This window comes from Streptomyces sp. NPDC005805 (assembly GCF_040630445.1).
In the GTDB taxonomy this organism is placed as follows: domain Bacteria; phylum Actinomycetota; class Actinomycetes; order Streptomycetales; family Streptomycetaceae; genus Streptomyces.
In genome coordinates this window covers 1-57371 of sequence record NZ_JBEXXN010000010.1, presented here as the reverse complement: position 1 = coordinate 57371, position 57371 = coordinate 1, and the positions used below count along the sequence as shown (strand labels likewise).

Annotated in this window: 46 protein-coding genes and 1 pseudogene (1 of these 47 running past the window's edge); 29 read left to right on the top strand and 18 right to left on the bottom strand. The window is 74.9% G+C overall.

All coding sequences use genetic code 11. The annotated features are described in order from the left end of the window. The 5 genes from ABZ457_RS08325 to ABZ457_RS08305 form a co-directional block, all read left to right on the top strand. On the top strand, positions 1 to 654 hold the 3' portion of the coding sequence (locus ABZ457_RS08325) for a bifunctional 3,4-dihydroxy-2-butanone-4-phosphate synthase/GTP cyclohydrolase II (RefSeq protein WP_359155256.1). Its footprint begins 639 nt before the window's first position; 654 of the gene's 1293 nt are visible here — the last part of the coding sequence; its start codon lies beyond the left edge, outside the window; it ends in the stop codon at positions 652 to 654. A gap of 62 nt (positions 655 to 716) precedes the next feature. After that, positions 717 to 1202, top strand: coding sequence for a 6,7-dimethyl-8-ribityllumazine synthase (ribH, locus tag ABZ457_RS08320; RefSeq protein WP_018850136.1), 486 nt, complete (start codon positions 717 to 719; stop codon positions 1200 to 1202). Positions 1203 to 1235: 33 nt separating this feature from the next. Further along, the gene (locus tag ABZ457_RS08315; RefSeq protein ID WP_018850137.1) at positions 1236 to 1508 is read left to right on the top strand and encodes a phosphoribosyl-ATP diphosphatase; all 273 of its coding nucleotides are present in this window, start codon (positions 1236 to 1238) and stop codon (positions 1506 to 1508) included. Between the two features lie 83 nt (positions 1509 to 1591). Then, complete coding sequence (hisG, locus tag ABZ457_RS08310) at positions 1592 to 2440, top strand: ATP phosphoribosyltransferase (RefSeq protein ID WP_359155252.1); 849 nt, start codon at positions 1592 to 1594, stop codon at positions 2438 to 2440. A 13-nt stretch (positions 2441 to 2453) separates the two neighbouring features. Next, positions 2454 to 2975: a PH domain-containing protein gene (locus tag ABZ457_RS08305; RefSeq protein WP_359155249.1), complete on the top strand. Its 522-nt coding sequence runs from the start codon at positions 2454 to 2456 to the stop codon at positions 2973 to 2975. On the opposite strand, the gene ABZ457_RS08300 is transcribed toward ABZ457_RS08305, so the two are convergent. Further along, on the bottom strand, positions 2969 to 4897 hold the full coding sequence (locus ABZ457_RS08300) for an AAA family ATPase (RefSeq protein WP_359155379.1): 1929 nt from the start codon (positions 4895 to 4897) through the stop codon (positions 2969 to 2971). The two genes, ABZ457_RS08305 and ABZ457_RS08300, sit on opposite strands and share 7 nt — an antisense overlap. Before the next feature lie 433 nt (positions 4898 to 5330). Continuing rightward, a complete protein-coding gene (locus ABZ457_RS08295; protein ID WP_359155246.1) occupies positions 5331 to 6077 on the bottom strand; it encodes a hypothetical protein in 747 nt (248 codons plus the stop codon). A gap of 163 nt (positions 6078 to 6240) precedes the next feature. Between ABZ457_RS08295 and ABZ457_RS08290 the strand changes: the two genes are divergently transcribed. The 3 genes from ABZ457_RS08290 (at position 6241) to ABZ457_RS08280 (ending at position 9326) form a co-directional block, all read left to right on the top strand. Continuing rightward, complete coding sequence (locus ABZ457_RS08290; protein WP_359155244.1) at positions 6241 to 7611, top strand: peptidase C39 family protein; 1371 nt, start codon at positions 6241 to 6243, stop codon at positions 7609 to 7611. Positions 7612 to 7749: 138 nt separating this feature from the next. After that, positions 7750 to 7905 (top strand): SCO1431 family membrane protein, encoded by a 156-nt coding sequence (locus tag ABZ457_RS08285; RefSeq protein ID WP_359155241.1) that lies wholly within the window; start codon positions 7750 to 7752, stop codon positions 7903 to 7905. A gap of 248 nt (positions 7906 to 8153) precedes the next feature. Beyond that, entirely contained in the window at positions 8154 to 9326 is a 1173-nt protein-coding gene (locus ABZ457_RS08280; RefSeq protein ID WP_359155238.1) for an acyl-CoA dehydrogenase family protein, read from the top strand. Positions 9327 to 9808: 482 nt separating this feature from the next. On the opposite strand, the gene ABZ457_RS08275 is transcribed toward ABZ457_RS08280, so the two are convergent. After that, entirely contained in the window at positions 9809 to 10213 is a 405-nt protein-coding gene (locus ABZ457_RS08275; RefSeq protein ID WP_359155236.1) for a hypothetical protein, read from the bottom strand. 204 nt (positions 10214 to 10417) lie between these two features. Here ABZ457_RS08275 and ABZ457_RS08270 point away from each other — a divergent pair, with 204 nt between their 5' ends. The 4 genes from ABZ457_RS08270 to fxsA all read left to right on the top strand — a co-directional run bounded on the left by ABZ457_RS08270 (position 10418) and on the right by fxsA (position 14456). Then, a complete protein-coding gene (locus ABZ457_RS08270; protein ID WP_026278068.1) occupies positions 10418 to 10858 on the top strand; it encodes an Lrp/AsnC family transcriptional regulator in 441 nt (146 codons plus the stop codon). A 9-nt stretch (positions 10859 to 10867) separates the two neighbouring features. Next, positions 10868 to 12496, top strand: coding sequence for an amidohydrolase (locus ABZ457_RS08265; RefSeq protein WP_359155234.1), 1629 nt, complete (start codon positions 10868 to 10870; stop codon positions 12494 to 12496). A 540-nt stretch (positions 12497 to 13036) separates the two neighbouring features. Next, on the top strand, positions 13037 to 13834 hold the full coding sequence (locus tag ABZ457_RS08260) for a polyprenol monophosphomannose synthase (RefSeq protein ID WP_359155232.1): 798 nt from the start codon (positions 13037 to 13039) through the stop codon (positions 13832 to 13834). 46 nt (positions 13835 to 13880) lie between these two features. Further along, complete coding sequence (gene fxsA / locus ABZ457_RS08255; protein ID WP_359155230.1) at positions 13881 to 14456, top strand: FxsA family membrane protein; 576 nt, start codon at positions 13881 to 13883, stop codon at positions 14454 to 14456. A gap of 117 nt (positions 14457 to 14573) precedes the next feature. Here fxsA and ABZ457_RS08250 read toward each other — a convergent pair whose 3' ends face one another. From ABZ457_RS08250 to ABZ457_RS08235, 4 genes are all read right to left on the bottom strand, one after another. After that, positions 14574 to 14948: an RNA polymerase-binding protein RbpA gene (locus ABZ457_RS08250; RefSeq protein ID WP_026278069.1), complete on the bottom strand. Its 375-nt coding sequence runs from the start codon at positions 14946 to 14948 to the stop codon at positions 14574 to 14576. Positions 14949 to 15202: 254 nt separating this feature from the next. After that, positions 15203 to 16558 carry an MFS transporter gene (locus tag ABZ457_RS08245; protein ID WP_359155227.1) on the bottom strand — a complete coding sequence of 452 codons (1356 nt, stop codon included), beginning with the start codon at positions 16556 to 16558 and terminating at the stop codon, positions 15203 to 15205. A gap of 58 nt (positions 16559 to 16616) precedes the next feature. Then, the gene (locus tag ABZ457_RS08240; RefSeq protein ID WP_359155225.1) at positions 16617 to 17381 is read right to left on the bottom strand and encodes a glycerophosphodiester phosphodiesterase family protein; all 765 of its coding nucleotides are present in this window, start codon (positions 17379 to 17381) and stop codon (positions 16617 to 16619) included. Beyond that, positions 17378 to 18097: a hypothetical protein gene (locus ABZ457_RS08235; protein WP_359155223.1), complete on the bottom strand. Its 720-nt coding sequence runs from the start codon at positions 18095 to 18097 to the stop codon at positions 17378 to 17380. The genes ABZ457_RS08240 and ABZ457_RS08235 overlap by 4 nt, the downstream gene beginning before the upstream one ends. Positions 18098 to 18198: 101 nt before the next feature. Here ABZ457_RS08235 and ABZ457_RS08230 point away from each other — a divergent pair, with 101 nt between their 5' ends. Beyond that, positions 18199 to 19698, top strand: coding sequence for a PLP-dependent aminotransferase family protein (locus ABZ457_RS08230; protein ID WP_359155221.1), 1500 nt, complete (start codon positions 18199 to 18201; stop codon positions 19696 to 19698). A gap of 151 nt (positions 19699 to 19849) precedes the next feature. Here ABZ457_RS08230 and ABZ457_RS08225 read toward each other — a convergent pair whose 3' ends face one another. Both ABZ457_RS08225 and ABZ457_RS08220 read right to left on the bottom strand, forming a co-directional pair. After that, on the bottom strand, positions 19850 to 21466 hold the full coding sequence (locus tag ABZ457_RS08225; RefSeq protein WP_359155219.1) for a hypothetical protein: 1617 nt from the start codon (positions 21464 to 21466) through the stop codon (positions 19850 to 19852). Between the two features lie 37 nt (positions 21467 to 21503). Continuing rightward, positions 21504 to 21698, bottom strand: coding sequence for a hypothetical protein (locus ABZ457_RS08220; RefSeq protein WP_018850156.1), 195 nt, complete (start codon positions 21696 to 21698; stop codon positions 21504 to 21506). Positions 21699 to 21968: 270 nt separating this feature from the next. On the opposite strand from ABZ457_RS08220, the gene ABZ457_RS08215 reads away from it, so the two are divergent. The 4 genes from ABZ457_RS08215 (at position 21969) to ABZ457_RS08200 (ending at position 29363) form a co-directional block, all read left to right on the top strand. Then, positions 21969 to 22361 carry an ankyrin repeat domain-containing protein gene (locus tag ABZ457_RS08215; RefSeq protein WP_359155216.1) on the top strand — a complete coding sequence of 131 codons (393 nt, stop codon included), beginning with the start codon at positions 21969 to 21971 and terminating at the stop codon, positions 22359 to 22361. Positions 22362 to 22740: 379 nt separating this feature from the next. After that, positions 22741 to 24159, top strand: a complete 1419-nt coding sequence (locus ABZ457_RS08210) for a HEAT repeat domain-containing protein (protein ID WP_359155214.1) — start codon at positions 22741 to 22743, stop codon at positions 24157 to 24159. Between the two features lie 241 nt (positions 24160 to 24400). Further along, a complete protein-coding gene (locus tag ABZ457_RS08205) occupies positions 24401 to 25528 on the top strand; it encodes a glycosyltransferase family 1 protein (RefSeq protein WP_359155211.1) in 1128 nt (375 codons plus the stop codon). Positions 25529 to 25664: 136 nt separating this feature from the next. Further along, positions 25665 to 29363 (top strand): hydantoinase B/oxoprolinase family protein, encoded by a 3699-nt coding sequence (locus ABZ457_RS08200; RefSeq protein ID WP_359155209.1) that lies wholly within the window; start codon positions 25665 to 25667, stop codon positions 29361 to 29363. A 101-nt stretch (positions 29364 to 29464) separates the two neighbouring features. Here ABZ457_RS08200 and ABZ457_RS08195 read toward each other — a convergent pair whose 3' ends face one another. Genes ABZ457_RS08195 through ABZ457_RS08180 form a run of 4 tightly spaced genes read right to left on the bottom strand, consistent with a single transcriptional unit; the run spans position 29465 to position 33025 of the window. Next, on the bottom strand, positions 29465 to 30334 hold the full coding sequence (locus ABZ457_RS08195; protein ID WP_359155207.1) for a biotin-dependent carboxyltransferase family protein: 870 nt from the start codon (positions 30332 to 30334) through the stop codon (positions 29465 to 29467). Further along, on the bottom strand, positions 30331 to 30996 hold the full coding sequence (locus ABZ457_RS08190; RefSeq protein ID WP_359155205.1) for an allophanate hydrolase subunit 1: 666 nt from the start codon (positions 30994 to 30996) through the stop codon (positions 30331 to 30333). Before ABZ457_RS08190 ends, ABZ457_RS08195 begins: the two co-directional genes overlap by 4 nt. Next, on the bottom strand, positions 30993 to 31751 hold the full coding sequence (locus ABZ457_RS08185) for a 5-oxoprolinase subunit PxpA (protein ID WP_359155202.1): 759 nt from the start codon (positions 31749 to 31751) through the stop codon (positions 30993 to 30995). Before ABZ457_RS08185 ends, ABZ457_RS08190 begins: the two co-directional genes overlap by 4 nt. Then, positions 31748 to 33025, bottom strand: a complete 1278-nt coding sequence (locus ABZ457_RS08180) for an MFS transporter (protein WP_359155200.1) — start codon at positions 33023 to 33025, stop codon at positions 31748 to 31750. Before ABZ457_RS08180 ends, ABZ457_RS08185 begins: the two co-directional genes overlap by 4 nt. A 207-nt stretch (positions 33026 to 33232) precedes the next feature. Between ABZ457_RS08180 and ABZ457_RS08175 the strand changes: the two genes are divergently transcribed. The 5 genes from ABZ457_RS08175 to ABZ457_RS08155 all read left to right on the top strand — a co-directional run bounded on the left by ABZ457_RS08175 (position 33233) and on the right by ABZ457_RS08155 (position 41813). Continuing rightward, entirely contained in the window at positions 33233 to 33940 is a 708-nt protein-coding gene (locus ABZ457_RS08175; RefSeq protein ID WP_359155198.1) for a GntR family transcriptional regulator, read from the top strand. Positions 33941 to 34248: 308 nt separating this feature from the next. Continuing rightward, entirely contained in the window at positions 34249 to 35796 is a 1548-nt protein-coding gene (locus tag ABZ457_RS08170) for a hypothetical protein (protein ID WP_359155196.1), read from the top strand. Next, positions 35793 to 35942: a hypothetical protein gene (locus ABZ457_RS08165; RefSeq protein WP_359155194.1), complete on the top strand. Its 150-nt coding sequence runs from the start codon at positions 35793 to 35795 to the stop codon at positions 35940 to 35942. The genes ABZ457_RS08170 and ABZ457_RS08165 overlap by 4 nt, the downstream gene beginning before the upstream one ends. Further along, positions 35939 to 36862: a hypothetical protein gene (locus ABZ457_RS08160; protein WP_359155192.1), complete on the top strand. Its 924-nt coding sequence runs from the start codon at positions 35939 to 35941 to the stop codon at positions 36860 to 36862. Before ABZ457_RS08165 ends, ABZ457_RS08160 begins: the two co-directional genes overlap by 4 nt. Positions 36863 to 36971: 109 nt before the next feature. Continuing rightward, entirely contained in the window at positions 36972 to 41813 is a 4842-nt protein-coding gene (locus ABZ457_RS08155) for a hypothetical protein (RefSeq protein WP_359155190.1), read from the top strand. 218 nt (positions 41814 to 42031) lie between these two features. Here the strand turns inward: ABZ457_RS08155 and ABZ457_RS08150 are convergent, their stop codons facing one another. Next, positions 42032 to 42613: a hypothetical protein gene (locus ABZ457_RS08150; RefSeq protein ID WP_359155377.1), complete on the bottom strand. Its 582-nt coding sequence runs from the start codon at positions 42611 to 42613 to the stop codon at positions 42032 to 42034. Positions 42614 to 43148: 535 nt separating this feature from the next. On the opposite strand from ABZ457_RS08150, the gene ABZ457_RS08145 reads away from it, so the two are divergent. From ABZ457_RS08145 to ABZ457_RS08130, 4 genes are read left to right on the top strand one after another with little or no spacing between them, the layout of a single operon-like run. Next, positions 43149 to 46247, top strand: a complete 3099-nt coding sequence (locus ABZ457_RS08145) for a nitrate- and nitrite sensing domain-containing protein (protein ID WP_359155188.1) — start codon at positions 43149 to 43151, stop codon at positions 46245 to 46247. Beyond that, positions 46244 to 46717 carry a roadblock/LC7 domain-containing protein gene (locus tag ABZ457_RS08140; protein WP_359155186.1) on the top strand — a complete coding sequence of 158 codons (474 nt, stop codon included), beginning with the start codon at positions 46244 to 46246 and terminating at the stop codon, positions 46715 to 46717. The genes ABZ457_RS08145 and ABZ457_RS08140 overlap by 4 nt, the downstream gene beginning before the upstream one ends. A gap of 9 nt (positions 46718 to 46726) precedes the next feature. Beyond that, the gene (locus ABZ457_RS08135; protein WP_018850172.1) at positions 46727 to 47131 is read left to right on the top strand and encodes a DUF742 domain-containing protein; all 405 of its coding nucleotides are present in this window, start codon (positions 46727 to 46729) and stop codon (positions 47129 to 47131) included. Continuing rightward, positions 47112 to 47717 (top strand): ATP/GTP-binding protein, encoded by a 606-nt coding sequence (locus ABZ457_RS08130; RefSeq protein WP_359155184.1) that lies wholly within the window; start codon positions 47112 to 47114, stop codon positions 47715 to 47717. Before ABZ457_RS08135 ends, ABZ457_RS08130 begins: the two co-directional genes overlap by 20 nt. A 179-nt stretch (positions 47718 to 47896) precedes the next feature. Here the strand turns inward: ABZ457_RS08130 and ABZ457_RS08125 are convergent, their stop codons facing one another. After that, positions 47897 to 48271, bottom strand: a complete 375-nt coding sequence (locus ABZ457_RS08125; protein WP_359155182.1) for a DUF962 domain-containing protein — start codon at positions 48269 to 48271, stop codon at positions 47897 to 47899. Positions 48272 to 48525: 254 nt separating this feature from the next. On the opposite strand from ABZ457_RS08125, the gene ABZ457_RS08120 reads away from it, so the two are divergent. After that, positions 48526 to 49044 carry an NUDIX domain-containing protein gene (locus ABZ457_RS08120; RefSeq protein WP_359155180.1) on the top strand — a complete coding sequence of 173 codons (519 nt, stop codon included), beginning with the start codon at positions 48526 to 48528 and terminating at the stop codon, positions 49042 to 49044. 22 nt (positions 49045 to 49066) lie between these two features. Here the strand turns inward: ABZ457_RS08120 and ABZ457_RS08115 are convergent. Beyond that, a pseudogene (locus tag ABZ457_RS08115) lies at positions 49067 to 51318 on the bottom strand (TIM-barrel domain-containing protein). 278 nt (positions 51319 to 51596) lie between these two features. Between ABZ457_RS08115 and ABZ457_RS08110 the strand changes: the two are divergent. Beyond that, complete coding sequence (locus ABZ457_RS08110; RefSeq protein ID WP_359155178.1) at positions 51597 to 53582, top strand: acetoacetate--CoA ligase; 1986 nt, start codon at positions 51597 to 51599, stop codon at positions 53580 to 53582. 105 nt (positions 53583 to 53687) lie between these two features. After that, positions 53688 to 54602 (top strand): hypothetical protein, encoded by a 915-nt coding sequence (locus ABZ457_RS08105; RefSeq protein WP_359155175.1) that lies wholly within the window; start codon positions 53688 to 53690, stop codon positions 54600 to 54602. Positions 54603 to 54718: 116 nt separating this feature from the next. On the opposite strand, the gene ptsP is transcribed toward ABZ457_RS08105, so the two are convergent. Both ptsP and ABZ457_RS08095 read right to left on the bottom strand, forming a co-directional pair. After that, complete coding sequence (gene ptsP, locus ABZ457_RS08100; protein ID WP_359155173.1) at positions 54719 to 56389, bottom strand: phosphoenolpyruvate--protein phosphotransferase; 1671 nt, start codon at positions 56387 to 56389, stop codon at positions 54719 to 54721. A gap of 75 nt (positions 56390 to 56464) precedes the next feature. After that, entirely contained in the window at positions 56465 to 56914 is a 450-nt protein-coding gene (locus ABZ457_RS08095; RefSeq protein WP_359155171.1) for a PTS glucose transporter subunit IIA, read from the bottom strand. Positions 56915 to 57371: the final 457 nt, after the last annotated feature.

Below are 57371 nucleotides of genomic sequence, written 5' to 3'. Positions count from 1 at the left end.
GCCTACCGCCGCAGCGCGGAGCCGACCGTCAAGCGCGAGGCCGAGGTCAGCCTGCCGACCGCCTTCGGCCACTTCACCGCCTTCGGCTACCGCTCCACCGTCGACGGCGTGGAGCACGTCGCCCTCGTCCACGGCGAGATCGGCGACGGCGAGGACCTGCTGGTCCGGGTCCACTCCGAGTGCCTGACCGGCGACATCTTCCACTCGCTGCGCTGCGACTGCGGCCCCCAGCTCGACGCCTCCATGCGGCACATCACGGAGGCGGGCCGGGGAATCGTCGTCTATCTCCGCGGCCACGAGGGCCGCGGCATCGGCCTGATGTCCAAGCTCCGCGCCTACGAGCTCCAGGAGCGCGGCCGCGACACCCTCGACGCCAACCTGGAACTCGGCCTGCCCGCCGACGCCCGGGACTACGCGGCCGGGGCCCGCATCCTCGACGACCTCGGGGTGCGCAGCGTCCGGCTGATGACCAACAACCCCGACAAGGTCGCCGCCCTCACCCGGCACGGCATCCGCGTCCTGGACCGCGAGCCGATGCCCGTGCAGGCGGGCGAGCACAACCTGAGGTACCTGCGCACCAAGCGCGACCGGATGGGCCACGACCTGCCCTGGCTCGACACCGCCCCGGCGTCGTCCACCTGCGGCAACCAGTAGTACCGGCACATCACGCACGACGAGCACATCACGCACGACCAGTACAGCGAACAGGGAGAGACATGAGCGGCAAGGGTGCCCCCGAACTGTCCGTCCGCAACTGCGGCGACCTGCGGGTGGCCGTGATCGCGGCACAGTGGCACGAGAAGATCATGGACGGCCTCGTGGACGGCGCCCTGCGCGCCCTGCACGAGCTGGGCATCGACGAGCCGACCCTGCTGAGGGTCCCCGGCAGCTTCGAACTCCCCGTCGTCGCCAAGGTCCTCGCCGGCCGCGGCTACGACGCGGTCGTCGCCCTCGGCGTCGTCATCCGGGGCGGCACCCCCCACTTCGAGTACGTGTGCCAGGGCGTCACCCAGGGCCTTACCCAGGTGTCCGTCGACACGGGGGTGCCCATCGGCTTCGGCGTGCTCACCTGCGACACCGAGGAGCAGGCCCTCGACCGCGCCGGACTGGAGGGATCGAACGAGGACAAGGGGCACGAAGCGGTCACCGCCGCGGTGGCCACCGCGACCATCCTGCGTTCAGTATCCGAACCCTGGCGCTGAGGCACGGGCGTTTCCGCGTAGGGTGGAGCCACCATGTCCAAGAAGACGTTCGAGGAGCTCTTCGCCGAGCTCCAGCAGAAGGCCGCCAACGGCGATCCCGCCACCTCCCGCACCGCCGAACTGGTGGACAAGGGGGTCCACGCGATCGGCAAGAAGGTCGTCGAAGAGGCCGCCGAGGTGTGGATGGCCGCCGAGTACGAGGGCAAGGAAGCCGCCGCCGAGGAGATCTCCCAGCTCCTGTACCACGTCCAGGTGATGATGGTGGCGCGCGGGATCTCCCTCGACGACGTCTACGCCCATCTCTGAGGGCTCCGGCCGCCCCGCGAGCCGGAGCCCCGCGCCCCCGCGCCGTCCCCTCCCAGAGAACGAGAACGAAGGAAGCCTGTCTCATGCTGCGCATCGCCGTCCCCAACAAGGGTTCACTGTCCGGGCCTGCGTCGGCGATGCTCCATGAGGCCGGCTACCAGCAGCGCAAGGAGTCCAAGGAACTCGTCCTGGTCGACCCCGAGAACGAGGTCGAGTTCTTCTACCTGCGCCCGCGCGACATCGCGATCTACGTCAGCTCCGGCCGTCTCGACATCGGCATCACCGGCCGCGACCTGCTGCTCGACTCCGGTGCGAACGCCGAGGAGATCCTCCGGCTCGGCTTCGCCCGCTCCACCTTCCGCTACGCCACCCGGCCAGGCACCGCGTCCGGCGTCGAGGAGTTCGGCGGTATGACGATCGCCACGTCCTACGAGGGCATCGTCGCCAAGCACCTCGCGGACAGCGGCATCGACGCCTCCGTGGTCCACCTCGACGGCGCGGTGGAGACCGCCATCGAACTGGGCGTCGCCCAGGTGATCGCCGATGTCGTCGAGACCGGGACCAGCCTGCGCAACGCCGGCCTGGAGGTCATCGGGGAGCCGATCATGACCTCCGAGGCCGTGGTCATCCGGCGCACCGGCGCCGACCCCGAGCACGCGCAGGTCCAGCAGTTCCTCCGCCGCCTCCAGGGCGTCCTGGTCGCCCGCAGCTACGTGATGATGGACTACGACTGCCGGGTGGAGAACCTGGAGCAGGCCGTGGCCCTCACCCCGGGCCTGGAGTCGCCGACCATCTCCCCGCTGCACCACGAGGGCTGGGTGGCGGTCCGCTCCATGGTCGCCGCCAAGGAGGCCCAGCGGATCATGGACGACCTGTACGCCCTCGGCGCGCGGGCCATCCTCACCACGGCCATCCACGCCTGCCGCCTCTGAGGACGACGCCCCGATGAACGCCTCCGCCCAGCCCGAGCCCGACCCCCGCCCCGAGTCCGGCCCCCAGCCAGGCTCCGGGGCCGGGTCCCGGCCCGCGTCCGCCGTCCCCGCCCTGCCGGTCACCTTCCGGCCGACCCGCACCCGGGTCGTCCTGCTGACCACCGGCACGGTGATGTGCGTCGTCCTCATCACCATCACCCTGCTGCTCGACCGGCTCAGCGCGGCCGAGCGGACCAGCTTCGTCTTCGTCGCCCTGCTCTTCTTCGGCGTCCTGGCGCTGCTCAGCCGGCCCAGGGTCGACGCGGACGAGGACGGGGTGACGGTCGTCAACCTCACGCGCACCCGCCGGCTGGCCTGGGCGGAGATCCTCCGGGTCAACCTGCGCCCCGGCGACCCCTGGGTCTTCCTCGACCTCAGCGACGGCACCAGCATGCCCGCCCTCGGCATCCAGCCGGGGATCGCCCGCGCCCAGGCGATCGAGCACGCCCGCGCCCTGCGGGCCCTCGCCGAGGCCCGGGGAGCCTCGCCTCAGTAGGAGGGTTCCTGCGGGTCCCGGCCGCCCGGGCCCCGGCCCGACAGCACCTCGCCGTACGCCTGCATCAGATCCGGCAGCCGCAGGGTCGACAGATCGTCCCGGCTCGGCGTACCCGGGAACTGGGAGAGCCGCAGATCGCGGTAGGCGCAGCTCTTCTCGTACAGGGTCCGCAGGAAGCGCCCGTTGCCCAGCTCGTCGATCCAGCCCTGGCCGACCACGTGCCCGCTGATCGACAGCAGCTCGTCCCGGGCCTCCTCGTCCCACACATCGCCGTTCTCCGCCGCCAGGACCCCGCCGATGGCCGCCAGCTCCAGCGGCCGGTACGAGGGGAAGTCGACGCGCGTCGTGAAACGGGAGGAGAGCCCGGGGTTGGCGGCCAGCAGCCGGTCCATCCCCTCCGGGTAGCCCGCCAGGATCACCACCAGATGGTCGCGGTTGTCCTCCGCCCGCTTCAGCAGCACCTGAAGGGCCTCGTCGCCGTACGCGTCGCCCTTGCTGTAGCCCGAGTTGGAGAGGCTGTACGCCTCGTCGACGAAGAGGACCCCGCCGAGGGCCGAGTCGATCAGCTCGTTCGCCTTCACCGCGGTCTGGCCCAGGAACTCGCCCACCAGGTCCGAGCGCTGGGCCTCCACCAGATGGTCGCCGCCCAGCAGGCCCAGGGCGCAGCACACCCGGCCGAGGATCCGGGCCACGGTCGTCTTGCCCGTGCCCGACGGGCCCGAGAAGACGAAGTGGCGCTTCGGCGGCTGCACCGGCAGCCCCTGAGCGGCCCGCAGCCGGGCCATCTCCAGCTGCGCCGACAACGCTTTGACCTGGCGTTTCACCGGCTCCAGGCCGACCATCCGCTCCAGCTCGGCCAGCGCCTCGGCGAGCAGCACCGGGTCCGTGGGGCCCGCCGGGAAGGCCGGGGGAGCGGACTGCCGGGGGACGGAGGCCCGGCGCCGTAAGCCGTCGCCGGGCGGGACGGCGGACGCGGGGGAGGGCGGCTGCCCGGCGGACTCCGCACCGCGCCGGTCGGGCGCGCCCGGGCGGTCGGCGCCGGGCGGCGGCTCCGCGTCCGCCTGGAGGTCGGCGGTGTCCGCGCCGTAGCCGGCGAGGGACACCGCGGCGACCCCGGCCGCCGGGTCGTAGCCCTCGTACCCGTCGTAGCCGTCGATCCCGTCGTACTCCGCGATCGCGGCGAGCCGGGCCGAGGTGTCCATGAAGGCCGGGTCGACGCGGTGCACGGCCCGGTACAGGGGGAGGGCGGCCGCGCTGCGGCCGGTGCCCTCGTGGGCGCGGGCCAGCCAGTAGCGCAGCTCCTTGCGCTGCGGCTGCTCGCTGCGGCAGCGCATCAGCGCCGCCGACAGCATCGGCTCCGCCTGCCCGAACATCTCCAGCCGCACCCGGGCCATGCCCCCGAACAGCCCGGCCTCGATCCCCAGCAGCGGATCGTCGACCAGCGGCTCGGTGTGCCGGACGAGCTGCTCCCAGTCCTTGACCAGATAGGCCCGGCAGGCGTGCAGAAAGCGCACCTGGGGGTCGGTGTCCACCGGCGGCAGGCCCGCGAGCGCCCGGTCCAGCTCCGCCACATGGCGGCCGTCCAGCCAGTGCGAGGCGTGCGCCAGGAGCAGGTCCCGAGGGCTCTCCAGCACGGGCTGGACCCACCAGCCCAGCCAGTACCAGGAGTTGAGGGTGCGACGGTGGCGGGCGCGCTGCTCGCCGAAGCGGTCGCGGTGCCGGTACATGTGCAGCAGGGCGGTGGTGGTGTCGGCGCGCAGCGCGTGCAGCCCGAGCCAGGCGTCGGCCATCCCCGGGTCCCGGTGCACCGCCTCCCGGAACTCCTCCTCCGCCTGCGGGTACGCGCCCATCGTGCAGGCGTCCACCCCGCGGATCCAGGCGAGCTCGGCGGGGGTGCGCGCACCCCGCGTGCCGTCCTCCATCGGGTTCATCGGATTCCCCACCCTCCCCCACCCACCGTGCAGCCGAGTCGTCGCGGCGGGGGCGCCCCTTCCCGCGGTACGGCGAACGGACCTGCCGCGGACGGGAATTGAGCCCACCGGGGGCATCGTACCTGCGCAGAGCGGATGTGATTAAGAGTGCCTCGACGGGCCGGAAGTGACCCGGTGCGACTACCGAGGGTGATGTTCCGGCTCGGTTCCGTGCGCGGGGAAAGGGGGAGAGGGCAGAACGAAGCCCCCGATCACGGGGGAACAACCGGGGGCTTCGCGTCTGCGGCGACTTCGGAAAGCCGCACATTGAGAACGTAAGACCTGCAAGCCCCGTCGGTCAAGCAGAGTTGGGGCACCTTTGAGCCGTAATCCCGACTGACCGGTATGGCGCACATGGCCGATCACTTTCGGTGATCTGCCGCCGCTATCCGATCGTCCCGGTGAGCGCTCCGCGCCACGTGTATCCCGCCCCGCTCTCGCACACCAGCAGGTCGGCGTAGGGGCGGGACGGGTCGGCCGCGAAATGGCGGGACTCCGCCGGTGTCCACCCGTCCCAGAAGGCCGCCTGGGCGGGCCCGTCCCGGCGGCGGCCCCGGGCCCAGGACTCCTCGGCGCCGCGCTCCATCCACAGCAGCGCGGCCAGCCGGGGCCGCAACGCCCGCCGCCCGGCCCCCACCCCCTCCACCAGGACCAGCGGGGCGGCGGGCAGCGTCCGGGGCTCCAGAAAGCGCCGCAGATTCCAGTCGTACGGGTGATAGCGCGCCGAACGGCCCGCGGAGAGCGGCGAGATGACCTCCTCGCACAGCCGCCCGGTCCAGTCGAACAGCTCCTCGTGCGAGGCGAGGTCGTCGAGATGGAGCACGGGGGCGGGGGCGGGCGCCGGTCCGGGTCCGGAGCCGGTCCCGTGTGCCGGTCCGGGTCCGGGCCCTTGTGCCGCTCCGGCGGGGCCGGGTCCGGCGGCCGGTCCGGGCCTGGCGCCCGGTCCGGCGGCAGCGCCGCCCGCCGCCTCGGCGAGCCGCGCCGCGAAGGTGCTCTTGCCCGAGCCGGCGTGCCCGTCCACCGCCACCAGGCGCACCGGCCCGCAGGAGGGCGGCAGCGCGCGCAGGCGCGCGGCGAGGCCGGGGAGGTCGTGCGAGGCGGGCAGGTCGTGCAGGTCGTGCAGGTGGCGCATGCCGTCAGCGTAGATCGGGCCCACGGGCCCCCTGCCCGCGCCCGCGTCCCCGCCATTGGACCGGACCGATGACGCTCCTCCCGACGCGGCCCGGGGTGCTGGCCCGGCCCCGCCCCGGACGCGATAGTGGCCCCCACCGCCGCGCACCCGACCTGGGGGTCCCATGACCGCTCCGACTTCGCGCAGAACCGTCATCGGCGCCGCCGTCGCCGCCGTGACCGCCGGCGCGGTCGGCCTGGCCGCGATGACCCGCGCCACCGCCTCGGCCGCCGCCCCGCCCGGCCGGCGCGCCCCGCGTGCCGCCCGCCCGGTCGACAACCGCTTCTGGCACACCGAGGCGGACTGGCTCGGCGGTGACCACACGGGCACCCGTGCCGTCACCGGGACCCGTCCCGGCCTGGCCCTGGACCGCCCCGCCGGCACCACCGACCACACCGACCCCCATACGGGCCGGACCCGGCCCTGGGAGTACGCGGTCTGGACCTCCCCCGAGCACCGGCCCGCCGTCCCCGCCACCGAACTGATCCCCTCCTGGAACGCGCACACCCCGTCCGGCACCTGGCTCCAGGTGGAGGTGACCGGCCGCTACGCCGACGGCACCGCCCTGCCCTGGTACGTCCTCGGCCGCTGGGCCGCCGGGGACACGGACATCCTGCGCGCCTCCGTCGACGGCCAGGGCGACGGCCGGTCCACCGTGTGGACCGACACCGTGGCCGTGGACGACCCGGCGGCCGGGCACCGGATCACCGCGTACCGGCTGCGCCTCACGCTGTACCGCAGGCCCGGGACGTCCCTCACCCCGACCGTGTGGCGGGCCGGAGCGATGGCCTCCGACGTCCCCGACCGCTTCGAGGTACCGGCCTCCGCCCCGGGCCTCGCCCGGGAACTCGCCGTACCGCGCTACTCGCAGAACACCCACATCGGCCAGTACCCCGAGTACGCGGGCGGCGGCGAGGCCTGGTGCAGCCCGACCTCCTCGCAGATGACCGTCGAGTACTGGGGCCGCCGCCCCACCCCGGACGAACTCGCCTGGGTGAACCCGGACTTCGCCGACCCCCAGGTCTGCCACGCCGCCCGCCGCACCTACGACCACGCCTACGAGGGCTGCGGCAACTGGCCCTTCAACGCCGCCTACGCCGCGACCTACCCCGACCTGAACGCCGTCGTCACCCGCCTCGGCTCCCTCACCGAACTGGAGACCCTGATCGGGGCCGGCATCCCGGTCATCACCTCCCAGTCCTTCCTCAAGGAGGAGCTGACCGGCGCGGGATACGGCACCGCGGGCCATCTGATGACCGTCGTCGGCTTCACCGCCACCGGCGACGTGATCGCCAACGACCCATCCTCACCCGGCAACGAGGCCGTCCGCCGCGTCTACCGGCGCGCCGAGTGGGAGCGGATCTGGCTGCGCACCAAGCGCCGTGACGCGGACGGCGAGGTCCGAAGCGGTACGGGAGGCGTCTGCTACCTCTACTGGCCCGCCGTCCCCACGGCCGCCCAGCGCGCCGCCCTGGCGGCCGTCGGCGTGCACTGACCGGCCCGGACCGGCCCGGGATCGGACCGGTCCGGGACGCGGGGCGTGATGAACGTCTCTACCCAGCGGCCCGCCCCGGCTGGCACTGTGGGGCACCGGGGGAGACCGACCGCCGACGCCGAACGAACGAGAACGCCCATGAGCCCGACCGCCGCAGCCGCCACCGCCGACCGCCCTCGGGCGCGCACCCGCACCGGAGGGCCCGACGACGGGCCCGCGATCCTGGAGCACGTCCTCGGCTGGACCCTGGTCGTCGTCCTCGCCATGTTCATCACCCAGCTCGGCCTGCTCTGACCCCGGGGGCCCGCCGCCGCGGGTACGGCCCCGAGCAGCACCGACGCACGCCGGACAGCTTGATCACAGGTTGTCGGCAACCCCGTGACGGGAGCCCGCCGATCGGGCATACTCGACGCGCCACAGCCGCCAACCAGCCTTTTTCGTGATCCGGAAGGGCAGCATCGGCCTGGCAGGACAACCGGCGGCGCGCCCCACACCCTGCGCGCGTGCCCGCCGCAGCGCCCGACAGGGAGGAGTGCGCCGCTATGCCCGACCGTGCCCCGCAGCCGGTGGACCGTCAACTGCCCACCGAGGAGGCCGGGGATCTGATCGCCCTGGTCCGCGACATCGTCCAGCGGGAGATCGCTCCCAAGGCGGCCGAGGAGGAGGAAGCCGGGCGCTTCCCCCGCGAGGTGTTCTCCCTGCTGTCGGAGGCGGGCCTGCTCGGTCTGCCCTACTCCTCGGAGTACGGCGGCGGTGACCAGCCGTACGAGGTCTACCTCCAGGTCCTGGAAGAGCTGGCGGCCGCCCGGCTGACGGTCGGTCTCGGCGTCAGCGTCCACTCCCTCGCCTGCCACGCCCTCGCCGGGTACGGCACCAAGGAGCAGCAGGCGGAGCACCTGCCCGCGATGCTGGGCGGCGGCCTGCTCGGCGCCTACTGCCTCTCCGAGCCGGCCTCCGGCTCGGACGCCGCCTCCCTGCGCACCAAGGCCGTGCGCGACGGCGAGGACTGGGTGGTGACCGGCACCAAGGCGTGGATCACCCACGGCGGCGTGGCCGACTTCTGCACCCTGCTCGCCCGCACCGGCGGTGACGGCGCGCGCGGGATCACCGCCTTCCTCGTCCCCGGCGACGCGGAGGGCCTGAGCGCCGCCCTGCCGGAGCGCAAGATGGGCATGAAGGGCTCCCCGACGGCCCAGCTCAACTTCGACGGGGTGCGTGTCCCGGACGCCCGCCGCATCGGCGAGGAGGGGCAGGGCTTCGCCATCGCCCTCTCCGCACTGGACTCCGGCCGCCTGGGGATCGCGGCCTGCGCCGTGGGCGTCGCCCAGGCCGCGCTGGACGAGGCGGTGGCGTACGCGACCGGCCGCAAGCAGTTCGGCCGCCCGATCGCCGACTTCCAGGGGCTGCGCTTCATGCTGGCCGACATGGCCACCCGGATCGAGGCGGGGCGCGCGCTGTACCTCTCCGCCGCCCGGCTGCGGGACGCGGGCCGGCCGTTCTCCCGCGAGGCCGCGATGGCCAAGCTGTTCTGCACCGACGCGGCGATGAGCGTCACCACGGACGCCGTGCAGGTCCTGGGCGGCTACGGCTACACGCAGGACTTCCCCGCCGAGCGGTACATGCGCGAGGCGAAGGTGCTCCAGATCGTCGAGGGCACCAACCAGATCCAGCGCATGGTCATCGCCCGCCACCTGGCCGGCCCCGAGAGCCGCTGAACCGGCCCTCCCGCACCAGCGGCGCCGCGAGCCGGTCCCATTCGGCGTCGCGGCGCCCGGGCAGTGTGCGTCCGCGGCTCGCCCACTGCACCAGGAGATCGCGGTAGATCGGCGGGTCCGAGGGGTGCGGAACCGATTCTGCGGACGGGTGTGCCGGGTTCACCGGGCGCGGCGGTTCCGCCGGGCTCGCGACGCCCCTTCCGGCGTGCCCCGTCCCGGTGCGCACGCCTCCCGCGGGCGGCGCTCCCCTGGGCGCGGCCGCCGGCGGGACGGGCACGACAAGCCGCCGACCTGTCGCCGTCGAGGTGTACAGCAGTGTCATGCCGGGCCAACGCGCCCGCCCGGCCGGGGGTTACCGCCGACGCGATTCGCGCGCCAGTCCGGATACGCACCCTCGGGTCCGCACCCGGCGGGCCGGGCGCGGGCACACGGGGGTGGGCAGGCCCGGGCGTGGGCGGCGGTGCGCGCGGCGGACGCGTCGCTCAGGCGGCGCGGCGCAGGGCGGCCCGGACCACCGGCCGCTTGATGGGCCGCGAACCCGGCCCGCCGACGTGCGAGAACGGCTGGGTGCGCCAGTCGAGCCCCTGGGGGAGGGTCAGCACCACGGCCGTCTCCTGCTCCCCGGCCTCGGCGGCGCCGTCCGCCGGCCGGGCCTCGGCGGCCGCGCGGCCGGTGCCGGCGCACACCGTCAGTCCGAAGGGGTTCCACGGGGTCGGGCACCGCGCGTGCTCCGGCAGCACGTCCTCCTCGGCGAGAAGGGCGATCGGCTGGGCGCAGTCCGGGCAGACGACCCGGTACATCCCGAAGGCGTCGTACGCGTCGAACTCGTCGCCGTCCGGATCGACGGGCTCCAGTTCGGTACGGCCGCTGTTCTTGGTGTTCTGCATGGAGAATCTCCCCCTCGGATGGGCCGATCAGGCGCTTGTGGCCTCGACCACAGCAAGCAATGCCCATCGCACATGCCGGATAACCGTGCGGTCACGGCCGACGCGTCCCCAAAGGTGTGGTCTTCGTCACATGGTGCCTCGCGGGGTGTCCACGATGTGCACCGGACTGTGCCGGACGGCCCCCGGGGCAATAGGTTGATCGCCATGGAGGAGTTGGATCGACAGATCGTGGAACTGCTCGTCAAGGACGGGCGGATGAGCTACACCGACCTGGGCAAGGCCACCGGCCTGTCCACCTCGGCGGTGCACCAGCGCGTCCGCCGCCTGGAGCAGCGCGGTGTCATCCGCGGCTACGGCGCCGTGGTGGACCCCGAGGCCGTCGGTCTGCCGCTGACCGCCTTCATCTCGGTGAAGCCGTTCGATCCCAGCGCCCCCGACGACATCGCGGACCGGCTCTCGGGCGTCCCCGAGATCGAGGCGTGCCACAGTGTCGCGGGCGACGAGAACTACATCCTCAAGGTCCGCGTCGCCACCCCGCTGGAACTGGAGCACCTGCTCACCCGGATCCGCTCCCTGGCCGGTGTCTCGACGCGCACCACGGTCGTCCTGTCCACCCCGTACGAGGCACGTCCGCCGCGTATCTAGTCTTGGTCCATGACCGAGAGCACCGCCCCCCAGAGCGACGACCACCGCACCGTGCTGCTGCGCGGGGGAGAAGTCCACAGCCCCGCCGACCCCTTCGCCACCGCGATGGTCGTCGAGCAGGGCCATGTCGCCTGGGTCGGCTCCGAGGGCGCGGCCGACTCCTTCGCCTCCGGCGTGGACGAGGTGGTCGACCTCGAAGGGGCCCTGGTCACGCCCGCGTTCACCGACGCGCATGTGCACACCACCGCCACCGGCCTCGCGCTCACCGGCCTCGACCTGACCGCCGCCGGCTCCCTCACCGAGGCCGCGGCCCTGGTCCGCCGCCACGCCGAGGCCCACCCCGCCGACCGGGTCCTGCTGGGCCACGGCTGGGACGCCTCCCGCTGGCCCGAGGCCCGGCCCCCGCGCCGGGAGGAACTCGACGAACTCACCGGCGGGCGGCCCCTCTACCTCACGCGCGTGGACGTCCACTCGGCCGTCGTCACCACCGCCCTGCTCGACCTGGTGCCCGGCGTCCGCGATCTCGACGGCTTCCGCGCCGACGCCCCCCTGACCGGCGACGCCCACCACGCGGTCCGCGAGGCGGCCCACGCCGCCGTCTCCCCGGCCCAGCGCGTCGCCGCCCAGCGGGCCGCCCTGCACCACGCCGCCTCCCGGGGCATCGGCACCCTCCACGAGTGCGGCGGCCCGCACATCTCCTCCGAGGACGACTTCACCGGCCTCCTCGCCCTCGCGGACACCGAGGCCGTGCCGCGGGTCGTCGGCTACTGGGCCGACCGCGACATCGACCGCGCCCGCGCGCTGGGTGCCGCCGGCGCGGCCGGCGACCTGTTCGCCGACGGCTCCCTCGGCTCCCACACCGCCTGCCTCCACGAGCCCTACGCCGACGCCCCGCACACCGGCGAGGCCAAGCTCGACGCGGCCGAGATCGCCGCCCACGCCGTCGCCTGCACCGAGGCCGGGCTCCAGGCGGGCTTCCACGCCATCGGCGACGCGGCCCTGACCGCGGTCGTGGACGGCTTCCGGGCCGCCGCCGAGAAGCTGGGCCTCGCCCGGATCCGCGCCGCCCGGCACCGGGTGGAACACGCCGAACTGCTCACCCCCGAGACCGTGGCCGCCTTCGCCGAACTCGGGCTCACCGCCTCCGTCCAGCCCGCCTTCGACGCCGCCTGGGGCGGCGAGGACGGTATGTACGCCCGGCGCCTGGGCACCGAACGGGCCCGCGCCCTCAACCCGTTCGCCGCCCTGCTGCGCGCCGGCGTGCCCCTCGCCTTCGGCTCCGACAGCCCCGTGACCCCCCTTGACCCCTGGGGCACGGTCCGGGCCGCCGCCTTCCACCGCACCCCCGAGCACCGCGTCTCCGTCCGCGCCGCGTTCACCGCCCACACCCGCGGCGGCTGGCGGGCCACCGGACGGGACGACGCCGGTGTGCTGGTGCCGGGCGCCCCGGCCGACTACGCCCTCTGGCGCACCGGGCAACTCCTGGTCCAGGCCCCCGACGACCGGGTGGCGCGCTGGTCCACCGACCCCCGCTCCGGCACGCCCGGACTGCCGGACCTCACCCCCGGCGCGGACCTGCCGGTCTGCCTGCGGACGGTGGTCGGCGGACGCACCGTCTTCTCGGGACCGAACGGGTGACGTGCGGACATTTCGTCCCGCGGGGCGATCTCCCCGCCGCTCTGCCACGACCTGCGGATCTTCGTCGCTGACCTGGCCGTTCGGCGCATTCCCGCTGGTGAAACGGCTGTTGACAGCCTGCCGCCGTGGCCGGGTAGGTTCGGCCGCGTCCACCACACACGGTCCGACCGGCACCCGTCCGCGCACGTCGTCGAACGCCGCTGGGTCATGGGGTGGTGTGCCGCACCGGCGCACCACCACTGGGAACCAGGTTCAGCGCCAGCGCACCGGAGACAGCGGGAAGGTTTCAGCCGGCCGGCGGTGCGACCCGGGTAGGGCCCGGCGTTCAGTAGACAACGGCTCTCGGTCGACCCGCAGCCAGCGGGTCCCAGGTCGGCCCGAAGGACGCCGGGCCCGATCCGCTGCCGTGTGCCGGGCCGGCCGCCGGACCGCCCCCGCGCGCCGATGTGTCCCGCCCCGTTTCCCCGCCGCACCCTCCGGGCCGCCGGGAGCGCTCGCTATGGTGGGGGCCCTGCGCGTACAGACAGGTAAGGGGCAGCAGTGAACGACGGTGGCGCGGTTCCCCGCGGTGAGGACCAGGGGAGGCGGTACGGCCCGCTCGGCACGTCCTTGGTGATCGTCCCGACCTACAACGAGGCGGAGAACGTCAAGGCCATCGTCGCGCGGGTGCGCGCCGCCGTTCCGGACGCGGACGTCCTCGTCGCCGACGACAACAGCCCCGACGGCACCGGCAAGCTCGCCGACGAACTGGCCGCGGTCGACGAGCAGGTCCACGTCCTGCACCGCAAGGGCAAGGAGGGCCTGGGCGCCGCCTATCTGGCCGGCTTCCGCTGGGGCATCGAGCACGGCTACGGCGTCCTGGTCGAGATGGACGCCGACGGCTCCCACCAGCCCGAGGAACTGCCCCGTCTGCTGACCGCCCTCAAGGGCGCCGACCTCGTCCTCGGCTCCCGCTGGGTGCCGGGCGGCCGGGTGGTCAACTGGCCCCGGCACCGCGAGATCCTGTCCCGCGGCGGCAGCACCTACTCGCGGATGCTCCTCGGCGTCCCGATCCGCGACATGACGGGCGGCTTCCGCGCCTTCCGCGCCGAAACCCTCCAGGGCCTCGGACTGGACGACGTCGCCTCCCAGGGCTACTGCTTCCAGGTCGACCTGGCCCGGCGGGCCGTCGAGGCGGGCTTCCATGTGGTCGAGGTGCCGATCACCTTCGTGGAGCGTGAACTCGGCGACTCCAAGATGAGCCGGGACATCGTCGTCGAGGCGCTGTGGCGGGTGACGGCCTGGGGCGTCGGGAGCCGCGCGAACCGGTTGCTCGGGCGGAAGCCCACCGGTCACTGATCCCCTCCTTACGCCACTCGTGCGGCGGCCCAGGCACACTGGGGGCATGACGACCGGTGCACCCACTCCGACCGCCCGCGGCCGTTCGCGCGTCCGCACCTTCCTGCCCCTCGGCATCGCCGCCTGGCTGGTACTGGAGATCTGGCTGCTGACCGTGGTGGCCGGCGCGGCCGGCGGCCTCACCGTTCTCGCCCTGCTCGCGGGCGGGGTCGTGCTGGGCGCGGTCGTGATCAAGCGAGCCGGCCGCCGCGCCTTCACCAACCTCACCGAGACCATCCAGCGCCAGCAGCAACAGCCGCCCGGCGCGGCGCCGGAGGCCGCCCGCGCGAGCGAGGGGAACGGTCTGCTGATGCTGGGCGGCCTCCTGCTGATGCTGCCCGGCCTGATCTCCGACGCGGTGGGCCTGCTGCTCCTCCTGCCGCCCGTGCGCACCCGCATCGCCCGCTCCGTGGAACGCTCCCTGGAGCGCAGGATGAACGCGGCCGGCCCGGGCAGCCTGGGCAACGCCTTCCAGCAGGCCCGGATGCACCGCCCCGACGGCAAGGTCGTCCAGGGCGAGGTCGTCCGCGACGACGACCGCCCCCAGTCCCCGCCGCCCCCGGCCCCGCCCCTCACCCCCTGACGGGCCGGCGCGGCGCAAACAGAGGCCGGCGCGGCGCACAACAGAGGTCGGGGTCGGCCACACCCGAAGGTGTGGCCGACCCCGACCTCGTGTTCTTGTCTACCGCGCGTCAGCGCACTACGCGGACTTGCGGCTGTCGCGCGGGTGCACCGCGATGTTCATCGCTCCGGAGCGCAGGACCGCCAGCCTCTCGGCCAGCACCTCCTCCAGCTCCTCGCGGGTGCGGCGCTCCATGAGCATGTCCCAGTGCGTACGCGCCGGCTTGCCCTTCTTCTCCTCGGGGCCGTCCCCGTCTACGAGGAGTGCCTGGCTTCCGCAGACCTTGCACTCCCACTCCGGCGGAATCTCCGCTTCGACCGAGAACGGCATCTCGAAACGATGCCCCTTCTCGCATGCGTACTCCACCGCCTGGCGCGGGGCCAGATCGATGCCGCGGTCGGTCTCGTAGCTGGTCACCACGAGGCGCGTGCCGCGAAGAGCTCGCTCACTCATGAATCGTGCCTCCCGGGCTTGTCGCCCACAGGACAGGTGTCGCTGTCGTCGTCATCCGGTCAACGTCCGGTCGGCGGTAAAGATTCCCGTTGCGGGTCATGCGTCGCCCGTCGTGCCGCCCTTGTTCTACCCACCAGTGCCCGGTTTGTCACATCTGACAACAGATGTCACCCAGCGTCTTTCGTCCTTGAACGCGCAGTAACGGTCCGCCTGGCAGGCCAAAGGCGTACACTACCGGCCTTTCACTTCCGCGTTCAAACGCGGTCCGGCAGCGGGTTGCCCGCGGCGAGCACCGCGCGGCGCACCGGAACCCGCGCGAGCAGGGCGAATCCCAGCACGAAGAAGATCACCAGAGAGATGATGGCATCCCGGTAGCTGCCCGTCACCTGATACGCGAGCCCGAACACCAGTGGCCCCAGCCAGCTCAGCCCCCGGTCGCTCATCTCGTACGCGGAGAAGTACTCCGCCTCCTTCCCGCGCGGCACCAGATGCGAGAACAGCGAACGGGACAGCGCCTGGCTCCCGCCCAGCACCAGGCCGATCCCCGCCGCCAGGCAGAAGAACCAGACCGGCGCCCCCGCCGGCAGGAAGTACCCGGCCGCCAGGATCAGCGTCCACACCACCAGCGAGCCCAGGATCGTCCGCTTCGCGCCGTACACCCGCGCCAGCCGCCCCATCCCCAGCGCGCCCGCCACCGCGAGCACCTGCACCAGCAGCACCGCCGTGATCAGGGTCGTCTGATCGAGGCCCAGCTCCTCCGAGCCGTACACCGACGCCTGCGAGATGACCGTCTGCACACCGTCGTTGTAGACCAGGTACGCCAGCAGGAACGACAGCGTCAGCGGATGGCGGCGCATGTCCTTCAGTGTGGCGATCAGCTGCCGCCACCCCGAGAGCGTCGCCCCCTCCGACCCCGGCGGCACCCGCCGGTCGCGCAGCCGCCGCAGCGGCACCAGTGTCCAGGCGCCCCACCACAGGCCCGCCGAGGCCAGGCAGATCCGGACCGCCTCGCCCTCCGACAGCCCGAAGGACTCGTGGCCCGAGTACAGGACCAGATTGGCCACCAGGACCAGCGCGCCCGAGGTGTAGCCGAACGCCCAGCCCTTCGAGGACACCGCGTCCCGCTCGGCCGGCTCGGCGATCTGCGGCAGATAGGCGTTGTAGAGGACCATCGACACCGCGAGCGAGGCGTTGGCGACGATCAGCAGCGCGGCCCCCAGCAGATAGCGGTGGCCGTCCAGGAAGAACATTCCCGCCGTCGCGCCCGCGCCCAGGTACGCCGCCGCCGCGAGCAGCGGCTTCTTCCGCCCCGTCCGGTCCGCCGCCGCGCCCACCAGGGGCATCACCAGGACGGCGACCACGATCGAGACGGAGATCGCGTACGGGAAGAGGGAGCCCGCGCGCACCGGGACGCCCAGCGGGTGGACGAAGCCGTCCGCGTCCGCCGCGGCCCGGGCGATCGCCGTCAGATACGGCCCGAGGAACACCGTGACGACAGTGGTCGAGTACACCGAGCACGCGAAGTCGTAGAAATACCAGCCGCGTTGCTCCCGCAGCCGCTCCCGTGCGGCGTCCGGCCCCGCGCCGTCCTGTGTCGTCCCCGCGGTCATCCGCGCCCCCTCGTGTCTCCCGTGCGCGGACGCGCCGGGGAGATCGGACCCGCGGTCCTCACACCCACAGCCCGCGTTCGGTCAGCACCGTGCGCAACGTCTGAAGATGATCGGTCATGATCCCGTCCACGCCAAGGTCCAGGAGCCGTCCCATCGACTCCGCGTCGTTGACCGTCCACACATGGACCTGGAGACCGCGCGCGTGGGCCGCCCGCACGAAACGGCGGTCCACCACCCGCACCCCGCCCTGCCGCTCGGGTACCTGCGCGCACACCGCCCCCGCCCGCAGCGGCACCGGCAGCCCGTACGAGGCGAGCCGCAGCGCGGCCACCCCCGCGACCCCGTACGAGGTGGCCAGCCGGGGCCCCGCGAGCCGCGCCGCCCGGGCCACCCGGCGCTCCGAGAACGACCCCACGCAGACCCGGTCCCAGGCCCCGGTCCGCCCGATCAGGCCGATCAGCGGCTCCAGCGCGGACTCCGCCTTGAGGTCGACGTTCCACCGGGCGTCCGGGAACTCCTCCAGCAGCTCCTCGAAGAGGGGCAGCGGCTCCCGGCCCGCCACCCGGGCGCGGCTCACCTCGCTCCACGGCAGCTCCGCGATCCGGCCGCGTGCGTCCGTCACCCGGTCCAGGGTGTCGTCGTGGAAGGCGACCAGCCGCCCGTCGCGGGTGGTGTGCACATCGGTCTCGAACCAGCGGTAGCCGGCGTCGGCGGCGCGGCGGAACGCGGCGGCGGTGTTCTCGATGCCGTCCGCCGTGCCGCCGCGGTGCGCGAAGGCGAGAGGGCGGGGGTGGTCGAGATAGGGGTGGCGTATTGGGGTCACGGCCGCAGTATGGCCTGCTCCGGTGAGCCGGCGGCGACCACGGTCCCCCGCTTCGCCGGATCGGGCACCGCGAAGACCCGCAGGAAGAACTGCGCCAGCGGCCCGATCGCCAGGGCGTAGAGCACCGTGCCCGCGCCCACCGTGCCGCCGAGCAGGAAGCCCGTCGCCACCACCGCGATCTCCAGCACGGTCCGCACCAGCCGGATCGACCGGCCGGTGAGCCGGTGCAGCCCGGTCATCAGCCCGTCGCGCGGCCCCGGCCCGAAGCGGGCCGAGATGTAGAGCCCGGTGGCCATCCCGTTCAGGACCACGCCCGCGACGAGCAGCGGGATCCGTATCGCCAGGGCCCCGGCCCCCGGGACCAGGGCGAGGGTCGCGTCCATCGCGAGGCCCACCACGAACACATTGGACACCGTGCCCAGCCCGGGCCGCTGGCGGATCGGGATCCACAGCAGCAGCACCGCCGCGCCCACGATGATCGAGACCACGCCGATGGAGATCCCGGTCCGCTCCGAGAGCCCCTGGTGCAGCACGCCCCACGGCTCCAGCCCGAGCCCGGCCCGCACCAGCAGCGCCGAGCTGATCCCGTACAGCGCCAGCCCCGCGTAGAGCTGGAAGAGGCGCCGGGCGAGGAACGCGGAGCGCCCGCCGGCGGCGGGCGCGGCCGGGTCCCCGGCAGGCGGGGCGGACGGACTGCCGGCGGGCGGCGTGGACATGGGACAACCCCCTGGTGGTGTCGGTGGATCGATCCATGCCACTCTGTGGCTACGGAACTTCTGTCAACCATGGCCAATTCGAGGAAGGTGGACTGACTTCCATGTCCCAGTGGACTTCGGCAGTGGGGCCGGCTCAGCTCGCCCGTCTCCTCTCCTCGCAGCAGCCGCGCCCCGCGGGCCCCGGCACCCGCCGTCCGCCCGCCTACCGCGCCCTCGCCGACGGCATCCGGCTGCTCGTCCTGGAGGGCCGCGTACCGGTCGCCGCCCGGCTGCCCGCCGAACGTGAACTCGCCCTCTCCCTCTCGGTCAGCCGCACCACGGTCGCCGCCGCCTACGAGGCCCTGCGCTCCGAGGGCTTCCTGGAGTCCCGGCGCGGCGCGGGGAGCTGGACGGCCGTCCCCGCGGGCAACCCGCTGCCCGCGCGCGGCCTGGAACCCCTGCCGCCCGAATCCCTCGGCTCCATGATCGACCTGGGCTGCGCGGCCCTCCCGGCCCCCGAGCCCTGGCTGACCCGGGGCTTCCAGGGTGCCCTGGAGGAACTGCCCCCGTACGCCCACACCCACGGCGACTACCCGGCCGGACTGCCCGCCCTGCGCCAGATGCTCGCCGACCGCTACACCGAGCGCGGCATCCCGACCATGCCCGAGCAGATCATGGTCACCACCGGCGCGATGGGCGCCATCGACGCCATCTGCCACCTCTTCGCCGGGCGCGGCGAGCGGATCGCCGTCGAGTCCCCGTCCTACGCCAACATCCTCCAGTTGATGCGCGAGGCGGGCGCCCGGCTCGTCCCCGTCGCCATGGCCGACGGGCTGGGCGGCTGGGACCTGGCCCGCTGGCGCCAGGTGCTGCGCGAGGCGGCCCCCCGCCTCGCCTATGTCGTCGCGGACTTCCACAACCCGACCGGCGCGCTCGCCGACGAGGACCAGCGCCGCGCCCTGGTCGAGGCGGCCCGCTCGGCCGGCACCGTCCTGGTCGTCGACGAGACCATGTCCGAGCTGCATCTCGACGACGACGTGGAGATGCCCCGCCCGGTCTGCGCCTTCGACCCCGCCGGGTCGACCGTCCTCACCGTGGGCTCGGCGAGCAAGGCGTTCTGGGCGGGCATGCGGATCGGCTGGGTCCGCGCCGCCCCCGACGTGATCCGCTCCCTGGTCGCCGCCCGTGCCTACGCGGACCTGGGCACACCCGTGCTTGAGCAGCTGGGCGTCAACTGGCTGATGCGCACCGGCGGCTGGGACAGCGCGGTGGCCGTGCGGCGCGAGCAGGCACGGGAGAACCGGGACGCCCTGGTCGCCGCCGTGCGCCGGGAGCTGCCGGACTGGGAGTTCACCGTCCCGAGGGGCGGGCTGACCCTGTGGGTGCGCACCGGCGGACTGTCCGGCTCGCGGCTCGCGGAGGTGGGGGAGCGGGTCGGCGTCCGCGTCCCCTCCGGGCCGCGCTTCGGCGTGGACGGCGCCTTCGAGGGGTACGTCCGGCTGCCGTTCACCGTCGGCGGCCCGGTCGCCGACGAGGCGGCGGCCCGGCTGGCGTCGGCGGCGCGCCTGGTGCGCACCGGGGCGTCGACGGGCGCGGAGTCGCCCCGCACCTTCGTGGCCTGACGCGGGTCGGGTCCGTGGGCGCGGCCCCGGCTCCTCGGGGCGCGGCCCCGGCTCCTCGGGGCGCGGCCCCGGCTCCTCGGGGTGCGCGCACGGCGACGGCCGGGGTCCGCGGACTCCGCGGACCCCGGCCGTCGCCGTCTCGTCGTGCCGGTCAGCCCTCCGCCGGCACCGCCGCCACCGGCTTGTGGACGGCGACCGGGGCGGCCTCCCCGTCGTCCTCCCGCCGCTCGTCCGCCGGCCGCCTCTCGTCGTCGGTGGCCTCGCCGGGGTCCGCCGGGAGCAGGGCCAGCACCGCCTGCCGCGGGTCCTCGGCCGTCGCGTCGTCGTACGGGTCGGGTGTCGCCGGGACCTGGAGCCGCAGCACCGGTCCGGTGCCGAGGCGCGCGTAACCCCGGCCCGGGGGGACGTCCGGGGTGGGGGTGGTGGGCGGCCGGTCGCCGAGGACCGCCTCGGCCTGCTCCTCGCCGACCGGGCCGAGGACGACCCGTGCTCGGGTGTGGGTGCGCACCGTCTCGCTCAGTGCGTCGGCGCTGTCGAAGTGCTCGGCGACGACCACGGTGACCTGCACCGCGCGGCCGTGCCGCAGCGGCACCTGAAGGAGTTCCTGCGGGTCCATGTGCCCCTCGGCCGCGGCCAGGTGGCCGAGGACGCCGGGCCGGTCGACGAGGATCCACAGCGGCCGCCGGGTGTCCTCGGGCGCGGGCTGCCCCGCCTGGCGCGCGCGGTTCGCGGCGATCAGCCGGCGCTCCGTCTCGTGCGCCGCCCACTCCAGCTTCGACAGCGCGCCCGCGAGCCCGCACTCGACGGCGACAACACCGGGGCGGCCGGTGAAGCAGGTGTACTCGCCCGTCCCGCTGCCCTCGATGATCAGTACGTCGCCGTGCTGGAGGGCCTGGAGGGCGATGGACCGCAGCAGGGTGGTGGTGCCGCCGCCGGGCTCCCCGAGCGCGAGCAGATGCGGCTCGCCCGAGCGGGGGCCGGTGCGCCACACCACGGGCGGCGCCTGCACGGTCTCCCCGCCGACGACGACGGGAACGGTGCGCGGCACCGCGTCGGCGTCGGTGAAGCCGAGGACCGTCTCGCCGGGCGAGGTGACGAAGTGCTGGGCGGCGACGGCGGTGGACAGGGCGGGCAGCACGCTCATGTCGAGCTGGTTGCCCTCCTCGTCCCACTGGAAGCGGTACTCCCGGCCGCGGCCCGACTTGGCGTGCAGCAGCTTCTCGATCCGGGCCCGGGACGAGGGCTCGGAGTCGGTGAAGTACGCCGGGTAGGTCACGCGCAGCCGGCTGACGCGGCCCTCGTCGTCGAAGGCGTACTGGCTGAAGGCCCTGCTCCACTCACCGCCGTGGGCGAAGAGCGGCGCCGGGTCCCCGTCCGCCGAGAAGTACGGGACAAGGGCCTCGTACAGGGCCCGCAGCCGGGCGATCTCGGCCTCGTCGGGACCGGTCTTCACCGGCACCCGGACGCGGCCCGCCCAGGCGGCCGCGCCCATCACCGTGATCAGGGCGATCAGCGGCCCGTACGGGATGAGCGCGACCACCAGCACGCCGGCCGCCACGAAGAACAGGGTGGGACCACGCCGTTCCTTCGGGGTGGCGGCCCACTTGCTGCGGGCCGTGGCGGCCAGCTTCCGCAGACCACGGCCGACCGTGATCAGCGGATGGAGGACGTCCGTGGCGCTGTCGGCGGCCGTGCGCGCCAGCTCGCGGCTGCGGGCGATCGGTGCGCTGCCGCTGGTCAGAATGCGGGGGAGTGGTCGCCGGGCCACATCTGTCTCCTGGGGTGCTCGTCGGGTCCTACGGGGGTCAGAACTTGATCCCGCCCAGCAACCCGGCGAGGCTCGTGGTGCCTGCCGTGATGCTCGGCGCGATCGCGGTACCCGCGAGGAAGAAGCCGAAGAGCGCGGAGACGAACGCGTGCGAGGCCTTGAGGCCGTCCTTCCGGAAGAAGAGGAAGACGATGATGCCGAGCAGCACGACGCCCGAAATGGACAGGATCATGGGGTTCTCCTGGGTGAGGGGACATTCACCATCAGTTCTTCCATGCTCACGAACGGTATCTATACGACAATGGGTGCAAATGGGTGAAATCCTGGTGTTTTCACCGGAACGGCCCACGGGCGGCGGCGTACCGGCGCGCGTGCCGCCCCGCGACCCGGCACAGTTCCGCACGATCCTGCGGGCCGCGGACCGGGCAGTACCCTGTCGGTTCACTCGCACGGTTCCGGTCGCCGTGCGCCCAGGTCCACGCGGTGAAAGGCGGTCCGTCCGATGAGCGAAGTCCCGGACTCCGAGGTGATCGAGCTGGCGACCAAGGTCTTCGACCTGGCGCGGCGCGGCGAGACCGAGACCCTCGCCGCCTACCTCGACGCCGGCGTCCCGGCCAACCTCACCAACGACAAGGGCGACACCCTCGTCATGCTCGCCGCCTACCACGGACACGCGGCCGCGGTCGAGGCGCTGCTCGCCCGCGGCGCCGAGGCCGACCGGGCCAACGACCGCGGCCAGACCCCGCTCGCCGGAGCCGTCTTCAAGGGCGAGGACGCCGTCATCCGCGCCCTGCTGGCCGGCGGCGCCGATCCGGCGGCCGGAACGCCCTCCGCCGTGGATACCGCGCGGATGTTCGGGAAGGCAGACCTCCTGGAGCTGTTCGACGGCCGCTGAGGCGGCCGCCGCGCACTCCGCCCGCCCACCGGCATCCGCACGGGCCCACCCCGGGCCCGGCCGAGGCCCGCACGGGTCCCGGACGGACCCCCGCGGACCAGGCAGCGGAAGCACCACTTCCCCTTGGCTCCCCCGGGGACCGGGGGAGCGTCGTAAATGTGGTCGCGGTGGCGAAATGGGTGGGTCATCATGACGTCAGCCCTGTCCCGGACCTCATCATCCGGGAATTCCCCCGAGGGCACCGAAGAGAGGCAGAGGACCATGGCTTGCATCGAGCACAGGACGCGTCGGACGACGGGCGGCCCCACATGCTGCTGCGCGGCGTAGGCACACCACTTCCCGGTCGCGTCGACAGCTTGATGTGAGGCACTCACTCCCCATGTTCGATCCAGTCATAGCGCCGAGCGGCACCCTGCTCGGCCTGCTGCAGCGGGGCCGCGGCGACGGCACCCTGCACGCGCTCGCCGCCCCCCGACCCGAAGCGCTCGCGGCGCTCAACCACTGCGTGGTCCACGACCCCCGCCACGACTGGCAGGTCGAGAACCGCTCCCTCTACTACGCACGCCTCTATCTCGACCTCCACGGTTCCCTGGAGGAGATCGAGCGCCACCTGTGCGACGCCGAGGACCACCTCGACACCGCCGAGACCCGCACCGGTCTCGCCCTCGCCGTCCTCGGCCATCTCGCCGCCTACGGCCGCGGCGACGCCCTGGCCCTGCTCCGGCGGTACGCGGCAAACGGCGCCAACTGGGAGTGGGCCCTCGACGAACTCGCCCTCCGCGACGACGACGCCGGACTGCGCGCCCTCGCCGCACCCGTCCTCGCCCGCTTCCCGGCCACCCCCGAGGGCGACGCCGAACTGGCCACCGCCGTGCGGGACGCCTTCGAACCCCGGCCCTGGCGGCTCTGGGCCGAGGACCCCCGCGAGTCCGTGGGCGCCCGGATCCGCGCGGCCCGCGAAGCCGGCTCCTTCGACCGCTGGCAGCGCCAGCTGCGCCCCACCGGCCCCCGGCCCGGCTGGAGCGTGCGTGCGGTGCTCGACTGGGCGGACGAGGGACTGGAGCGCGGCACCGCCCGGCATGTGCCCGCGGCCCGCTGCCTCGCCGCCGTGGCGGGGCCCGAGGACCTGACCGACATCGTGCTCGCGGCCCGCCTCGGCACCGACGGCGCCCGCTCGGCCGCCCTGCACTATCTCGCCGACGCCCAGGAGCCCGTCGTCCTCGACCTCGTCGAGGAGGCGGTGACGGGCGGCTCCCGCGCCGTGGCCGACGCGGCGGTCGCCGCCTTCGAGCGGATGTGCGGCGAAGCCGCCGTGGACCGGGCCCGCGGCTGGGTGCACCGGCCCGACGCCCTCGGGGCCTCCGCCGCCGGTGTCCTCGCCTGCCGGGGCACCGCCGCCGACGCCCCCCTCGTGCTCGGCGCCCTGCGGGAGACCGTCCGTGTCGACGGCCCCGACGCCCCCCTGCTGTGGACCCTCGTCGACGGTGCCGGGCGCCTCGGCATCGCGTGCGCCGCGCCCGTCCTGCGCCACGTCTACCGCGAGACGACCTCCTCCCGTCTCCGCGGCCGTGCGGCCGGGGCGCTCGCCGCCACCGACCCCTCCTTCGCCACCGGCTTCGCCGTCGAGTGCCTCTGGGACTGCGAGGAGACGACCCGCGAGGTCGCCGCCCTGCACGCCGAGACCGGCGATGTGCGCGTCGCCGAACGCCTGCGCCGCCTCGCCGCCGACCCGGCGGAGGAGGACGAGGTGCAGAGCGCGGTGCGCAGCCGCCTCGGTCCGGACATGCCGATGGTGTGACCGGCGGGCCTGCCGTCGCCCCGGCCCGCCCCGCTCCGGTTCAGGCCGGTCGCGGGGCGGTCGCGCGTCCGGCGGCGGGCCTCGGGCGCGGACCGGCTGGGGCGCGGACCGGCTGGGGTGCGGACCGGCTGGGGTGCGGACCGGCTGGGGTGCGGGCGGCGCACGCAACGCTCATGGGACGTTCCCCAGGCGGACAGCTCCCCGTCGGCGCGACCACCCCGGGCGGGACGACAACAGAGACATGCGTGTCGTCATCGTCACCGAGTCCTTCCCTCCCGACGTCAACGGGGTCGCGCACTGCACCCTGCAGACCGCCCGGCACCTCGCCGAGCGCGGTCACGAACCCCTCGTCGTCGCCCCGGACACCGACGGGGCACGGCGGGCCGACGCCCAGGCGCCCTGCCCGGTCGTCCGCGTGCCGTCCGTGCCGCTGCCCGGCTACCCCCAGGTGCGCGTCGCCCTGCCCAACCGCCGGGTCACCGCGGCCGTCGCCGCGCACCGGGCCGACCTCGTCCACCTGGCGAGCCCCTTCGTGCTGGGCGCGCGCGGGATGACCGCAGCCGCCCGGCTCGGGCTGCCCGCCGTCGCCGTCTACCAGACGGACCTGGCGGGGTACGCGCGTACCTACGTCGGCACCGGCGAGAGCGCCGCCTGGCGGCGGATACGGGCCGTGCACGGGGCCGCCGACCGCACCCTGGCGCCCTCCACGGCCGCCGTGCGGGACCTGACCGCGCACGGCGTCGACCGGGTCCACCTCTGGCCCCGGGGCGTCGACACCGCCCGCTTCCGGCCGCAGCGGCGGGACGAGCGGCTGCGGAGCGGGATCGCCTGGCGCGGCGAGACGATCGTCGGCTACATAGGACGCCTCGCGCAGGAGAAGCACATCGAACTCCTCGCCGGGGTCTGCGAGCTGCCCGGCGTCCGCCTGGTCGTCGTCGGGGACGGCCCGACCGGTCCGGCCCTGCGCGCCGCCCTCCCCGGCGCCCTCTTCCTGGGCCGGCTCACGGGCGAGGCGCTGGCTCGGATCCACGCCTCGCTGGACGTGTTCGTGCACACCGGCCCGTACGAGACCTTCTGCCAGACCGTCCAGGAGGCCATGGCGAGCGGGGTGCCGGTCGTCGCGCCGGCCGCCGGCGGGCCGCTCGACCTGGTCGAGCACGGCCGCACCGGGCTGCTCGTCCCGCCGCACGACGCCCCGGCGGTGCGGGACGCGGTCGCCGTCCTGGCCGCCGACCCCGCGCTGCGCGCCGCGTACGGGCGGGCCGGGCGCGCGGCGGTGGAGGGCCGTACCTGGGATGTCGTCGGCGACCGGCTCCTGGACCACTACGCCGAGGTCGTCGGGGCGCGGGCGGCGGTGGCGGCGGCCTGACGCACCCGCCACGGGCCGGTCGGGCGGCGGGGGCGAAGGGTGCGGTAGGCCGAGCGGCCGGGCGGACGGTCCGGTCGAGGGGCCGCGGTGGCCGGTCGAAGGGTGCGGTGCCGTCCGGCGGCGGGAGAATGAGGGCATGGCCGGGCGCTGGGAGTTCTGGGTCGACCGTGGTGGCACCTTCACCGACATCGTGGGCCGGCGGCCCGACGGGCGGCTGGTGAGCCGCAAGCTGCTGTCGCACGATCCCGGCCGCCGCCGGGACGCCGCCGTCGAGGGAATCCGGCTGCTGCTGGACGTCCCGGAGGGGGCGCCCGTGCCCGCGGACCGGGTGGCCTCGGTCCGGATGGGGACCACCGTCGCCACCAACGCGCTGCTGGAGCGGCGCGGCGAACCGACCGTCCTGGTGATCACCGAGGGCTTCCGGGACGCGCTGCGGATCGCGTACCAGAACCGGCCCCGGATCTTCGACCGGCACATCGTGCTGCCGGAGGCCGTCCACGAGCGGGTCGTCGAGGTGCCCGAACGCGTCGACGCGCACGGCCGGACCGTCCGCCCGCTCGACGAGGACGCCGTCGTCGAGCGCCTGGCCGCCGCCCGCGCGGACGGCCTCACCTCGGCCGCCGTCGTCCTGGTGCACGGCTACCGCCACCCCGGGCACGAGCGCCGGGTCGCCGCGATCGCCGGCCGGCTCGGGTTCACCCAGGTGAGCTGCTCGCACGAGGTCAGCCCGCTGATCAAGCTCGTCCCCCGGGGCGACACCACCGTGGTCGACGCCTATCTCACCCCCGTGCTGCGGCGCTATGTCGACGAGGTGGCCGCCGAACTGCGCGGTATCCGGCTGATGTTCATGCAGTCCAACGGCGGGCTGCGCGAGGCGGACCACTTCCGCGGCAAGGACGCCGTGCTGTCCGGGCCGGCCGGTGGTGTGGTCGGCATGGCGCGGACCTCGGCCCGGGCCGGGTACGAGCGGGTCGTCGGCTTCGACATGGGCGGCACCTCCACCGATGTGTCGCACTACGCGGGCGAGTTCGAGCGGGAACTCGGCACACAGGTCGCGGGGGTGCGGATGCGGGCGCCGATGATGAGCATCCACACCGTCGCCGCCGGCGGCGGGTCCGTGCTCCACTTCGACGGCCGCCGCTACCGCGTGGGCCCCGACTCGGCGGGCGCCGTCCCCGGGCCCGCCTGCTACCGGCGCGACGGCCCGCTCACCGTCACCGACGCCAATGTGATGCTGGGACGCGTCCAGCCCGGCCACTTCCCGGCCGTGTTCGGCCCGGACGGGGACCAGCCGCTGGACGCGGAGACCGTACGCGCCCGCTTCACCGACCTCGCCGCCGAGGTCGGCCGCGCGACCGGCACCCCGCGCACCCCCGAGGACGTCGCCGCGGGGTTCCTGGAGATCGCGGTGCTCAACATGGCGAACGCCGTCAAGAAGATCTCCGTCCAGCGCGGCCACGACATCACCCGCTACGCCCTCACCTCCTTCGGCGGCGCGGGCGGGCAGCATGCCTGCGCGGTCGCCGACGCGCTCGGCGTGGACACAGTCCTCGTGCCGCCGCTCGCCGGGGTCCTCTCCGCGTACGGGATCGGGCTCGCCGACGCCACCGCCATGCGGGAGCAGTCCGTCGAGGCCGAACTGGACGAGGAGAGCGCCGGGCGGGTGCGCGGACTGTGCGACCGGCTCGCCGAGGAGACCCGCGGCGAACTCCTCGCCGACGGCGTCCCGGACGAGGCGATCACCACCCGGGCGCGGGTCCTGCTGCGCTACGCGGGCACCGACGCGAGCCTGCCGGTCCCGCTGGGCGGGGCCGCGGGGATGCGCGCGGCCTTCGAGGAACTGCACCGCGCCCGCTATGCGTTCACGACGGAGAAGCCCGTGGTGGTGGAGGCGGTGTCGGTGGAGGCGATCGGGGCGGCGGACGAGGGGCGGGGCGGGGGTGAGGGCAGGGGCTCTCCGGTGGTGGGGGCGGGGCCGGGAGGGGGCTCCGTGGCCGGTCGGGGGGCGGACGGCGTGGGCCGTCCCGTCCCGGGTGGCGCGGCCGAGCAGGTGCGGATGCATGTCGCGGGGGAGTCGCGCACGGTGCCCCTCGTCCGGCGCGACGCACTGCGTGCCGGGGACGAACTCACCGGGCCCGCCGTCGTCGCCGAGGCGGACGCGACGACCGTCGTCGACGCGGGCTGGCGCGCGGTCGCCGGGGAAGCCGGGCACCTGATCCTGCACCGGGCCGAGCCACGGCCCGGCCGCACCGCCGCCGGCACCGAGGTCGACCCCGTCCTCCTGGAGGTCTTCAACAATCTCTTCATGTCGATCGCCGAACAGATGGGCGTGCGCCTGGAGAACACCGCGCACTCCGTCAACATCAAGGAACGGCTCGACTTCTCCTGCGCCCTCTTCGACGCGGACGGCAACCTGATCGCCAACGCGCCCCATATCCCCGTCCACCTCGGGTCCATGGGCGAGTCCATCAAGGAGGTGCTGCGCCGGAACGAGGGGCGGATGCGGCCCGGGGACGTCTACGCGATCAACGACCCGTACCACGGCGGCACCCATCTGCCGGATGTCACCGTGGTGACACCGGTCTTCGACGGGGACGCCCTGCGCTTCCTCGTCGCCTCGCGCGGGCACCACGCGGAGATCGGCGGCATCACCCCCGGGTCCATGCCCGCGTTCAGCCGGACCGTGGAGGAGGAGGGGGTCCTCTTCGACAACTGGCTGCTCGTCAGGGACGGGCGGCTCCGCGAGGAGGAGACCCGGGAACTGCTCGCCGCGGCCCGCCACCCCTCCCGCGCACCGGACACCAACCTCGCGGACCTGCGTGCCCAGATCGCGGCGAACGAGAAGGGCATCGCCGAACTCCGGCGCATCACGGAGGAGTTCGGCCTCGACGTCGTCCAGGCATATATGCGGCACGTGCGCGACAACGCCGAGGAGTCCGTCCGGCGGATCGTCGCCGGGCTCAGCGACGGGGAGTACCGCTATGAGACCGACGGCGGCGCGGTGATCCGGGTCGCGGTGCGGGTGGACCGGGCGGCGCGGTCCGCCGTCATCGACTTCACGGGCACCTCGCCCCAGCGGCCGGGGAACGACAACGCCCCCTCCTCGGTGGTCATGGCCGCCGTGCTGTATGTCTTCCGGACCCTCGTCGGGGAGGACATCCCGCTCAACAGCGGCTGTCTGGAGCCGCTGGACGTCCGGATCCCGGAGGGCTCGATGCTGGCGCCCGTCTATCCGGCCGCGACCGTCGCGGGCAATGTGGAGACCTCCCAGGCGGTCACCGGCGCGCTCTACGCGGCGCTGGGCGTGCAGGCGGAGGGCTCGGGGACGATGAACAACCTCACCTTCGGCAACGACCGGGTGCAGTACTACGAGACGATCGCTTCCGGGGCGGGGGCAGGCGGGGACTTCGACGGCGCGGACGCGGTGCAGACCCATATGACCAACTCCCGGCTCACCGACCCGGAGGTCCTGGAGTGGCGCCATCCGGTACGGGTGGACTCCTTCCGGCTGCGCACGGGCAGCGGCGGACGGGGGCACCGGCACGGCGGCGACGGCGTCGTCCGGGAGATCCGCTTCCTGGAGCCCATGACCGTCACCCTGCTCACCGGGCACCGGAGGGTCGCCCCGTACGGGATGGCGGGCGGGGAGCCGGGTGCCCTCGGCGAGAACCGGGTGATGAGGGCGGACGGCCGCACGGAGCGGCTGGAGGGCGTCGACACGGTGGAGGTCGGGCCGGGGGACGTCCTCGTCGTCAGCACACCCGGGGGCGGCGGCTACGGGACCCCGCCGCCCCCGGGTGACGGGGCGGGGGCGACCGCGTCCGGGACGATCTGAGCCCTGAGCCCTGAGCTCCCGGAGTCCGCTGGGCCCGGGGGCTCGCGAGCGGCTGCGGGCGGGGCGCGGGTGCGGGCGGCGCGGGCCGGGGCCCGGTGGCGTCAGCGGCGCACCGGGACGAAGCGGACCGGCGTCCCCGGGACGGCCTGGGCCGCCGCCGGGAGGTCGCGGTCGTCGACCACTCCCACCACCGGGTATCCGCCGGTCGTCGGGTGGTCGGCGAGGAAGACCACGGGGCGGCCGTCGGGCGGCACCTGAACCGCGCCCAGCACCATGCCCTCGCTGGGCAGTTCACCCGGAACGGACCGCTCCAGCGGGGGCCCCTCCGTGCGCAGGCCGATGCGGTTGCTCGCCGAGGACACCCGGTACCCGGGCCCGGCCAGGGTCCGTAGCGCGCCCGGGGTGAACCAGTCGTCGCGCGGGCCCGGCCTCAGCCGCAGGACCAGTTCGGCGGGTGGGGCGGGCCACGGGACCGGCGCGTCGAGCCGGGCCGGGGGACCGGACGGCGGGCCGAGCGGCAGCACCGCGCCGTCCGTGAGCGGCGCCGGGCCCAGCCCGGACAGCAGGTCCGTCGACCGGCTGCCCAGCACCGGGTCCACGGCGATGCCACCGGCGAACGCCAGGTACGAGCGGACCCCGCGCACCGCCGGGCCCACCGCGAGGACGGCGCCGGCCGGGACCCGCAGGGGCGCTCCCCACGGCGCCGGGCGCCCGTCCACCATCACCGCGCACGGCGCACCGCCGACGGCGACCACCGCGGGCCCCCGCAGCCGGACCGCGCAGCCGCTGAGCGTGGTCTCCAGGACCGCCGCGTCCTGCGGGTTCCCGACGAGTCGGTTCGCCAGCCGGGCCGAGGGGCCGTCGAGCGCTCCCGAGCGGGGCACCCCGAGGTGGGCGTGGCCCGGACGGCCCGCGTCCTGCACGGTCGTCAGCGCACCCGCCCGCACCACGGCGAGAGCCCGGTCCGTCACCGGCCCACCGCCGTGAAGCGCACCCGGGTGCCCGGCGTCAGCAGGGCCGCGGGCTCCCGCGCCGGGTCCCACAGCACCGTGTCCGTGGCGCCGATCAACTGCCAGCCGCCGGGCGAGGACCGCGGGTACACGCCCGTGAACTCGCCCGCCAGCGCCAGCGATCCGGCCGGGACCACCGTGCGCGGGGTCGGCCTCCTGGGCACCGCCAGCCCGGCCGGCAGCCCGGTCAGGTAGGCGAAGCCGGGAGCGAACCCGCAGAACGCCACACGGAACGTCAGGGACGTGTGCCTGCGCACCGCCTCGTCCACCCCTACGCCCCACAGCTCCGCGACCTCGGGCAGGTCCGGGCCGTCGTAGTGGACGGGTATCTCTACCACGCCCGCCGTGCCCCGGTCCGGGTCGGGTATCTCCCAGCCGGCCAGCTCGCGGGCGAGCCCGGCGGGATCGTCCACCCCGTCCAGGAGGACGGTCCGCGCGGCGGGCACGACCTCGCGTACCGGCGGCAGCAGCCCGGCCCCACGACGGCGCAGCACCTCGGCATGGAAGGCGGCCGTCTCGGCGGCGCCCGCCAGCTCGACGAGCAGCGCCCGGTCGCCGACGGGCAGGGTGCGCACGGGCCCGCCCGGGCCGGATGGGGGCGCCGCCGCCCCGTGCACGGTCATACGAACGCCTCCACCGCGACACCGGCCGTCTCCAGCTCGCCGCGGACCTGCCGGGCGAGGGCCACCGCCCCGGGGGTGTCCCCGTGCAGGCACAAGGACCGGGCACGCACCTCCACGGACCGTCCGCAGACCGAGGTGACCACCCCGAACCGGGCCATGCCCACCGAGCGTTCGACGACCGCCGCCGCGTCGCTGATCACCGCGCCGTCCCGGCCGCGCGGCACAAGGGTGCCCTCCGCCGTGTACCCGCGGTCCGCGAAAGCCTCCGGGACGACCGCGAGCCGCTCCTTCTCGGCCGCCGCGTGGAGCCGCGATCCGGGCAGGCCGAGCACGGGCAGCTGCTCCCCGGCGAGCAGCACCCCCGCCACCACGGCCGCGGCCTGCTCCTCGTCGTGCACGACCCGGTTGTACAGCGCCCCGTGCGGCTTCACATAGGAGACCCGTGACCCGGCGGCCCGGGCGAACACCGCCAACGCGCCTATCTGATAGGCGATCTCGGCGGCCAGCTCGTCCGGCGGGACGTCCATCGCGCGGCGGCCGAAGCCGGCCAGATCGCGATAGGACACCTGGGCGCCTATCCGTACCCCGTGCGCCACGGCGAGTTCGCAGACCCGGCGCATGGTGACCGCGTCACCGGCGTGGAAGCCGCAGGCGACATTGGCGCTGGTGACCACCGACAGCAGTTGCTCGTCGTCGGTGAGCCGCCAGCGGCCGAACCCCTCGCCGAGGTCGGCGTTCAGGTCGATGGCTCTCACAGCAGTTCCTTTCCGCGGGTCTCCGGCAGCCCGGCCAGCGCCAGGGCCGCCAGGCCGTAGCCCGCGGCGCCGAGGACGAGGGCCCCGCCCACTCCCCAGCTGTCGGAGAGGAAGCCCACCAGCGTCGGCAGGAAGGCGCCCACGGCACGGCCGCTGTTGTAGGTGAAGCCCTGCCCGGTGCCGCGCACGGCCGTCGGGTACAGCTCGCTCAGATACGACCCGAAGCCGCTGAAGATGGCCGACATACAGAAGCCCAGCGGGAATCCGAGCACCAGCAGCAGCGAGTTCGACCCGGCCGGGATGTTGGTGTAGGCCAGGATGCCGGCCGCCGACAGGGCGGCGAAGAGCAGGATGTTGTTCTTCCGGCCGATCAGGTCCGTCAGATACCCGCCGGTGAGGTAGCCGATGAAGGCGCCGGATATGAGAAAGGCCAGATATCCGCCCGTGCCCACGACGGTCAGCTCGCGCTCGGTCTTCAGATAGGTCGGCACCCATGTGGCCAGGGTGTAGTACCCGCCCTGCACGCCGGTGGAGAGCAGGGTCGCGAAGACGGTGACCCGCAGCAGGTCCTTGCGGAAGATCGCCGAGAACGAACCGCGGTGCGCGCTGGTGCGACGCTGCTCGGCGGCGCCCGGTGCGTCGCTGACGTTCCGCCGCACGTAGACGATCAGCAGCGCCGGGAGAGCGCCCGTCCAGAACATCACGCGCCACGCCGTGTCCGGGTCCAGGAAGTGGAAGACCAGGGTGTAGACGAGGACGGCGAGGGCCCAGCCGGCCGCCCAGGCGCTCTGCACCGCGCCGAGGGTGCGCCCCCGGTGCTGGGCGGTGGCGTACTCCGCGACGAGGATCGCCCCGACCGCCCACTCACCGCCGAAGCCGAGCCCCTGGAGGGCGCGGAAGACCAGCAGGGTCTCGTAGTTGGGCGCGAAACCGCAGAGCACGGTGAAGACCGCGTAGGTGACGACCGTGATCAGCAGCGCTTTGACCCGGCCTATCCGGTCGGCGAGGATCCCGGCGAGGGCGCCGCCTATCGCGGAGACGACCAGCGTCACGGTGGTGAGCAGGCCCGTCTGCCCGTTGTCCAGGCTGAAGTAGGCGGAGATCGCCACCATGCTCAGCGGCAGGGTGAAGTAGTCGTACGAATCGAGGGCGTACCCGCCGAACGCGCCGCCGAAGGCCCGGCGGCCCCGCGGGCCGAGCGAGCGGAGCCATGCGAACGCGCCGGTGTCCTCGGGGCGTTCGTCGTGGACCGGCTGTGCCTTGGTCGTACTCATCTGCACCTCGCTGGGTGGGGAGGGACGCACGGGGAGTGCCGTCGGCGGACCCAGCGGTGGGGCGCGTGTCCGGTCCGCTCCGGGCGGTGACGTCAACGTAGGGGATTGTTGAACGATCCGACAAGGGGCGCACGGGAGCGTTCCGGCTTCTACGATGTACGCCTGTGCGCCGGTTCGAGCCGACCGGGGCGGGAAAAGAGGGGTGTTGTGGGGACGACGGAGCCCGTCCGCGGGGATCTGGCCGACGACCGGCACCTGTTGGGGCGTACCAGCACGGCCGAGCGGGTCGCGGACATCCTGCGCACCCGGATCGCCGAGGGCTACTTCCCGCCCGGGGAACGCCTCTCCGAGGAGGCGATCGGGAGGGCGCTCGGTGTCTCCCGCAACACCCTGCGCGAGGCGTTCCGGCTCCTCACGCACGAGCGGCTGCTGGTGCACCAGCTGAACCGCGGGGTCTTCGTGCGGATGCTCGCGGTCGAGGACGTCGAGGACATCTACCGCATCCGCCAGCTCGTGGAGTGCGCCGTCGTCCAGGGGCTCGGCGACCCGCCCTACCCGCTCGACGCGCTCGACGCGGCGGTCGCGGGCGGCGAGCGGTCCGCCCGCGAGCGGGACTGGCAAGGCGTCTCCACCGCCAACATCCACTTCCACAGCGAACTCGTCGCCCTGGCGGGCAGCGCGCGCACCGACGAACTGATGCGGGGGGTCCTGGCGGAACTCCGCCTCGCGTTCCACGTGGTGGACGACCCGCGCGCCCTCCACGACCCCTACCTGGTCCGCAACCGCGAGATCGTCGAGGCCCTGCGCGCCGGCGAGCGCACCGAGGCGGAACGCCTCCTCTCCGCCTACCTCGACGACTCCCGCGCCCGCCTCGTCGCCGCGTACGGGGACCGCGTCGCGGAGGAGCGGTGGTAGGCGCGGGGGCGCCCGGTCGCCCGGCGGGGCGCGCGCCGCGGGTGCGCTCCCCTTCGGTAGCAGCGGGGGCCGGTCCGCCCTGGCGGCCCCGTCCCGGTGGGCCCGGGGGGTTGGGACTCCCGTCCCTGCGGTGCCGGGCGGCCGGCGGGTCCGGGCCGGCCCCAGCGTGCGCTGGCCCCGGAGCCCGCGGGCAGCGGCGCCGCGCCGTCGCCCCGGGCTCCGGGGGCGCCGGCCCCCGGGAGCCCCCGGCCCCCGGGGCATCTGCGTCGTTTCGACCGTTGTCACTGCGAGGACCTAATCTGTGCAGCGTGACTTCGCCTGCACCGACGGAATTCGTTCCGCCCCAGCTCAGCGCGGGGCCGCGCCCCGCTCCGGGGCCGGCCGCCGACGAAGGGCTGGCGCGGCGGCTCCGGGCGCTCGCGTGCACCGCGCCGCTGCACGATCTGGACGTGCGCAAGGCCAACCTCGCCGGTGAGTACTCGGTGTACGCGATGGCCGAGGTCGCCCTCGCCGCGATCGACCTCGTCACCCTCCACATGGACTTCGACACCGGCGCCGACCACGAGCAGATAGTGGCCAGGCTCGTCCCGCGCGTCGCCGCCCAGGCTCCGGCCCGCCCGCAGGCGGAGCACGAGCGCGTGGCCCGCTGGGTCCTGGAGAACCTGATCAACGTCGGCAGCGTGGACCGCGGATTCCGCGCCGTGTACGGCACCTTCGGCCCCGACGGCGTCTACACCCGCCGCGACTACGACTTCAAGCTCGTCGAGGAGGTCCCCGGCCACGGCGGCAGCGTCTATCTGCGTACCACCGACGAGGCGGTCAACGTCCTCGTCGGCGCGCTCGACACCGACGTCACCAGCGCCCAGATCGCCGCCGAGGTGAAGCTGGAGATCCTGATCAGCCGCGGCCGCCTCGCCGACGCGCAGCTCGCCGCCGAGCAGGCGCGCTACCGCACCGTGCAGTACTCGGAGACCCTGCGCCGCACCCTGGAGGCCACCCGGCGCAACGTCCGCGCGGTCGACTGGCTCAACACCGTGCCCGACATGATCGCCGAGGCGCTGGACCACGTCGCCGACCGGTACCGCCACGAGAACGCGATCCTGACCAACATCCGCAGGGCGCGCGACGAGGCGGAGGCCGGCTCGGACGCCAAGCTCGCCGACCACAAGCGCCGCGCGGCCGAGCTCGTCGACATCGTCAAGGACTGCATCCGCCGCCACACCCAGCTCCAGGCCCGGCTGCTGGAGGCCGGGCCGCTGTTCCGCGCCGAGCAGGACCGCCAGGCCTTCGCCCGTCCCACCGCAGAAACCGGCCTCGATGTGTACGGGCAGCTGCTGGCGCCCGTGCTGCCGCTGCCCGTGGCCTCCGCCACCCGCGTCACCGACGCCTTCTTCGCCCGCGGCACCGGTCTGCGCACCCCCTCCGCCGTGCGCGTCGGCGACCTGGTGGACCTGCTGCTCACCCCGCCCGTGGAGCGGGAGCACCTGGGCGCGGAGATGCCCGAGCCCGATCTGATCGCCACCCCGGACGACAGCCGCTTCAGCGAGGAGCAGCTCGCGAGCGCCATGGAGCTGCTCGACCTGGAGCACGACGCGCCCCGCCGCCTCTCCGGTCTGCTGGCCGAGGCCCGCCTGCGCGACCCCGACCTGCCCTATCTTGTCGCCCTGCTGGCCGTCCACGCGGCCAGCCCGCCGGTCGGCACGGCCTACCGCCAGGGCGAGCGGCGCCTGCTGTTCGCCGTGGACGACGGCACCCGGCTCGACGACCCCGAGTTCGGCGGCGCCGATCTGATCGTCGGCACGGCCCTGCTGGACGCGGCGGGCATGGCCGCGGACCGGTCGGAGGGAGGCGCATGACGAGCGCAGCCGTCCGACCGCCGGCCCCGGCACCCGCAACCCCGGACGCCCGCCCCGCGATCCGGTCCGCCCGCCCCGCGCCCCCGGAGCGCGCCCCCGCGACCCCCTCCGGTACGACCACCACCCCCGAGGAGCACCACCCGTGAGCGACCACTCCGCCGAGCACCCCGGTGCCTGGAGCGACCCGGTCACCCCTCAGGGGCCCCCGGCCGGACCGATCTCGACGGCCGGCGGCGCCACCGGCTCCGTCACCCCCGCCGACGCGGCCGACGCCGCCCGTCTCGTCTCCTTCGGCCTCCAGCCCAGGCTCCAGCCCGCCCGGGACGCCGAATACGGCGACCTGCTCCGCCGCTACCGCGAGGACGGCGCCTTCGCCCGCCTCGCCGACGCCGTCGCCACCGGCCTCGGCCTCGTCGTGCTGGAGGTCTCGCCCCGGGCCGGCATGGCCGTCACCGCCGCCGAGGACTCCGTCTTCGCCGTCCGCATGGGCGACTACGCGCGCCGCGCCTCCTCCGACTCCGCCGACCGCTTCCTGCACGGCCTCGCCCACCTGGCCGTCGCCGCCATGGCCTTCCCCCGCCCCGAGGACCTGGCCGACGACGGCTACATCGGCCGGATCACCGTCAACGGCGTGGACGCCTTCGTCCGCCAGGCCTGCCGCCGCCTGGAGGAGCGGGCCGAGGAGGAGGGACGGAACACCGACCCCGCCACCGACGCCCCCGGCCTCGAATCCGCCTGGCGGGTCTGGGCCCGCCGCAGCGCCACCGGCGCGACCAAGGACGCCCGCCGGCTCGCCGGCTCCACCACGGGCATCGTCGGGAAGGCCGTCGGCTTCCTCACCGACTCGGGTTTCCTCCAGCGCACCGGGGACGACTCCGGCGGCACCTACCGGACCACCGCCCGCTACCAGCTCCAGGTCCGAGACATGGCCGGCAGCGCGGCCATGGCCGAACTGCTGGAGCTGGGGGTGGTCCCGGTGAGCGACGGCAGCGCCACCCTGGTGGCTCCCCCCGACGGCGACGACCTGGAGCTGGCCGCCGACGCCGGCCTCCCCTTCCACGCCTGACCGTCACCGCCGACGACGCCGCCACGACGGACGAACCCGCCACGGCAGACGCCGTCACGACAGACGAAGCCGTCACCCAGACGAAGACGAAGACTGAGAGTCCGCCGCCATGTACGAGTTGTCCCGGGTCCGCCTCTACTCCATCGGCCCCGCCGGTGCGCGCTACGCCGACACCGTGCTCGACCTGCGCGGAGTCGGCGCGCCCGTGCCCCACCCCGCCCCCACCCAGGCGGAGTTCTTCGAGGAGGAGCCCGTCGGCCCGCCGCGCCGCCCCGCGCCCGCCGGCGTCCTCTTCCTGGAGAACGGCGGCGGCAAGTCCGTGCTGCTCAAGCTGATCTTCTCGGTGATGCTGCCGGGCCACCGCAACACCCTGGGCGGCGCCAGCTCCGGCGTGCTGCGCAAGTTCCTGCTCGCCGACGACTGCGGCCATGTCGCCCTGGAGTGGCAGCACACCCAGACCGGCGAGCTGGTCGTCGTCGGCAAGGTCAGCGAGTGGCGCGGCCGGCAGGTCTCGGGCGACCCGCGCAAGTTCGCCGAGGCGTGGTACTCGTTCCGCCCCGGCCCCGGCCTGAGCCTGGACAGCCTGCCCGTCGCCGAGTCCACCGCCGTGCGCCCGCCCGTCGAGGGCGCGTCCGGCGCCCGGGGGCGGCGGCGCACCATGAAGGGCTTCCGGGACGCCGTCACCGAGGCCGCCAAGGCGTACCCCCATCTCGACCTCCACTGGGAGGAGATCCACGACCGCTGGAACGAGCACCTCGGCGACATCGGCCTCGACCCCGAACTCTTCCGCTACCAGCGGGAGATGAACGCCGACGAGGGCGAGGCGGCCGGCCTGTTCGCGGTCAAGAAGGACTCCGACTTCACCGACCTGCTGCTCCGCGCGGTCACCGACACCCGGGACACCGACGGCCTCGCCGACCTCGTCAGCGGCTTCGGCAACAAGCTCGGCCGCCGCGCCGAGCTGACCGCCGAACGGGACTTCACCGCGGGCTCGGTCGACCTGCTCGGCCGGATCGTCGACGCCACGGCGCACCGCGCCCGGGTCCGGGACGTCCACGCGGGCGCCGAGCGCCGCACCCGCACCCTGGCCCGCCGGCTCTCCGCCCGCGCCGCCGGGGAACGGGGGCTCGCCGCCGAACTCGCCCAGCAGGTGGCGACCGCGGCCCACGCGGTCACCGAGTCCGAGCAGGCCCGCTCCCACAGCTCCCTCGTCGCCGCCGAACTCGCCTACCGCCACGCTTCCCTCGCCCTCACCGCGGCCGAGAAGGGCGCGGCCGCCCAGCGCCGCGAACTGATCGACGCCCGCACCCTGCACTCCGCCTGGCAGGCCGCCGAGGCCGTGCTCCGCCACCGCGCCGCGAGCGACCGCGCCACCCGCGTCGCCGCCGCCATCCGCGAGGCCGAGCGGGACGCCGCCCCGGCCCTCGCGGCCCGCGCCGAGGCCGCGGGCGACCTGGTGCGCGCCCTGCACGCGGCCGCCGAGGACGGCGAACGCCTCGCCAACGAGGAGGAGGAGCGTTCCCGGGCCCTCCAGGAGTCCGCCGAGGCGGCCCACCGCGACGCCACCGCCGCGGCCACCGAGGCCCAGCGCGCCCGCAGCGAGATCGGGCACCTGCGGCAGCGCCTGGCCGAGGTCGAGCGGGAGACGGCCGAGGCCGTCCGGTCCGGCTGGCTCGACGACACCGCCCCCGACGCCGACCCCGCCCGCGCGGCCCTCGCCGCGAGCGACGCGGAGAAGCCTGCCGTCGCCGCGTTCGAGGCGGCCCGCGAGACCGCCCGCGTCACCGCCGAGCGCGCCAAGGAGGCGGCCGCCGCCGAGTCCCGCGCCGAACTGGCCGCCGCCCGCGCCGAGGACGCGGCCGTCGCGGCCGAGCACGCCTACGAGGCCGAGCGCCGCGCCGCCGAGTCCCTCGCCGACGACGAACGCCTCGCCGAGCTGCTGGGGCTCGCCCATGCGCCGTCGGCGGGTCCCGCACCCGGGGCCGGCCCCGTGCCGGGCCCGCGCACCCCCGGCGACCGCACCGCCCCCGCCGCACACCAGGGCCCCGGCGCCCCCGCCGAGCGGACCTCCGGCACCCCGGACGGCACCGCCCCCGACCGGCCCGCCGCCACGGACGGACAAGCCGCCTCCGCCCCGCAAGCCGCCTCCGCCCCGCAAGCCGCCCCCGCTCCCGACGGCGCCCCCGGCCCGGGCCGCCTCACCGCCGCCGACATCGACCACTTCGCCGACGAACTGCGCGAACTGCTCGACACCTCCGTCACCTCGGCCGAACGCCAGCTCTTCGACCTGCGCACCGCCGCCGCCGACGACGCCCGCATCCTCGGCGCCCTCGGCGACGGCGGCCTCCTGCCGCCCGCCCCCGACGTCCTGGCCACCGTCGAGTACCTGGGCGAGCACGGCATCCCGGCCCTGCCCGGCTGGCGCTACCTCGCCCAGTCCGTCGACCCCGCCGACCACGCGGCCGTCCTCGCCGCCCGGCCCGAACTCGTCGACGGTGTCGTCGTCACCGACCCCGACTCGCACGCCCGCGCCCGGGAGGTCCTGGCCGGCGCCGCCCTGCTGCCCCGGTCCGCCGTCGCCGTCGGCACCGCCGCCGCGCTCCTCGCCCCGGTGCCCGGCACCGGCGGGGGAGCGCCCGCCGATGTGTTCCTCGTCCCGCCGAACCCGGCCATGCACGACGAACACGCCGCCGACGAGGAGCGGCACGCCCTGCGCGCCCGGGCGAGCGCGCGGGACGAGGAGATCCGGGCGCTCGCCGCGCGCCTCGCGGGCGACCGCTCCCTCGGCGCGCGTCTCGCCGCCTGGCGCGACGACTGCCCGCCGGGCATGCTCGCCGAACTCGCGGCCGCCGCCCACACCGCCCGCCAGGGCGCCGCCGAGGCCGAGGAGCGCCTCACCGAGGCCCGCACCGTACGCGCCGAGGCCGACGAGTCGGCGGCGGACGCGGCCCGGGTGCGCGACGAGCGGCAGGAGGCCGCGCAGCGGGCCCGCCGGGCCGCCGACGCCCTCGCGGGCCTCGCGTTCCGGCTCCGCGAGCGCGCCGCCTGGCAGCAGCAGCTGCGCGAACTGGCCGAGGACGCCGCCGAGTCGGAGGCCCGCGCCGCCGCCTGTCTGGAACGCGCCAAGGCCGCCGACGAGGACCGCCGCGCCGCCCAGCGCGCGGGCGACGACGCCCGCCGCACCGCCCGCGCCCTGCGCGCCGAGCGGGCGGAGATCGCCGGCGCCCCCGAACCGCTGCCCGAGGGCACCGGCGCGCCCCGCGCCTCCCTGCCCGCCCTGCGCGAGGCGTACCGGGCGGCCTCCCGCCTCTACGAGAAGGTCGGCGTCGGTGCCGATCTGCGGGCCGAGCAGGCCCGCGCGGAGAGCGACGAGTCCGCCGCCCTCGCCGAACTCGACCGGCTCACCAACAAGGTCCGCACCCGCGCCGCCCAGCTCCTGGAGGGCACCGACGGGGCGGACGGCCCCTCACGGCAGGCCGCCGCCGCCCGCGCCGAGTCCCTGGTGCAGATGCTGGAGACCCGCGCCTCCGAGGCCAGCGAGAAGCTGGGCCGGCTGCGCGGTGAGGCGGAGCGGCTGGCTCCGGCGGACGGCGAGGCCCACACCGCGCTGCCCGAGGACCTGGTGCCGTCCGACGCCGAGCACGCCCAGGCCCTGCTGCGCACCGCGAGCGCCGAACTGGCCGCCCGCACCGACGCGCTGGAGAGCGCCCGCACCACGCACGCCGGTCTGCTGCGCGCCCACCGCGCCGCCGAGGACGCGGCCGGCGGCTTCGACGAGACCGCCGCCCTGCTGCGCGACCTCCTCCGCGACCAGCAGCACGACGAGGAGCCCGGCCAGGAGCCGGAGCCGTACCCGGGGACGCTGGAGGAGGCCCGGGGCTCCGCCGCCGAGGCCCGCCGCTCGCTGCGCGGCTGCGCCGGGGACCTCTCGGCCGCCGAGGCCGCGGTGCGCGAGGCGTGCGACGTCCTCGTCCGCCACGCCAACTCCACCCGCTACGAGCAGGTCCGCACCCCCGCCCGCCAGCAGATCCGCGAACTGCCCGCGGCCGCGCTGCCGGACCACGCCGCGAAGTGGGCGGAGGCGTTCGCCCCGAGGCTGCGGGTGCTCACGGACGAGCTGTCCCAGCTGGAGCGCAACCGCGACACCATCGTGGACCGGCTGCGCGGACTCGTGGAGTCCGCCCTCGCCACCCTGCGCTCGGCCCAGCGCCTCTCCCGCCTGCCCGAGGGCCTCGGCGAGTGGTCGGGCCAGGAGTTCCTGCGCATCCGCTTCGAGGAGCCCGACCAGGCGACGCTGACCGAACGGCTCGGCGAGGTCGTCGACGAGGCCACCCGCGCCGCCGTCCGCAAGAACGCGGGCGGCAGCTACGGCGAGGGCCGGCGGGACGGTATGTCCCTGCTGCTGCGCGGGGTGCAGGCGGCCCTGGAACCGAAGGGCGTCGCCGTCGAGATCCTCAAGCCGGACGCGGTGCTCCGGGCGGAGCGGGTGCCGGTCGGGCAGATGGGCGACGTCTTCTCCGGCGGCCAGCTCCTCACCGCCGCGATCGCCCTGTACTGCACCATGGCCGCGCTGCGCAGCAACGACCGGGGCCGGGACAAGCACCGGCACGCGGGCACCCTCTTCCTGGACAACCCCATCGGCCGGGCCAACGCGACCTATCTGCTGGAGCTCCAGCGGGCCGTGTCCGACGCCCTCGGCGTCCAGCTCCTGTACACGACGGGCCTGTTCGACACGACGGCGCTGGCGGAGTTCCCCCTCGTCATCCGGCTGCGGAACGACGCGGACCTGCGGGCGGGGCTGAAGTACATCAGCGTCGAGGAGCATCTGCGGCCCGGTCTGCCTCAGGCCGACCCGGAGGGGGAGGCGGTCCACGGGGAGATCACGGCGACCCGGATGTTCAAGCGGGCCGCTCCGGTCCCCGCCCAGCCGGGCCCGGCCGCCGAGGGCTGACCGCCCGGGCGCCGAGGGCCGGCCCCGGGCGGGTCCGGAGGCCGGCCCTCGGCGGCCACCGAAGACCGGACCCGGGCCGCCACGGCCACCGCGTTGCTCCGCCGGCCGTCGCGTGAACGTGACAAGGGGCCCGGGGGCGCGACCGGATCAACGGTCGCGCCCCGGGCCCCTCGTGTGCGCCCGCCGCCGGGCGGCGTCCCCGGGGTCGGGTTCAAGGCTCAGGCGCGGGACAGCCGCCCCGTACCGCTCTTGCCTATCCGCCCGGCCTCGCGCGCCGCGACCCGCGCGGCCCGGCGGGCCCGGCGCCGCTCGCGCCGGAGCTGCCGGGCCGTGCTGCTCGGCACCGAGACCACGCCGTTGCGCTGGTTCCACACCTGGCGCGTCACCCACACGTCCAGCACCGCCCAGGTGGCGACCACCGTCCCCGCGACACTGGTGAGCACGGTCGGAAAGGCCAGCCAGGAATCGGTCACGGTGAACAGGAACGCCGCCATCGCCTGGATCAGCGTCACCGAGACGATGATGACCGCGCGCACGGCCGCCCTGCGGACCGGATCCGCCATACGCCGCCTGCCGTGGTCCTCCTCCACCCAGAGCGGACGCTCCGGAGCCGGCCGCCGGGGCCCGCGACCCTCCGGCCGCCCGGGCCCGGCACCCGCGGCCCCGGCACCCGCCGGACCACCCTCCCGCCGCCGTTTTTCACCCGCGGCCGCCGCGCCCGTGGCGGAACGTTCCCGCCCGGTCTCCGCGCGGCCTGCCACCGGACCGGCGGGCAGGGCGCCCGACTGCTGACGCGGCATCTGCGGCACCTCGGGCGCCTGCCGGTCGCCGCCGGACGCATCGTGCCGTCGCTCGTCCGTGTCCATGGTCCGTGTCACTCCCCGCCTCTGTCCGACTTCAGGGTGTCTGCCCGGAATCGGCCGCTCTACTCCGTGGGTTGTCCGCCGCCGGCCGTCCGCTCCCGGGGCGCCGGCGCGCCCCGACCCCGTGCGTCTGCCCTGCCGTGCGGTACCGGATGCGTCACGGCAGTGAACCGGTGTGACATCCCATCCGTATTGACGAGTGAAGTGACGAGAAGATTCCCCCGAGTTGTTCCGTGACGCATACTTCCGGCCATCTGCGGCGGTCCGGAATTCGACGGGTGACCGCCCCCTCCGGTGCTCCACCGCGATCCCACACCACCGAAATAGCAGGACATCCCGTGATCACCGCTCCGTGCCGAGGCCGAAAATCGTCCCGGACGTGCCTTCGAGTTGTACGCCCGGCAGTAGTACGCTCTCGCCGTTTGCTGACGGAACACCCGCCGAGCCGGACCGGGTTGAGCAGGGGGAGGCCATGCGCTTTCGCGGGACGTCCATCCGCCGGAAGATCGTGGCGCTTCTGCTCGTACCGCTGCTAGCGCTGACCGGCCTGTGGGGGTTCGCGACCTTTCTGACGGGCCGTGAGGCCGCCCAACTCCTCGACGCCACCGCCGTCTCCGAGGACGTCGGCACCCCCGTCGAGACCGTCGTCGACCGGATCCAGCAGGAGCGCCGCCAGACGCTCGTCTACCTCGCCGACCGCCGCGCCTCGGACGCGCAGCCCGCCCTCACCACCCGGCGCGCGGCCACCGACGAAGCCGTCGCCACCCTGCGCGCCGACACCGCCGAATCCTCCGTCCGCGACGCCATGACACCCGGGACCGCCCGCCGGCTCACCGCCGTCCTCGACGCCCTGGACGGCATGCCCGCGCTCCGCCGCTCGGTCGACGCCAACGCCGTCTCACGGCTGAAGGCCATGGACTTCTACAACGGCCTCGTCGACCCGGCCCACAGTCTCCTGCTCACCGTCCGCGCCGTCGACGACACCGACGCCGAGCGCGAGGGCCGCGCCCTCGTCGGCCTGCTGCGCGCCCGCGAGATCCTCTCCCGCGAGGACGCCCTCGTCGCCTCCGCCCTCACCACCCGCAAGGTCACCGGACCCGAGGTGCGGGCCCTCACCGACCTGGTCGCGCAGCGCAAACTCCACTACCGGATCAGCGCGGAGTCCCTGCCGGCCCGCGAACGCGAGATCGTGGAGTCCTACTGGGACAGCCCCGAGACCGCGCCCCTGCGCGAGGCCGAGGAGCGCCTGATCGCCGCGGGCCCGGACGACGGACTCGCCTCCGCCGAGATCGGCCGCTGGCAGGAGGCCGCCGCCCCCGTCCTGGACGACCTCGCCCGTGAGGCCGCCGCGGCGGGTGAGCGCCACCACGACCGCATCGAGCCCGCCGCGTACAGCGTGTTCGTCCGTGCGGGCGTCGCCGGGGTCCTCGGCTTCCTGGCCCTGCTGGTCTCCGTGGTCGTCTCCGTCCGCATCGGCCGGGAACTCGTGCGCGCCCTGACCCGGCTGCGCAAGGAGGCCCACGAGGTCGCCGGGGTCCGCCTGCCGAGCGTGATGCGGCGCCTCGCGGCGGGGGAGCCCGTCGACGTCGAGACCGAGGCGCCGCGCCTGGAGTACGGCCGGGACGAGATAGGCCAGGCGGCCCAGGCCCTCAACACCCTCCAGCGGGCCGCCGTCGAGGCCGCCGTCCGCCAGGCCGACATGCGGCGCGGGGTGTCCGAGGTCTTCGTCAACCTGGCCCGCCGCAACCAGGTCCTGCTCCACCGCCAGCTCACCCTCCTCGACGCCATGGAGCGCCGTACCGAGGACACCGAGGAACTCGCCGACCTGTTCCGGCTCGACCACCTGACCACCCGGATGCGCCGCCACGCCGAGGGCCTGGTGATCCTCTCCGGCGCCGCGCCGTCCCGTCAGTGGCGCAAGCCGATCCAGCTGATGGACGTCGTCCGCGCCGCCGTCGCCGAGGTCGAGGACTACGAGCGGATCGAGGTGCGCAGGCTGCCTCGGATCGGCGTCGGCGGCCCCGCCGTCGCCGATCTGACCCATCTGATCGCCGAACTCCTGGAGAACGCCACGGTGTTCTCCCCGCCCCACACCGGCGTCCAGGTCCTCGGCGAACGGGTGGCCAACGGCTTCACCCTGGAGATCCACGACCGGGGACTGGGCATGACACCCGACGCCCTCCTCGACGCCAACCTCCGCCTCGCCGAGACCCCCGAGTTCGAGCTCTCCGACACCGACCGCCTCGGCCTGTTCGTGGTCAGCCGTCTCGCCCAGCGCCAGAACGTGCGCGTCTCGCTCCAGCAGTCGCCCTACGGCGGTACCACGGCCGTCGTCTTCATCCCGGCCGCCCTGCTCACCGAGGCGCCCGAGACCGAGGGCACCGGCTTCCGCCTGGACCGCAGGACCGATACCGCCGGGCGGCGCGGCCCCGGCCGGCTCGCCCTCTCCCAGGCCCCGCCCGGCGCGGCCGGCCCCACGGTGCTCGACGGGCCGGTCGAACTGGAGGCCCCCATGGGCACCCTGGGCCTCGACGACACCGAGGGCCGGGACCGCGCCCGGCGGGACCGTGGCGTACGGGACACCCCCGGCCGGGACCGTGCCGGCGGCGACCGTGCCACGGCCGGGGGAGCCCTCGGCGACCTCTCCCTCACCGGACTCGCCGACCTCGACGACACCGAGAGCGAACGCGGCGGCCTCTTCCGCGCCCGCTCCCCCCGCCACGAGACCGGGACCGAGCCCGGGGAGCACCGCACACCGCCGTCCGCCGGCCCGCCGCTCGGAGCCGTGCCCCTGCCGCGCCGCCGCCCGCCCACCCTGGTCAGCGACCACGGGCGGCGCGTGGACGACCGGGGCGCCGCGGGCCGCCACCACCCCGCACCCGGGACCGGTCCCGCCACCGAAGACCTCCCCGACAAGGGCCTGACCGGCGACGACCGCCCGCGCACCGGCCCCGTCCCGCTCGCCCGCCGCACCCCGACCGGCTCCCGGGCCCGCTCCACCGCCTCCGGGCCCGTCGCCTCCGGCCCCGCCGGGGACCGCGTCCCCGACCCCGTCCCGCTGACCCCGGTGCGTCGCACCCGCCCCGCGCCGGACCGCGCCGTCCGGCCCCCCGGACCTGCCGGGGCGCGCGCCGAGAACCGGCCGCCCCGGGAGGCCGAGGACCCGGCCCGCCCCGCCGCCCCGGCCCCCGGCGGCGAGGGCCTCCCGCGGCGGGTCCGCCAGGCCAGCCTCGCCCCCCAGCTCCGCCGCCCCTCCGGCGAGGAGCCGCCCGCCCCGCCCCCGGCCGCCGGGCCGCCCGCCGAGGAGGAACGCGACGCGGAGGCGGTCCGCGCCCGGATGGCCGCCATGCAGCGCGGCTGGCAGCGGGGCCGTCGGCACAACGCCGCCCTCGCCGACCCGGACGACGCCGCCGGCCCCGCGCCCGACCGGTCGGCGGACCCCGCCACCGCGTCCGGCCCCGCGCGCAGCGGCCCCGCGCCCAACGGGCCGACGGACCCCGCCACCGACGACCACGGCGCCGGTTCCGGCCGGACCGCACCAGGAACGACACCCGAGGGGGACGGTCGATGACCGCACCGCACGCCGCAGGACCCGCCACCAGCACCCGGAACGGCGCCAGAACCGCCACCCGCCCCGCCGGCACCCCCGGCGAACTCGACTGGCTCCTCGACGAACTCGTCGACCGCGTCGCCAGCGTCCGCCAGGCCCTCGTCCTCTCCGGCGACGGCCTGGCCCGGGGCTCCTCCCGGGACCTGTCCCGGGAGGACGGCGAGCACCTGGCCGCGGTCGCCTCCGGCTTCCACAGCCTCGCCAAGGGCGTCGGCCGCCACTTCGAGGCCGGCCGGGTCCGCCAGACCGTCGTCGAACTCGACGAGGCCTTCCTCTTCGTGACCGCCGCGGGCGACGGCAGCTGCCTCGCCGTGCTGGCCGACGCCGACTCCGACGTCGGCCAGGTCGCCTACGAGATGACCCTCATGGTGAAGCGGGTCGGCGCCCACCTGGCCACCGCGCCCCGGACCGGTCCGGCCGCCGGGGGGTGAGCGGCAGCCATGGGTGAGTCCGTCCGGAACAGTCCCAGGCCGCCGCACTGGATCGACGCGGACGCCGGTCCCGTCGTCCGCCCCTACGCCATGACCCGTGGCCGCACCGGCCACGACAGCCGCCACCGCCTCGACCTGATCGCCCTGGTGATCCCCGAGGCCGCGGCCGACGACCCGGGGGCGGACCAGTCGCTCTCCCCCGAGCACGTCGAGATCGTCGAACGCTGCGGCGACGCGCCCCAGTCGATCGCCGAACTCGCCGCCGGACTCGACCTGCCCGTGGGCGTGGTCCGGGTCCTGGTCGGCGACCTCGTGGACGACGCCCTCGTCCATGTGACCCGTCCCGTACCGCCGGCGGAACTGCCGGACGTCAGCATTCTGCGCGAGGTGATCAATGGCCTTCGGGCGCTCTAGCCGCCGAACGGCACCGGTCGAGCCGGTGACGTTGAAGATCCTGGTGGCGGGCGGCTTCGGTGTCGGCAAGACCACCCTGGTCGGCGCCGTCAGCGAGATCAGACCGCTGCGCACCGAGGAGACGCTCAGCGAGGCCGGGCGGCCCGTCGACGACGTCTCGGGCGTCGAGTCGAAGTCCACGACCACCGTCGCCATGGACTTCGGCCGGATCACGCTCCGCGAGGACCTGGTGCTCTACCTGTTCGGCACCCCCGGGCAGGACCGGTTCTGGTTCCTCTGGGACGAACTCGCCCAGGGCGCCCTCGGCGCCGTGGTCCTCGCCGACACCCGCCGCCTCGGCGACTGCTTCGCCGCGGTCGACTACTTCGAGCGCCGGGGCATCCCCTTCGCCGTCGCGGTCAACTGCTTCGAGGGGGCGGAACGGTTCACCGCGGAGGCCGTGCGCGGCGCACTCGACCTGGACGAGGACGTGCCCCTGCTCATGGGCGACGCCCGCGACCGCGAGTCCGTCAAGAACATCCTGGTGACCGTGGTCGAGCACGCCCTCGCCCGGGTCGACCACATCCCGGAGCCCGCCGTGACCTGAAGCCCCCGCGCGGTCCGCGCGAGCACGGCCCGTACCCCCACCGACCGGGGTACGGGCCGTGCGTCCGCGGGGCGGGCCCGCCGTGGGAGCGGTCCCGGTGAACCGGCAGTGTTCTCCTGACGTGACGACACGTCAAGGCTGTTGACGCGAGGTCCGGTTCCCGGCCGGAGCCGCCCTGGTCAGCCGTTCTGGGCCAGCCACTTCTGCGCGGTCTCCGCCAGCTCGTGGTCCCGGCCCGCCAGCATCATCCGGATCATCTGCGCGTCCCCGCGCAGCGACCAGGCCGGGTGCCCGAAGGTCGCCGGATTGTTCCTCTCGATGAGGAAGTGCGCGGGCCAGGCGGTCCCGTAGCCGATCAGCGGCAGCGCGGCCGCGTACCGCCACCGGCCCCGGGCCAGCCCGTACGCGCTGATCGCCAGCCCGGTCAGAGTGCCCGTCAGATGCACCCACCGGGTCGCCGCGCGGGAGTGCATCGCCACGTAGTACGGCCAGAACTCCTCGTACGTCGCGAAGTGCCGCTCGAAGGTCCGCTGCTCACTGGTCTGCTGCGTCATGACCGCACGGTAGCCCCGGACCGCCCCGCCGTCAGCCTGCCCGACCGGACCCGTTCGCGCCGCCCTGGCCGAGGGACCGCCACGCCACCGGGCGCACCCCCACCGGGACGCCCGGCAGGCGGACGAGGGTCGGATCGACGGTCCCGCCCTGCGCTGTGCCCCGACCGAGCGGAGAACCTAACGGAACGAGCGCATCCGCCCACCGTCCCCCACCGCCCGCCCCGGCGAAGGGTCCCGTCGGCTACAGTCCGAACGTGTCCAGCCACTCCCACTGCGGCCACTGCGGAGCGCCGTTCGGCGCGGACGCCGGCTGGCCGCGCGTCTGCCCCGCCTGCCGCGCGACCACCTACCGCAACCCTCTCCCCGTCGCCGTCGCGCTGCTGCCCGTCACCGGAGACGGCCCGCAAGACGCCCCCGGCCTCGTCGTCGTCACCCGCGCCATCGAACCCGCCCTCGGCGGGACCGCCCTGCCCGGCGGCTTCATCGACCACGGAGAGGACTGGCGGCACGCCGTGGTCCGCGAACTCCGCGAGGAGACCGGCATCGAGGCCGCCCCGGACGACGTACGGCTCGCCGACGCGCTGAGCTCACCCCACGGCCATCTCCTCCTCTTCGGCCTGCTGCCGCCCCGCCCCGCCGACGCCCTGCCACCGGTCCGGCCCACCGAGGAGACCGACGGCTGGCACATCCTGCGCGCCCCGGAGGAACTGGCCTTCCCCCTGCACACCGTGGCCGTCCGCAACTGGTTCACCGGCGCCTACGCCACCCGCTGACCAGCCCCCGGGCGTCGCCCCGTCACCCCAGCCCGCGCACCCGCACCGGCCCGCGCGCCGGCACCCGCTCCTCACCCGCGACCCGCTCCACCACCACGGCCCCGCCCTCCCACCGGGTCACCAGCCGCTCGGCCCGGGGCCGTACCCAGCCGTCACCCGCCTCGCGCACCACCAGACCGCCACCCGTCCGCCCCTCGGCCGGCGCCCAGGCCTCCAGCTCGGCGCCCCCGTCCGCGCCGCGCACCGCGAGCACGGACCCGGCCCGCGCCAGCACCGGGACCCGCCCCCTCGGCGCGTCCACCAGCACCCGGCCCGGCCCTTCATGGACGGCCCCGGTCGCCGTGTCATACCAGCGCCCCCGCGGCAACCGCACCGCCCGCCGCACGCACCCCGGCTCCAGCACCGGCGCCACGAGCAACGCCTCGCCCAGCAGAAAGGCGTCCTCGCACTCCCGCAGCCTCCGGTCGCGCGGACTGCCCCACCACAGCGGCCGCACCACCGGCGCCCCCGTCCACCGGGCCAGACACGCGAGCGACAGCAGATACGGACGTAGCCGCTCCCGCTCCCGCAGCACCGCCTCCCCCTCCGCCGACCCGGACGCGTCCCCCCGGCCGGTGCGCAGCAACGGCAGAAACGCCGCCAACTGGAGCCGCCGCAGCGCGAGTTCGGCATCCTCCACGGTCCCGTCCGCCACCGTGTCCAGCCCGGCGAACGGCACCCCGCACAGACCCAGCCCCAGCACCTGCGCCAGCCCCGCCCGCAGCCCCGGCCAGCCCGCCGGCCCGTCCCCGCACCACACCGCCCCGTACCGCTGCGCCCCGACCCGGCCGTCGTACGTCACGACGAACGGCCGCTCACCGGGGCGCGCCGCCCGCAGCCCCGCATACGCGGCCCGCGCCGACGACAGCCCGTCCCGTCCCTGCGCCGCGTCCGCGACCGCCGCCGGGGCGGGGGAGCGCGGCACCCCGGCGGCCCGCCCCGCCGACCGGTCCCGGAAGACCCCGGAGAACCCCTGCGCCGGCAGGGCCTCGCACCAGGCACCCCACTCCTCCTCCGGCGGGGCGCCGGAGCCCGCCGTCCGCACCAGCCGTACCCCGTCCTCGCCCAGCGACTTGGCGAGCGCCGGCAGATCGGGCGGCCCCTCCGGCACCTCGCCGGACGCGGGAGCCACCCCGCCGGACCCGGAAGCCCGCGAGGGCGACCGGTCCGCGCCCGCCGCCCCGCCGCCGTCCTCCCCCTCCCCGACGTGCACGGCCGAGGGGACCACCCCGCGCTCCGCCCACCCCGCCACCAGCCCCCGCAGCTCCCGCTCGCCGACCGGCCCGCCCAACGCGTGATGCCGGCCCAGCGCCCACACCGGCGGCAGCGAGGCCCGGCCGGTCAGCCGCGCGAACCCGTCCAGGACCCTGGCCGGACCGCCCACCAGCACCCAGCTCCGCAGCGGCCCGCCGTCCATCCGCCACTCCACCGACCCCGGCCGGTCATGGCCCGAACCGGCGCCCTCCTCGCCCTCCCGCACGGTCACCCGGCCGTCCACCCCGTGTCGTGGAACGCCAGATGCGTCCCGGCGTCGGCCACCACCAGGTGCACCGGCATCACCGCGCCCCCGGCCGCACCATCCGGCGCCGCGTCCCCCAGCACCACCGGTGTCTCCCGCACCCGGGGCCCCTCGGACCGGCCGCCCAGCCCGAACACCCGCGCGTCCGGGGCGATCTCGCTGCGCACCAGCCAGCGCGCGGCCCGGCGTGCCGGGCCGCCGTCCGCACCGTCCCGCTCCCACCAGCGCGGCGGCAGATCACGGCGCAGCACCACCCCGCCCGGTGTCCGGTACTCCACCGCGCCCGTGCGCGAGACCGCGACCGTCATCCGCTCCGACACCACCCGCCAGCCGCCGTCCATGTCCGGCTCCAGGGAGGTGCGCGGGTCCGGCTGCGGCGGCGGCCCGGCCAACGCCGACGACGGCCCGGGCGCCGCCCCGTCCCAGCCGCAGAAGACCGCGCCGCCCGCCGTCACCACCACCCGCAGCTCGGACCGGGCGAAACGGACCACGCCCCCGCCCGCCGAGGACTCGGCCCCGGTCACCTCACCCGGCACCCGGGCCCGCTCGCCGCCGCGCGCCGCCGACCCGGCACCGGCCCCCGCCTCCCCGGCGCCCGGCGTTTCGGTACCCGACGTCCCGGCGCCCGGCGCAAAGGGCCACACCGGGCGCACCCCACCGGGCCCCCGGCCCGAACCGAACCACTTCACCGCACGCAGCAGACCACGACCGTCCATACCGCTCACCCTGCCACCCGACCCCCGGTGACCGAGAGGGTGTTCAACTGCCGTTCACCGTGGTCGGAGCACTCAGGGGCACCCGTGGTGGGAGCACATAGGGGCACCGTGGTGGGAGCACATAGGGACACGTCCGACCATGGGTGATGAGCCCTGGTGTGAACGACGATCACATGGCATCGTCCCTGTCAGCCCGCCTCCGCGCACACCCCGCCCGAACGCGGGCCGGCGCAGACACCGCGCACCACCGCACGCAGACCCAGCCCGGGAGCCGCCCCATGACCTCAGCAGCGAACCCTGCCCCGCTCTGGCAGCCCGACTCCGAGCGCATCGCCGCCGCCCGCGTCACCCGCTTCCAGGCGTGGGCCGCCGACCGCCACGGAGCCCCGGCCGACGGCGGCTACCCGGCGCTGCACCGCTGGTCCGTCGACGAGCTGGAGACCTTCTGGCAGGCCGTCGCCGAGTGGTTCGAGGTCCGCTTCACCACCCCGTACGACCGCGTCCTCGCCGACCGGTCCATGCCCGGCGCCCACTGGTTCCCCGGCGCCACCGTCAACTACGCCGAACACGCCCTGCGCACCGCCGAGGACCCGGCCCGCGCCCAGGAGGCCGCACTCCTCTGCGTGGACGAGACCCAGCGGATCACGCCCGTGAGCTGGGCCGAGCTGCGCCGCCAGGTGGGCGCCCTCGCCGCCGGACTGCGCGCCCTCGGCGTCCGCCCGGGCGACCGCGTCAGCGGCTACCTCCCCAATGTCCCCGAGGCCGTCACCGCCCTCCTCGCCACCGCGGCCGTCGGCGCCGTGTGGACCTCCTGCGCCCCCGACTTCGGCGCCCGCAGCGTCCTCGACCGCTTCCAGCAGGTCGAACCCGTCGTCCTGTTCACCGTCGACGGCTACCGCTACGGCGGCAAGGAGCACGACCGCCGCGAGACCGTCGCCGAACTCCGCCGCGAGCTGCCCTCCCTGCGCGCCGTCGTCCACATCCCCCTGCTCGGCACCGACGCCCCCGACGGCGCCCTCGACTGGTCCGCCGTCACCGCGGGCGACACGGAACCCGTCTACGAACCGGTCCCCTTCGACCACCCGCTGTGGGTCCTCTACTCCTCCGGCACCACCGGACTGCCCAAGGCCATCGTCCAGTCCCAGGGCGGCATCCTCCTGGAACACCTCAAGCAGCTCGGCCTCCACTGCGACCTCGGCCCCGGCGACCGCTTCTTCTGGTACACCTCCACCGGCTGGATGATGTGGAACTTCCTCGTCTCCGGCCTGCTCACCGGCACCACCGTGATCCTCTACGACGGCAGCCCCGGCTACCCCGCCGTCGACGCCCAGTGGGCCGTCGCCGAACACACCGGCGCCACCCTCTTCGGCACCTCCGCCGCCTATGTCATGGCCTGCGCCAAGGCCGGCGTCCACCCCGGCCGCGACCACGACCTCTCCCGCGTCGCCTGCGTCGCCACCACCGGCTCCCCGCTCCCGCCCGACGGCTTCCGCTGGCTGCACGACGAGGTCCGCGAGGACCTGTGGATCGCCTCGGTCAGCGGCGGCACCGACGTGTGCAGCTGCTTCGCCGGCGCCGTCCCCACCCTCCCCGTGCACATCGGCGAACTCCAGGCCGCCTGCCTCGGCACCGACCTCCAGTCCTGGGACCCCCAGGGCAAGCCGCTCATCGGCGAGGTCGGCGAACTGGTCGTCACCAACCCCATGCCCTCCATGCCCGTCCGCTTCTGGAACGACCCCGACGGCAGCCGCTACCACGACTCCTACTTCGACATGTACCCCGGCGTCTGGCGCCACGGGGACTGGATCACCATCACCGGGACCGGCTCCGTCGTCATCCACGGCCGCTCCGACTCCACCCTCAACCGGCAGGGCGTCCGCATGGGCTCCGCCGACATCTACGAGGCCGTCGAACGCCTCCCGGAGATCCGCGAGTCCCTGGTCATCGGCCTGGAGGAACCCGACGGCGGCTACTGGATGCCCCTCTTCGTGCACCTCGCCGACGGCGCCGTCCTCGACGACGCCCTGCGCGACCGCGTCAAGCACACCATCCGTGAACAGCTCTCCCCGCGGCACGTCCCCGACGAGATCATCGAGGTCCCCGGCGTCCCGCACACCCTGACCGGCAAGCGCATCGAGGTCCCCGTCAAGCGCCTCCTCCAGGGCACCGCCCTCGCCAATGCGGTCAACCCCGGCTCCGTCGACAACCTCGACCTGCTCCGCTTCTACGAGGAAGTGGCCCGCACCCGCGGCAGCCGCGACTGACACCACCCGGCCCGCCCCGGCACCCGGGGCGGGCCACCCCCACTGTCAGTGCCGTCACTTACCGTGAGAATCCAGTGACCGAAAGCTCTCACGGGGGGTACCAGCATGACCGAGACAGGCCGCCGCGCACGCCCGGCGCAGACCGCCGCCCTGCGGCGCGCACTCCGCCGCGAAGTCCCCAGCACCGTCGGCATCCTCGCCGACCCGCGCGACTTCACCGCCATGCGCCGCTACCGCACCTTCACCTTCGACGACCACACCGCCTACCTCCGCCAGTCCGAACGCCTCCTCAATGACCTCGCGGGCCGGCACCTGCACACCACCCTCGCCCTCTTCGACCCCGACGACTACGCCGAGTTCTGCGCCGAGACGGGCCTCGAACCGGACAGCGCGGCCACCCGCAGCCGCTACACCGCGGACATCGCCGCCCGCGGCGTCACCGTCCCCTATACCGGGGCACCCCTCGTCGACCTGCTGCCCCACCTCGTCGACGCCGCCGTCCGCCACGCCACCTGGCAGTACGCCACCCTCCTCCTCGCCGACCTGGGCGACTGCGCGCAGTGCGGCCACGACACCGGGCGCTCCGCCTTCGACCGCGCCTCCCGCGTCGTCCACCGCATCCTCGACCTCGCGGGCCCCGGCAGCCACCACCTCGTCTGCAGCGTCCCCGCGCCCGACGAACAACTCCTCGCCGTCCTGCATGCCGAGGGCGACCCCGGCCGCACGGCCACCACCGTCGACGCGGACACCGGTGCCCAGTTCGTCACCGTCCTCGCTGCGGGCCTCGCCCTCGAAGGCCCCGGCGGCATCGTCCTGCGCACCGTCCGCCCCGGCCTCCCCGACCACCTCCACGGCTGGCGGCTGACCGGCGGCCGGGTCGCCCCGCTCACCGCGGGCGAGGTCTTCAGCGCCTACTGCACCGACGCCGCCACCGGCGAACCCGTCCCGCCCGAGCCCGGCGTCGAATACTGCGCGGGCTTCCCCCTCCCACCGGACGACCCGGAGGCCCACCACCACTGACCACCGCCGCACCCACCGGCCCCTCATGCCCCGGACACGCCGCAGGGGGCTCCCCGCCGTCCCGGCGGAAAGCCCCCTGCGCTCAATGACCGGATGCGGCTCCGGCGGCCCCGCGGCTACTCGCCGGAGAGCACCGCCTGGGCGGCCAGCCGCGCCTCCTCGGCGGTGTCGGCCGCGCGCGCCGCCGAAGCGGCCCGCTCGCACTGCGCGAGCGTGTACTTCGCCAGCGTCGCCCGCACATAGGGAATCGACGCGGCGCCCATCGACAGCGACGTCACACCCAGGCCCGTCAGCACACAGGCCAGCAGCGGATCGGAGGCCGCCTCGCCACAGACACCACAGCTCTTGCCCTCGGCCTTGGCCGACTCGGCCGACAGCGCGACCAGATCCAGCAGCGCCGGCTGCCACGGGTCCTGGAGCCGGGACACCGCGCCCACCTGACGGTCGGCGGCGAAGGTGTACTGCGCCAGGTCATTGGTCCCGAGGGAGAGGAACTCGACCTCCTGGAGAATCGAGCGCGCCCGCAGCGCGGCCGAGGGGATCTCGACCATGGCGCCGAACTTCGCCTGCAGCCCCGCCTCACGGCACGCGTCCGCGAACGCCCTGGCGTCCGTACGGTCCGCCACCATCGGCGCCATGACCTCCAGATACACCGGGAGGCCGTGCGCCGCCTTGGCCAGCGCGGTGAGCTGGGTCCGCAGCACCTCCGGGTGGTCCAGCAGACTGCGCAGCCCCCGCACACCGAGCGCCGGGTTCGGCTCGTCCGCCGGAGTCAGGAAGTCCAGCGGCTTGTCCGCGCCCGCGTCCAGCACCCGCACGACCACCCGGCCCTCGGGGAACGCCTCCAGCACCTGCCGGTACGCCTCGACCTGCTTCTCCTCGGAAGGAGCCTGCTTGCTGTCGTCCAGGAACAGGAACTCCGTGCGGAAGAGCCCCACGCCCTCCGCGCCCGCGTCCACGGCCGCCGGCACATCACCGGGGCCGCCGACATTGGCCAGCAGCGGCACCTTGTGCCCGTCGGACGTCGCCCCCGGCCCGGTCGACGCCGCGAGCGCCGCCTTCCGCTCGGCCGCGGCCCGCTCCATCTCCGTCCGCCGCTCCTCGGTCGGGTCGACGAAGATCTCGCCGGTGCTCCCGTCCACGGCGACGAGCGTCCCCTCGGCCAGCTCACCGGCACCGGGCAGCGCCACCACGGCCGGCACCCCGAGCGCCCGCGCCAGGATCGCGCTGTGACTCGTCGGCCCGCCCTCCTCGGTGACGAAGCCGAGCACCAGCGCCGGGTCCAGCAACGCGGTGTCGGCGGGCGCCAGGTCGCGGGCGATCAGCACATAGGGCTCGTCGCTGTCCGGCACACCCGGCATCGGCACCCCGAGCAGCCGCGCCACGATCCGGTTCCGCACGTCGTCCAGGTCCGCGACCCGCCCGGCCAGGTAGTCCCCGGCCCCGGCGAGCAGCGCCCGATACGCGGCGAACGCGTCGTACACCGCGCGCTCGGCCGTGCTGCCGACGGCGATCCGCCGTTCCACGTCCGACATCAGCTCGGGGTCCTGGGCCATCATCGCCTGGGCCTCCAGGACGGCCTGCGCCTCGCCGCCGGCCAGATTGCCCCGGGCGATCAGGTCCGCGGCCACGGCCTCGACGGCCTGGCGCGCGCGCCCCTGCTCCCGCTCCGCGTCCTCGGGCGGGGCCTGCTTGGCCGGGGGTTCGAGGACCGCCGTGCCCATGTGCCGCACTTCGCCGATCGCCACCCCGTGGCTCACGCCGACGCCTCGCAGCGTTGTCTCCATCTCACCGTCTCCGCTCGGGCGGCGACCGCTGCCGCCGCGTTGGTTGTCCGACCCGCCGTCACCGGCGGACGCAGGTCACTGCCAGCCGAAGAGGACGTCTCCGTCCTTCACCTCTCCGCCCTCGCGGACCTCGGAGAGCGAGTCGGGCGTGGCCTCCAGGGCCACGACGGGACAGATCGGCGACTTGCCCGCGGCCTCGACCTCGGTCGGGTTCCAGCGGATGACGGCCTGGCCGCGCTGCACGGTGTCGCCCTTGTTGACGAGGAGTTCGAAGCCCTCGCCGTTGAGCTGCACGGTGTCGATGCCCAGATGCGTCAGCACCCCGTGCCCTTCCGCGTCCACGACGACGAAGGCGTGCGGGTGCAGGGAGACGACGATGCCGTCGACGGGAGCCACGGCTTCGGAGGGGCCCCGATCGGGATCGATCGCCGTCCCCGGACCGACCATCGCGCCGGAGAACACGGGGTCGGGCACGGCCGCGAGCCCGATGGCCCGTCCGGCGAGAGGGGACGTCACTGTGGTCATGGAGCCTCCCAGGGCGGGGATTTGGTGCTGCGCCGTCACGGCCTGTACCCGGACGGCACACTGTTGAGCAGGGTATGTCACGTGAAGTTCAGTTTCCGCCTGAAACCTACGAGTTGGCGGATCCAGGGAGCATCACAAACGGTTTGCCTCGTCTGCGCACAAGCTGTAGTCTCGACCACCTGCCTCGCTCCGGCGCGACATCGAGTCGGAGGCCGGCGGCGCTCATCAAGCCGAGATCCTAACTGGTCTAAACCACTGCTGTCCGCAGGGTGGTGGTCAGAGGGACCTGAAAAGGCTGATAGAGTTTGGAACACCGAAGGGAAGCGCCCGGAGGGTCTCTGTGAAAAGAGCCCGAAGGAAGCGTCCGTTCCTTGAGAACTCAACAGCGTGCCAAAAATCAACGCCAGATTAGTTGATACCCCGTCCAGCCGACAGGTTTGTTGGTTGGTCGAGGTTC

Coding starts and splice junctions, on each gene's coding strand:
- ribH (WP_018850136.1), top strand. CDS start 717: ATGAGCGGCAAGGGTGCCCCCGAACTGTCCGTCCGCAACTGCGGCGAC.
- ABZ457_RS08315 (WP_018850137.1), top strand. CDS start 1,236: ATGTCCAAGAAGACGTTCGAGGAGCTCTTCGCCGAGCTCCAGCAGAAG.
- hisG (WP_359155252.1), top strand. CDS start 1,592: ATGCTGCGCATCGCCGTCCCCAACAAGGGTTCACTGTCCGGGCCTGCG.
- ABZ457_RS08305 (WP_359155249.1), top strand. CDS start 2,454: ATGAACGCCTCCGCCCAGCCCGAGCCCGACCCCCGCCCCGAGTCCGGC.
- ABZ457_RS08300 (WP_359155379.1), bottom strand. CDS start 4,897: ATGGAGGACGGCACGCGGGGTGCGCGCACCCCCGCCGAGCTCGCCTGG.
- ABZ457_RS08295 (WP_359155246.1), bottom strand. CDS start 6,077: ATGCGCCACCTGCACGACCTGCACGACCTGCCCGCCTCGCACGACCTC.
- ABZ457_RS08290 (WP_359155244.1), top strand. CDS start 6,241: ATGACCGCTCCGACTTCGCGCAGAACCGTCATCGGCGCCGCCGTCGCC.
- ABZ457_RS08285 (WP_359155241.1), top strand. CDS start 7,750: ATGAGCCCGACCGCCGCAGCCGCCACCGCCGACCGCCCTCGGGCGCGC.
- ABZ457_RS08280 (WP_359155238.1), top strand. CDS start 8,154: ATGCCCGACCGTGCCCCGCAGCCGGTGGACCGTCAACTGCCCACCGAG.
- ABZ457_RS08275 (WP_359155236.1), bottom strand. CDS start 10,213: ATGCAGAACACCAAGAACAGCGGCCGTACCGAACTGGAGCCCGTCGAT.
- ABZ457_RS08270 (WP_026278068.1), top strand. CDS start 10,418: ATGGAGGAGTTGGATCGACAGATCGTGGAACTGCTCGTCAAGGACGGG.
- ABZ457_RS08265 (WP_359155234.1), top strand. CDS start 10,868: ATGACCGAGAGCACCGCCCCCCAGAGCGACGACCACCGCACCGTGCTG.
- fxsA (WP_359155230.1), top strand. CDS start 13,881: ATGACGACCGGTGCACCCACTCCGACCGCCCGCGGCCGTTCGCGCGTC.
- ABZ457_RS08250 (WP_026278069.1), bottom strand. CDS start 14,948: ATGAGTGAGCGAGCTCTTCGCGGCACGCGCCTCGTGGTGACCAGCTAC.
- ABZ457_RS08245 (WP_359155227.1), bottom strand. CDS start 16,558: ATGACCGCGGGGACGACACAGGACGGCGCGGGGCCGGACGCCGCACGG.
- ABZ457_RS08235 (WP_359155223.1), bottom strand. CDS start 18,097: ATGTCCACGCCGCCCGCCGGCAGTCCGTCCGCCCCGCCTGCCGGGGAC.
- ABZ457_RS08230 (WP_359155221.1), top strand. CDS start 18,199: ATGTCCCAGTGGACTTCGGCAGTGGGGCCGGCTCAGCTCGCCCGTCTC.
- ABZ457_RS08220 (WP_018850156.1), bottom strand. CDS start 21,698: ATGATCCTGTCCATTTCGGGCGTCGTGCTGCTCGGCATCATCGTCTTC.
- ABZ457_RS08215 (WP_359155216.1), top strand. CDS start 21,969: ATGAGCGAAGTCCCGGACTCCGAGGTGATCGAGCTGGCGACCAAGGTC.
- ABZ457_RS08210 (WP_359155214.1), top strand. CDS start 22,741: ATGTTCGATCCAGTCATAGCGCCGAGCGGCACCCTGCTCGGCCTGCTG.
- ABZ457_RS08205 (WP_359155211.1), top strand. CDS start 24,401: ATGCGTGTCGTCATCGTCACCGAGTCCTTCCCTCCCGACGTCAACGGG.
- ABZ457_RS08200 (WP_359155209.1), top strand. CDS start 25,665: ATGGCCGGGCGCTGGGAGTTCTGGGTCGACCGTGGTGGCACCTTCACC.
- ABZ457_RS08190 (WP_359155205.1), bottom strand. CDS start 30,996: ATGACCGTGCACGGGGCGGCGGCGCCCCCATCCGGCCCGGGCGGGCCC.
- ABZ457_RS08180 (WP_359155200.1), bottom strand. CDS start 33,025: ATGAGTACGACCAAGGCACAGCCGGTCCACGACGAACGCCCCGAGGAC.
- ABZ457_RS08165 (WP_359155194.1), top strand. CDS start 35,793: ATGACGAGCGCAGCCGTCCGACCGCCGGCCCCGGCACCCGCAACCCCG.
- ABZ457_RS08155 (WP_359155190.1), top strand. CDS start 36,972: ATGTACGAGTTGTCCCGGGTCCGCCTCTACTCCATCGGCCCCGCCGGT.
- ABZ457_RS08150 (WP_359155377.1), bottom strand. CDS start 42,613: ATGCCGCGTCAGCAGTCGGGCGCCCTGCCCGCCGGTCCGGTGGCAGGC.
- ABZ457_RS08145 (WP_359155188.1), top strand. CDS start 43,149: ATGCGCTTTCGCGGGACGTCCATCCGCCGGAAGATCGTGGCGCTTCTG.
- ABZ457_RS08140 (WP_359155186.1), top strand. CDS start 46,244: ATGACCGCACCGCACGCCGCAGGACCCGCCACCAGCACCCGGAACGGC.
- ABZ457_RS08135 (WP_018850172.1), top strand. CDS start 46,727: ATGGGTGAGTCCGTCCGGAACAGTCCCAGGCCGCCGCACTGGATCGAC.
- ABZ457_RS08130 (WP_359155184.1), top strand. CDS start 47,112: ATGGCCTTCGGGCGCTCTAGCCGCCGAACGGCACCGGTCGAGCCGGTG.
- ABZ457_RS08125 (WP_359155182.1), bottom strand. CDS start 48,271: ATGACGCAGCAGACCAGTGAGCAGCGGACCTTCGAGCGGCACTTCGCG.
- ABZ457_RS08110 (WP_359155178.1), top strand. CDS start 51,597: ATGACCTCAGCAGCGAACCCTGCCCCGCTCTGGCAGCCCGACTCCGAG.
- ABZ457_RS08105 (WP_359155175.1), top strand. CDS start 53,688: ATGACCGAGACAGGCCGCCGCGCACGCCCGGCGCAGACCGCCGCCCTG.
- ptsP (WP_359155173.1), bottom strand. CDS start 56,389: ATGGAGACAACGCTGCGAGGCGTCGGCGTGAGCCACGGGGTGGCGATC.
- ABZ457_RS08095 (WP_359155171.1), bottom strand. CDS start 56,914: ATGACCACAGTGACGTCCCCTCTCGCCGGACGGGCCATCGGGCTCGCG.